The organism is Nostoc sp., from assembly GCF_036917935.1.
Classification (GTDB): Bacteria; Cyanobacteriota; Cyanobacteriia; order Cyanobacteriales; family Nostocaceae; genus Nostoc.
The window spans coordinates 1-57671 of sequence record NZ_JBALEL010000032.1 but is presented as its reverse complement, the minus strand read 5'-3'; the positions used below and the strand labels follow the sequence as shown (position 1 = coordinate 57671).

The 57671-nt window shown below is 41.9% G+C and carries 47 protein-coding genes and 3 pseudogenes (1 of these 50 running past the window's edge); 23 read left to right on the top strand and 27 right to left on the bottom strand.

Annotated features, from left to right (window positions below; translation table 11 throughout):
* On the bottom strand, positions 1–593 hold the beginning of the coding sequence (gene gatA, locus V7K62_RS13790; protein WP_334864793.1) for an Asp-tRNA(Asn)/Glu-tRNA(Gln) amidotransferase subunit GatA. The gene continues 868 nt to the left of window position 1, outside the view; 593 of the gene's 1461 nt are visible here — the first part of the coding sequence; the start codon lies at positions 591–593; the stop codon falls past the left edge of the window.
* On the opposite strand from gatA, the gene V7K62_RS13785 reads away from it, so the two are divergent.
* The 3 genes from V7K62_RS13785 (at position 592) to V7K62_RS13775 (ending at position 3096) form a co-directional block, all read left to right on the top strand.
* Entirely contained in the window at positions 592–717 is a 126-nt protein-coding gene (locus tag V7K62_RS13785) for a hypothetical protein (protein ID WP_334864791.1), read from the top strand. The two genes, gatA and V7K62_RS13785, sit on opposite strands and share 2 nt — an antisense overlap.
* Positions 718–944: 227 nt before the next feature.
* On the top strand, positions 945–2297 hold the full coding sequence (locus V7K62_RS13780) for a helix-hairpin-helix domain-containing protein (RefSeq protein WP_334864789.1): 1353 nt from the start codon (positions 945–947) through the stop codon (positions 2295–2297).
* 202 nt (positions 2298–2499) lie between these two features.
* Complete coding sequence (locus tag V7K62_RS13775; protein ID WP_334864787.1) at positions 2500–3096, top strand: hypothetical protein; 597 nt, start codon at positions 2500–2502, stop codon at positions 3094–3096.
* 113 nt (positions 3097–3209) lie between these two features.
* On the opposite strand, the gene V7K62_RS13770 is transcribed toward V7K62_RS13775, so the two are convergent.
* The 5 genes from V7K62_RS13770 to V7K62_RS13750 all read right to left on the bottom strand — a co-directional run bounded on the left by V7K62_RS13770 (position 3210) and on the right by V7K62_RS13750 (position 7625).
* Positions 3210–3812 carry a cytochrome c oxidase subunit 3 gene (locus V7K62_RS13770; protein ID WP_334864786.1) on the bottom strand — a complete coding sequence of 201 codons (603 nt, stop codon included), beginning with the start codon at positions 3810–3812 and terminating at the stop codon, positions 3210–3212.
* A gap of 75 nt (positions 3813–3887) precedes the next feature.
* On the bottom strand, positions 3888–5549 hold the full coding sequence (ctaD, locus tag V7K62_RS13765; RefSeq protein WP_334864784.1) for a cytochrome c oxidase subunit I: 1662 nt from the start codon (positions 5547–5549) through the stop codon (positions 3888–3890).
* Between the two features lie 14 nt (positions 5550–5563).
* Positions 5564–6478, bottom strand: coding sequence for a cytochrome c oxidase subunit II (locus tag V7K62_RS13760; RefSeq protein WP_334864782.1), 915 nt, complete (start codon positions 6476–6478; stop codon positions 5564–5566).
* Between the two features lie 32 nt (positions 6479–6510).
* Positions 6511–7128 carry a DUF2231 domain-containing protein gene (locus V7K62_RS13755; RefSeq protein WP_334864780.1) on the bottom strand — a complete coding sequence of 206 codons (618 nt, stop codon included), beginning with the start codon at positions 7126–7128 and terminating at the stop codon, positions 6511–6513.
* A complete protein-coding gene (locus V7K62_RS13750; protein ID WP_334864779.1) occupies positions 7125–7625 on the bottom strand; it encodes a DUF2231 domain-containing protein in 501 nt (166 codons plus the stop codon). The genes V7K62_RS13755 and V7K62_RS13750 overlap by 4 nt, the downstream gene beginning before the upstream one ends.
* Positions 7626–8773: 1148 nt before the next feature.
* Here V7K62_RS13750 and V7K62_RS31550 point away from each other — a divergent pair.
* The 7 genes and pseudogenes from V7K62_RS31550 to V7K62_RS13720 form a co-directional block, all read left to right on the top strand.
* A pseudogene (locus V7K62_RS31550) lies at positions 8774–8914 on the top strand (ISH3 family transposase); the annotation flags it as partial.
* 168 nt (positions 8915–9082) lie between these two features.
* Positions 9083–9259 carry a hypothetical protein gene (locus tag V7K62_RS13745; RefSeq protein ID WP_334864777.1) on the top strand — a complete coding sequence of 59 codons (177 nt, stop codon included), beginning with the start codon at positions 9083–9085 and terminating at the stop codon, positions 9257–9259.
* 277 nt (positions 9260–9536) lie between these two features.
* Positions 9537–10538, top strand: a complete 1002-nt coding sequence (locus tag V7K62_RS13740) for a metal ABC transporter substrate-binding protein (RefSeq protein ID WP_334864775.1) — start codon at positions 9537–9539, stop codon at positions 10536–10538.
* Between the two features lie 151 nt (positions 10539–10689).
* Positions 10690–11469, top strand: coding sequence for a metal ABC transporter ATP-binding protein (locus V7K62_RS13735; protein ID WP_334864773.1), 780 nt, complete (start codon positions 10690–10692; stop codon positions 11467–11469).
* Between the two features lie 128 nt (positions 11470–11597).
* Positions 11598–12461, top strand: coding sequence for a metal ABC transporter permease (locus V7K62_RS13730; RefSeq protein WP_334864771.1), 864 nt, complete (start codon positions 11598–11600; stop codon positions 12459–12461).
* 64 nt (positions 12462–12525) lie between these two features.
* Entirely contained in the window at positions 12526–13098 is a 573-nt protein-coding gene (locus V7K62_RS13725; protein ID WP_334864770.1) for a chemotaxis protein CheB, read from the top strand.
* A 4-nt stretch (positions 13099–13102) separates the two neighbouring features.
* Complete coding sequence (locus V7K62_RS13720) at positions 13103–15346, top strand: hybrid sensor histidine kinase/response regulator (RefSeq protein WP_334864768.1); 2244 nt, start codon at positions 13103–13105, stop codon at positions 15344–15346.
* A gap of 76 nt (positions 15347–15422) precedes the next feature.
* Here the strand turns inward: V7K62_RS13720 and V7K62_RS13715 are convergent, their stop codons facing one another.
* Positions 15423–15794 carry a DUF2237 family protein gene (locus V7K62_RS13715; protein WP_334864766.1) on the bottom strand — a complete coding sequence of 124 codons (372 nt, stop codon included), beginning with the start codon at positions 15792–15794 and terminating at the stop codon, positions 15423–15425.
* Between the two features lie 388 nt (positions 15795–16182).
* On the opposite strand from V7K62_RS13715, the pseudogene V7K62_RS13710 reads away from it, so the two are divergent.
* Positions 16183–16266: pseudogene (locus V7K62_RS13710) on the top strand (photosystem II protein D1); the annotation flags it as partial.
* A gap of 176 nt (positions 16267–16442) precedes the next feature.
* Positions 16443–17000, top strand: coding sequence for a recombination mediator RecR (recR, locus tag V7K62_RS13705; protein WP_334864764.1), 558 nt, complete (start codon positions 16443–16445; stop codon positions 16998–17000).
* A gap of 1 nt (position 17001) precedes the next feature.
* On the opposite strand, the gene V7K62_RS13700 is transcribed toward recR, so the two are convergent.
* The 4 genes from V7K62_RS13700 to V7K62_RS13685 all read right to left on the bottom strand — a co-directional run bounded on the left by V7K62_RS13700 (position 17002) and on the right by V7K62_RS13685 (position 26021).
* Positions 17002–18258: an RNA-guided endonuclease InsQ/TnpB family protein gene (locus tag V7K62_RS13700; protein WP_334864762.1), complete on the bottom strand. Its 1257-nt coding sequence runs from the start codon at positions 18256–18258 to the stop codon at positions 17002–17004.
* A gap of 350 nt (positions 18259–18608) precedes the next feature.
* Positions 18609–21833: a hybrid sensor histidine kinase/response regulator gene (locus V7K62_RS13695; RefSeq protein WP_334864760.1), complete on the bottom strand. Its 3225-nt coding sequence runs from the start codon at positions 21831–21833 to the stop codon at positions 18609–18611.
* Between the two features lie 250 nt (positions 21834–22083).
* Complete coding sequence (locus V7K62_RS13690; RefSeq protein ID WP_334864758.1) at positions 22084–24030, bottom strand: amino acid permease; 1947 nt, start codon at positions 24028–24030, stop codon at positions 22084–22086.
* Between the two features lie 914 nt (positions 24031–24944).
* A complete protein-coding gene (locus V7K62_RS13685) occupies positions 24945–26021 on the bottom strand; it encodes a PIN/TRAM domain-containing protein (RefSeq protein ID WP_334864756.1) in 1077 nt (358 codons plus the stop codon).
* A gap of 248 nt (positions 26022–26269) precedes the next feature.
* Between V7K62_RS13685 and hemW the strand changes: the two genes are divergently transcribed.
* The 6 genes from hemW to V7K62_RS13655 all read left to right on the top strand — a co-directional run bounded on the left by hemW (position 26270) and on the right by V7K62_RS13655 (position 30446).
* Positions 26270–27451 (top strand): radical SAM family heme chaperone HemW, encoded by a 1182-nt coding sequence (gene hemW / locus V7K62_RS13680; RefSeq protein ID WP_334864754.1) that lies wholly within the window; start codon positions 26270–26272, stop codon positions 27449–27451.
* 10 nt (positions 27452–27461) lie between these two features.
* Positions 27462–28349, top strand: coding sequence for a UTP--glucose-1-phosphate uridylyltransferase (locus V7K62_RS13675; protein ID WP_334864751.1), 888 nt, complete (start codon positions 27462–27464; stop codon positions 28347–28349).
* A 105-nt stretch (positions 28350–28454) separates the two neighbouring features.
* Positions 28455–29576 carry a THUMP domain-containing class I SAM-dependent RNA methyltransferase gene (locus tag V7K62_RS13670; RefSeq protein WP_334864749.1) on the top strand — a complete coding sequence of 374 codons (1122 nt, stop codon included), beginning with the start codon at positions 28455–28457 and terminating at the stop codon, positions 29574–29576.
* The gene (locus V7K62_RS13665) at positions 29563–29688 is read left to right on the top strand and encodes a hypothetical protein (protein WP_334864747.1); all 126 of its coding nucleotides are present in this window, start codon (positions 29563–29565) and stop codon (positions 29686–29688) included. Before V7K62_RS13670 ends, V7K62_RS13665 begins: the two co-directional genes overlap by 14 nt.
* A gap of 63 nt (positions 29689–29751) precedes the next feature.
* Positions 29752–30105 carry a type II toxin-antitoxin system RelE/ParE family toxin gene (locus tag V7K62_RS13660; RefSeq protein ID WP_334864745.1) on the top strand — a complete coding sequence of 118 codons (354 nt, stop codon included), beginning with the start codon at positions 29752–29754 and terminating at the stop codon, positions 30103–30105.
* A 5-nt stretch (positions 30106–30110) separates the two neighbouring features.
* A complete protein-coding gene (locus tag V7K62_RS13655; protein WP_334864743.1) occupies positions 30111–30446 on the top strand; it encodes a helix-turn-helix domain-containing transcriptional regulator in 336 nt (111 codons plus the stop codon).
* A 56-nt stretch (positions 30447–30502) separates the two neighbouring features.
* Here V7K62_RS13655 and V7K62_RS13650 read toward each other — a convergent pair whose 3' ends face one another.
* On the bottom strand, positions 30503–31294 hold the full coding sequence (locus V7K62_RS13650; protein ID WP_334864741.1) for a phospholipase D-like domain-containing protein: 792 nt from the start codon (positions 31292–31294) through the stop codon (positions 30503–30505).
* A gap of 440 nt (positions 31295–31734) precedes the next feature.
* On the opposite strand from V7K62_RS13650, the gene V7K62_RS13645 reads away from it, so the two are divergent.
* Positions 31735–31953: a hypothetical protein gene (locus tag V7K62_RS13645; protein ID WP_292748430.1), complete on the top strand. Its 219-nt coding sequence runs from the start codon at positions 31735–31737 to the stop codon at positions 31951–31953.
* A gap of 370 nt (positions 31954–32323) precedes the next feature.
* On the opposite strand, the gene V7K62_RS13640 is transcribed toward V7K62_RS13645, so the two are convergent.
* Positions 32324–32980, bottom strand: coding sequence for a Uma2 family endonuclease (locus V7K62_RS13640; RefSeq protein WP_334864739.1), 657 nt, complete (start codon positions 32978–32980; stop codon positions 32324–32326).
* A 574-nt stretch (positions 32981–33554) separates the two neighbouring features.
* Here V7K62_RS13640 and V7K62_RS13635 point away from each other — a divergent pair.
* Positions 33555–33821 (top strand): hypothetical protein, encoded by a 267-nt coding sequence (locus V7K62_RS13635; RefSeq protein ID WP_334864737.1) that lies wholly within the window; start codon positions 33555–33557, stop codon positions 33819–33821.
* Between the two features lie 186 nt (positions 33822–34007).
* Here the strand turns inward: V7K62_RS13635 and V7K62_RS13630 are convergent, their stop codons facing one another.
* From V7K62_RS13630 to V7K62_RS13615, 4 genes are all read right to left on the bottom strand, one after another.
* Positions 34008–35627: an NAD(P)/FAD-dependent oxidoreductase gene (locus tag V7K62_RS13630; RefSeq protein WP_334864735.1), complete on the bottom strand. Its 1620-nt coding sequence runs from the start codon at positions 35625–35627 to the stop codon at positions 34008–34010.
* Between the two features lie 221 nt (positions 35628–35848).
* Positions 35849–36019 carry a hypothetical protein gene (locus V7K62_RS13625; protein WP_334864733.1) on the bottom strand — a complete coding sequence of 57 codons (171 nt, stop codon included), beginning with the start codon at positions 36017–36019 and terminating at the stop codon, positions 35849–35851.
* Between the two features lie 727 nt (positions 36020–36746).
* Positions 36747–37772, bottom strand: coding sequence for a S66 peptidase family protein (locus V7K62_RS13620; protein WP_334864731.1), 1026 nt, complete (start codon positions 37770–37772; stop codon positions 36747–36749).
* Positions 37773–38229: 457 nt separating this feature from the next.
* Entirely contained in the window at positions 38230–40692 is a 2463-nt protein-coding gene (locus tag V7K62_RS13615) for a dynamin-like GTPase family protein (RefSeq protein WP_334864729.1), read from the bottom strand.
* A gap of 340 nt (positions 40693–41032) precedes the next feature.
* Here V7K62_RS13615 and V7K62_RS13610 point away from each other — a divergent pair, with 340 nt between their 5' ends.
* Entirely contained in the window at positions 41033–41434 is a 402-nt protein-coding gene (locus V7K62_RS13610) for a PPC domain-containing DNA-binding protein (protein ID WP_334864727.1), read from the top strand.
* A 52-nt stretch (positions 41435–41486) separates the two neighbouring features.
* Here V7K62_RS13610 and V7K62_RS13605 read toward each other — a convergent pair whose 3' ends face one another.
* The 5 genes from V7K62_RS13605 to tnpA all read right to left on the bottom strand — a co-directional run bounded on the left by V7K62_RS13605 (position 41487) and on the right by tnpA (position 45854).
* Complete coding sequence (locus tag V7K62_RS13605; protein WP_334864725.1) at positions 41487–42470, bottom strand: polysaccharide deacetylase family protein; 984 nt, start codon at positions 42468–42470, stop codon at positions 41487–41489.
* A gap of 230 nt (positions 42471–42700) precedes the next feature.
* Positions 42701–43921: a precorrin-6y C5,15-methyltransferase (decarboxylating) subunit CbiE gene (cbiE, locus tag V7K62_RS13600; protein WP_334864720.1), complete on the bottom strand. Its 1221-nt coding sequence runs from the start codon at positions 43919–43921 to the stop codon at positions 42701–42703.
* A gap of 275 nt (positions 43922–44196) precedes the next feature.
* Entirely contained in the window at positions 44197–44601 is a 405-nt protein-coding gene (locus V7K62_RS13595; protein WP_334864718.1) for a VOC family protein, read from the bottom strand.
* Positions 44602–44619: 18 nt separating this feature from the next.
* Positions 44620–45237: a tRNA-(ms[2]io[6]A)-hydroxylase gene (locus V7K62_RS13590; protein WP_334864716.1), complete on the bottom strand. Its 618-nt coding sequence runs from the start codon at positions 45235–45237 to the stop codon at positions 44620–44622.
* 197 nt (positions 45238–45434) lie between these two features.
* A complete protein-coding gene (tnpA, locus tag V7K62_RS13585) occupies positions 45435–45854 on the bottom strand; it encodes an IS200/IS605 family transposase (RefSeq protein ID WP_334864714.1) in 420 nt (139 codons plus the stop codon).
* Positions 45855–45918: 64 nt separating this feature from the next.
* Here tnpA and V7K62_RS13580 point away from each other — a divergent pair.
* A pseudogene (locus tag V7K62_RS13580) lies at positions 45919–47181 on the top strand (RNA-guided endonuclease InsQ/TnpB family protein).
* A gap of 5 nt (positions 47182–47186) precedes the next feature.
* On the opposite strand, the gene V7K62_RS13575 reads toward V7K62_RS13580, so the two are convergent.
* From V7K62_RS13575 to V7K62_RS13555, 5 genes are all read right to left on the bottom strand, one after another.
* Positions 47187–49265 (bottom strand): PAS domain-containing hybrid sensor histidine kinase/response regulator, encoded by a 2079-nt coding sequence (locus V7K62_RS13575; protein WP_334864712.1) that lies wholly within the window; start codon positions 49263–49265, stop codon positions 47187–47189.
* A 250-nt stretch (positions 49266–49515) separates the two neighbouring features.
* Complete coding sequence (locus V7K62_RS13570; protein ID WP_334864710.1) at positions 49516–51411, bottom strand: CheR family methyltransferase; 1896 nt, start codon at positions 51409–51411, stop codon at positions 49516–49518.
* Positions 51412–51970: 559 nt separating this feature from the next.
* On the bottom strand, positions 51971–52594 hold the full coding sequence (locus V7K62_RS13565; protein ID WP_334864708.1) for a chemotaxis protein CheB: 624 nt from the start codon (positions 52592–52594) through the stop codon (positions 51971–51973).
* A 147-nt stretch (positions 52595–52741) separates the two neighbouring features.
* Entirely contained in the window at positions 52742–53611 is an 870-nt protein-coding gene (locus V7K62_RS13560) for a polyphosphate kinase 2 family protein (RefSeq protein ID WP_334864706.1), read from the bottom strand.
* Between the two features lie 883 nt (positions 53612–54494).
* Entirely contained in the window at positions 54495–55778 is a 1284-nt protein-coding gene (locus V7K62_RS13555; RefSeq protein ID WP_334864704.1) for a proton extrusion protein PcxA, read from the bottom strand.
* Between the two features lie 415 nt (positions 55779–56193).
* Here V7K62_RS13555 and V7K62_RS13550 point away from each other — a divergent pair, with 415 nt between their 5' ends.
* Complete coding sequence (locus V7K62_RS13550; RefSeq protein ID WP_334864702.1) at positions 56194–57363, top strand: tetratricopeptide repeat protein; 1170 nt, start codon at positions 56194–56196, stop codon at positions 57361–57363.
* Positions 57364–57671 lie beyond the last annotated feature (308 nt).

The window sequence follows — 57671 nt, the reverse complement described above, 5'->3', positions numbered from 1 at the left end:
CCATAACGGGAAACCAAACCATAAGTTGGTTTCATCCCCACAACACCGCAGAAAGACGCAGGTTGGCGAATCGAACCGCCAGTATCAGAACCGAGAGCAACTACACATTCTTGGGACGACACCGCCGCCGCCGAACCCCCTGAAGAACCACCTGGAACTCGTGACAAATCCCAAGGATTAGCCGTAACTTGGTAGGCAGAGTTTTCTGTGGAACTACCCATTGCAAACTCATCCAAGTTGGTTTTGCCTACCATTACCGCCCCAGCATCTGCCAATTTTTGCGTCGCCGTTGATTCATAAGGCGGCACAAAATTTTCCAAAATCCGGGAGGCGCAGGTGGTAGGAACTCCCTTGGTACACATATTGTCCTTAATACCCACAGGAATCCCTGCTAACAGCCCAATTTCTTCTCCCGCAGCAATTTTGGCATCCACAGCACCAGCCTGCTCTAATGCCCGATCTGCCGTCACACATAAAAAACTGTGCAATTTCGGCTCTAACGCTTGAATGCGCTCTAAAGCTTCTTGGGTAATTTCAACGGCAGAACGTTCTTTTTTAACCAGCTGTTGGTGCAACTCGCGGATGGATGCCATGATTGCTCTCTTTGTGACTCAAGTCATTGATTCTAGTACATATTGGCCGAAATTGGGTATTGGTTATTGGGCATGGAGCATTGGTTATTCTCCTTTGCTTCCCACTCCCCATTCATCTGACTAAGCGGATTAATATGTATTGAAATATGTTTAATAAGTTTTGAAAACAGCAAATAGATGGCTACCAACCATCTATTGAATAGTTTGCCAAAGTTTTGATATATATTGGCTACTTTTGTGTAAGAGTATAGCAGTGTTTTCTAGTGATATAATTTTGTATTACAAGCCTTATTAATACTACAAACTTCATAAATTTATCAATTTCGCAAAAATTTTTCGAGGTAGGGTAGGATGATCAAAATAGCCACACGTAAATATTTGGGTAAACAAAATGTCTATGACATTGGGCTTGCGCGTGACCATAATTTTACGATCAAAAATGGCTTAATAGCTTCCAATTGCTTCAATAAATCCCATTCCACTGCCTATGGTTATGTAACTTATCAAACAGCATATTTAAAAGCTAATTACCCATTGGAATATATGGCGGCACTGTTAACGGCTAACAGTGGTGATACCGATAAGGTACAGAGATACATTACTAACTGTACAAATATGGCGATTTCCATAGATCCGCCAGATATTAATCGTTCTGGTGTTGATTTTACGCCAACGGCAGGAAAGATTCTGTTTGGATTTTCGGCGGTGCGTAACGTGGGACAAAATGCGATCGCTTGTATTTTAGAGGCGAGGAATGAGACAGGAGAGTTTAAATCCCTTGCTGATTTTTGCGATCGCGTGGATTTACGTGCTGTTAACCGCCGAACTTTGGAGTCGCTGATTTATTGTGGAGCCTTTGACAAAATTGAAGCCAACCGCCAACAGTTAATTAATGACTCAGAATTAGTGTATGATTGGGCACAATCTCGTGCGAAAGATAGAGCCAGTGGTCAAGGGAATCTGTTTGATTTATTAGGTGAAGGATTTTCTTCGACTCAAAACAAGAGAGCAAGTAATGCCTTTGAAACTGCTCCAAAATCTAAACCTATAATGGATTTTACCCCACAGGAAAAGTTGCAAAAGGAGAAAGAATTATTAGGCTTTTATGTATCAGATCATCCACTGAAATCCTTACGACAAATAGCACCACTTTTGACACCAATTAACCTTTCGCAACTGGGAGAGCAAAGGGAAGAAACAAGGCTTTGTGCAGTTGTCATGTTAAATAACGTCAAAAAAGTCGTGACAAAAAAAGGCGATCAGATGGCAATCTTGCAAATAGAAGACCTAACTACACAATCAGAAGCTGTAGTTTTTCCGAAAACTTATGAACGTATTAGTTCCATACTCCAAGTTGATACGAGATTGATTATTTGGGGAAAAGTAGATCGACGTGACGAGCAAACTCAATTTATCCTTGAAGATGCAGAACCAGTAGAAACAGTACAAATGGTGATGGTGGAGTTAAACCCTCAGCAAGCAGGTGATATCGATTACCTACATCGCTTAAAAACAATTTTGCAAGACCACTCAGTAGACAAAGAAAAGGCAAAAATGCCAGTAATCGGAATTATCAAAACTGAAAATTCCCATAAATTTGTTCGCTTGGGTTGGCAATTTTGCGTACAAGATTCTAGAATAACCGTTCAAGCTTTGCAAAACGCCAGTTTTCCTGCTCATATAAAATCGCTGACTGGTAGCTGATGCCAGAAGTGAAGAATCCACCAATACTGAAAAGCAGCTTAAAAATTAGTTTTATTGAACTGTCAACAGTAAATTGTCTTAAGTATTGAGGATTATAATCGTTTTTTTAGTTACTTATGCGGATGATAATTTCCTTGAGGGAGTGGTATCTTTTTATGCTAATACCCTTAAGGCTGCGACCGGGGGAAGGAGTTAGAACTTGATGATTGTAAACGAGCTACATAAATTTGTTTCATACTGTAAAAGAATTCAACCCCAAACTCACGAGGACATTCAAAAATTTTTTGAAGGAGTAATATTATTTCCTTATGATAAGGAACTTCTATTGCAAGCTTATTTATTTCTGAATATTAAAGAATTATTTCCCTCATGCGTTGAATTGCTGTTATTTGAAAAGTCTCCAATTTCAGATTATACAGATTTAGGGAAGTGTGATTTTGTCTTTCTGACCTTTAAAGGTAGTCTGTTTTTAATTGAAACTAAGTTTATTGATACAGAAGCAACTGGAGCAACAGAACGAAAAAGAAGAAATAAGCATAGAAACAAGGTATTTGAGCAAGTTATTACTTTAAAAGGTCGGTTTAGCGAATATTGGAATATGAGGCTAGATCAATTAGAGTGCGGGGTTTTCACAACAGATGCAGAAGTTGCTTGGCGAGGAAATGGTGTGAATGTCATATCTAAATCAATATCTATAGATAAGCTCGAACAATGGCGAAGAAGTTATCACAGTAGTGAAAAATTTTTATCTCATCAAGATGTGTCAAAGTTTGAGGAGAAGGTTAATTTAAAAGGTTGAGACGAGAGCTAAGTATACTTCTTACAGTGAATGGTGTATGGGGCATAGAAGTAATTAACAATGCCCCATACACCAACCCAGATAATTTCTCTGGGTTTTTCTTCCATCAATCTTTACTGCCAAACATAGATAAGGATAAACAAAATAATCCAGATAACATCGACGAAGTGCCAAAACAATGAAGTTGCATTGACGCCGAAGTGACCTGTGTCGTAGTTGCCAGGTAGGAAAGAACGTACCAAAATTATCAACTGCAACAAAATACCTGTGAAAACGTGCAAACCGTGGAAGCCTGTTAGAAGATAGAATGTGCTACCAAATACCCCTGATGTGAAACCAAAGGTGAGGCCGTTCCATTCAATCGCCTGTCCAACTAAAAAGTAAGTTCCCATTGCCATTGTTGCCAAGAGAAATAGGCGAAATTTCACTAAGTCATGGCGTTGAAGGGCGCGTTCTGCTAAGTAAATTACAAAGCTACTAGCAACCAGAATTACTGTGTTGATTGCCGGTTCTTTTACTTCTAGTCCAGAAACACCTGCTGGTAGCCAGTTAGGTGTTGTTGTTTTGTAGATGGCATATCCGGCGAAAAAACTTAAGAAGATGACGCTTTCTGAGAGGAGGAAGACAATGAAGCCAAACATTTTGTTGCCTTCTTCGTCGTGGGTATGTTCTGCGGCTGTGTGGGGCAATTCGTGGGAATTTATATAGCTGTCCATTTTGGTTTTTGAGGGGGAGTTTGAAACGCAAAGGTACGCGGAGGGAAGCGCGGAGGTGCGCGGAGGGTTTTTGGGTTATTCTGGGAGGTTGGCTGTTAAGGGTTCTGATTTGCCGTAGCCGTAGGGTTCGGAGATGATGATGGGAGTTTCTTCAAAGTTTTCTACTGGGGGGGGTGAAGAAACTAACCACTCTAGTCCAATTGCTCGCCAAGGGTTAGCGGGTGCTTTCTCGCCTTGCATCCAAGAAATCACCATGTTGAATATGAAGGGCAAGGTGGACATTCCTAAGAGGAATCCACCGAGGCTAGCGATGATGTTCCAGAATTGATACTCTGGGGCGTAGGAAGCAACTCGGCGTAACATCCCTTGCAATCCTAATGGGTGCATGGGCAAAAAGTTGAGGTTGGTGCCGATGAAGGCTAACCAGAAGTGGATTTTACCCCAGCTTTCGGAGTACATCCGCCCAGTCATTTTGGGGAACCAGTGATAGATGGCAGCAAATAAGCCCATTGTCACGGTGCCGTAGAGGACGTAGTGGAAGTGTCCCACTACAAAATAAGTATTGTTAACGTGGACATCGACTGGCACTGAGGAAAGCATGATGCCTGTGATGCCAGCGAAGACAAACATGATTAATCCGCCCAAGGCGAAAAGCATGGCGGTATTTAGCCGCAGTTTACCGCCCCAAATAGTTGCCACCCAAGCAAATACTTTAATTCCTGTGGGGACAGATACACACATCGTTGTCAGCATGAAAATCAACCGCATCCAGCCAGGAGTACCACTGACGTACATGTGGTGTACCCAAACAATACCGCTAACTATGGCAATTAAGATAGATGAAACGGCAACTACTTTGTAACCAAATAGGGGTTTACGTGAATAAACTGGGAAAATTTCGGAGAAAATGCCGAATACAGGCAAAATAATCACGTAAACGGCGGGGTGGGAGTAGAACCAGAAGTAATGCTGGAACATAACTGGATTCCCACCCTTGGCGGGGTCGAAAAAGGCGGTGCCAGCTGTGAGGTCGAGTAGCAGCATCACCGCACCAGCTGTCAGTGCAGGTAGTCCGAATAGTTGGATGATCTGGGCGCTAAATACTGCCCAGACAAACAAGGGCATCCGAAAGAAGCCCATGCCTGGGGCCCGCATCTTGACGATTGTGGTGACAAAGTTGACTGCCCCCATAATTGAGGATACGCCGGATATTGCCACCGCCAAGAGCCAGATAACTTGACCATTAATTAAGTTACCTGTGGGATTCTGGAGACTGACTGGCGGGTAAGACCACCAACCGGCTTGGGCAGGACCTCCAGGGACAAAGAAGCTACCCATCATCAAAATCCCAACTACTGGTACCATCCAAAAGGCGACGGCGTTCAGGCGAGGAAATGCCATATCTCGCGCCCCAATCATTAAAGGCACGAGATAGTTAGCAAAACCAACTAGGGAGGGAAATGTCCATAAAAACAGCATTATGGTGCCGTGCATGGTGAACATCCCGTTATAGACGGTGCGATCGACTAAATCTGATTCGGGTGTCATCAGTTCTCCCCGCATCACCATCGCAAATATACCGCCGACGAGAAAGAAGAAAAATGAGGTAACGAGATACTGGATACCAATTACCTTATGGTCAGTACTAAAGCTGAAGTATTCTTTCCAGCTACTCGGAGATTCGTGGTTATGCTTCTCATCAGGGAGAAGGATGCCTTCAATAGGAACATTAGTCATGGGTTACTTTCCTTTCAACCAGGTGAATTGACTAGAGGAGGTGCAGCAGGTGGAACTGTAACCCAACCTGTTTGGACTGATTGATTAGATGTTTGAGCATACTCAGAGGCTGCTTGATTCTTTGCTGGGGATGGCTTTTGGGTTGCAGCTTGCGCTAGCCATTGCTGATAATCTTCAGGAGATTCAACGATTACATTCGCTTGCATCGTCGCAAAGTATGTACCGCTATATTGAGAATCGGTCAATCGGTATTGTCCGGGAAGGATGGGAGTAAATTCAAAGTCGATCGCGTGGTTAGGAATAATATCCTGCTTGAGGCGGAAGGCAGGAATATAGAAGCCGTGCAAAACATCCTGTGATTTCAGTGCTAAACGTACCCGGCGATCGCTAGGTAAATGCAATTCGGTACTGGTAATATCTCTTTCTGGGTAATGAAAAACCCACGCCCACTGTTTAGCTAGTACGTCGATTTTTTCAACTGGTTCTGCTAAGGCTTTAGCTGGTGCTGCATAAGCTGATTCCATTGCCAGCGGATTATGCAAGTGAACTATTTCCGATGGGCCTTGAATTCCCATTTGTTCGTAAACTTGGTAGCTGTAGCTTGCAATCCAAAACACCAAGAGAATTGGGATTGCTGTCCAGACAACTTCTAGGGTGATATTACCTTCAATCGGGGGGCCGTCAGTGAAGTCATCTTTGACTGCCCGATGGAAGATGACAGAATACATCAGAGTACTTGTTACTCCCAAGAAGATGAAGGCACCGAGGGTTACTAAGAAGCTAATCAAATCATCAATGAGTAGGGATTCGGCTGCTGCTTGGGGAGGAAGCCAGGAGTAAGCCTGTTTACCGATCCAGAGACTGGTAACAGTCACTGCGATCGCGCCTGTAAGCAGCGTCAAAATATTTAAAATCTTCTGGATTTTCATGGTCTTTGGTTATTGGGCATTGGGCAAATGACTTACTTGAGTGTTGTGTTGAGGTCTTGGTGCGATCGCAGCAAATTATCTGCTGTATTGTGTACGCCAAATTCGGCGGCTAGTTGCGCTCCTAGTGTGCCGTGGATGTACAGAATGAACATGATTGCTATCCCTGCGAACAGATAGATCCATTGCACTTCTCTATCTGTCTGTTTATATTCTTGTTTGCCCCAAACGAAGCGCTGCCATGCTCTCCAGATGGTCATGCCAACAATCAGCGCTAATAAGAACACACCACCCACACCATGCCAAAGCATAGTTTCCATTGCCTGTAATCCCCAGGCACTCTTCAGATCAGCTGGTGGTGCTGCCAACAGCATTTCGTAAAAGCCTGCTGCCACTGTGAAAAATGTAATGATGCTGGCAGCTAGCATGTTGTACCAGCCAACATTAAATAAGTTGTCACGTTCCACAGTAATTGCTAAAAATTTGAAGACCCATTTTTCAAAGGGGAACAGAACACCAACAATATCAAAGGTCATCGCAATGATGAACAAACCTATTGTCAGATGGACTAAGTTGGGATGAATGGGAATTGTGTAAGGTAATCCGTTTGCGCCTAGAGAGCCGCTCAATTGGTCAATTAATTCTGAGTTCATCGCAACAGACCATCCTTTACTGCTTCCACAACTGGTACGGTATGCAATCCATATACCCAAACAAGCTCATCGCCGAGATATACTTGTAAGCCAACTATTAAGGTTAAAATTAGTCCGGCTCCCAAATAATAAATCGGTACTTTTTGCGGGTTACGGGCACGAATTACATAGCGCCAAGCTGTAATCGCTGTGATAATTCCTGAAAGCGACCAACCAATTAGCGTATGTAAATTCAGCACCGATTTCGCTAAACTGTAAGGCTGTGCTAATCCTGCTTCAAACTGACCAAAAATAATCGCGACGAAGATGGCGATCGTGGCAACTAACATATTCCACCAACTCACCTCAAAAAGACCGGATTTACCAGTAAAATACCCAATTACATCGCAGAAGAAGGAAAACAACACCATCGCAATTACGAAGTGGACAACGATGGGATGAATCGTATCTGGATAGGGCAAATTGTGGTCGTTCAAGGATGTCAAATACTCAATCATCGTCTTCTCCTGGACATATCTACCGCACTTTGGTCAATAAATTTTGGATTTTGGATTGGCGATCGCGCAGTCTTAGCGAGCGTCTTTTAGATTTATTCCGTCCCAGACGAGATATAAACTAGAAGACCCTAATCAAAAATCTAAAATCACTAGTCAAACTTCAATAATTGATGGACACTCACTAACATCACCACAAGTATCCATCCATAATTGACCGAAATCTGTTCAATATCTGCGCGGTGCAATACGCTTAATCATCTCTTAGCTTTTTGTAGCCCAATCTGGTTAAATTGCCTACATAGAATAATTTTGATTTTGATTCATTTCCTCATGCCAATAGTCTGCAACAACAATTCTGGATGTAGCTAAATCAAATTGCTGCCGTTTGTTGATTTGCTTAACCTATCCTTTAGCTTAAGTAAATTTTTATGAATTGTCAAAACAATAAATATTAAACTTTTAAAAGTTAGTTAGTTAACAAACTAATATTTCCATAATGTATTTATTTTTGCATTAATCAAAATACTAAAAAACCTAAATACAAGATTTGTCTGTAAGCTATTTCACAATAATAAAATATTTGTTTGTGATGCAAACAACAAAAATTTTTAAACCATTCAAAAAGCTCCTTAAAATGAGAAAAGGAAAGAATCAAGCTTAAGTCAGAACTTAGAAATACAGTTTATTGCAACAGGTTCGCTTTTTTCCTCTAATATTCTTTTCACTGGAATTTAGACTAAGCAATGTAAAATGACCCAGCACTGCTGAGTTAATAAGAGACTGGCTGAAAGTTTGAACAATCTTTGTAAACAGCTATAGATGCTTCCTTGTGGGTTGGAGTTGCTGTCTTTTTAACTGTTAGGAACCGGTTTTTACGTAGACGGGTTTTTCCTGGTAGGAGCAGTAGACCGAAAACTTTTGCGATCGCGCACAGAGCGATACCTATAAAACCGACTATTGTCAAAAAAACCGTATTCTGAGATACATTTTTTAGTAAACTCCTTGAGCAAGTCTAAATAAGTAAAATTAATTAATAAAAGTTAAGGGTAACGCGCCCACCAAAAGATAATTCTGGATCTGTAGTATGTATGCAATTTTTGTAAAGTATGGAGGTAAAGAAGCAAAATTGAGGATTATTTAGTTTTGCTATGAATGCAACGGAGCCAGTTCTAACTGATAGTAAAACCTTAAACGAAGTAGTTAACTGTTTAACAGAACATATTCCAATTCAGACTCAAGACCAGTGTGAATAACAAAATATCTTTGAAATTTTAATTCGAGCAGCTACTTAAAGAGATAGCATTGAAAACACTACCAAAGTCTTAAAAAATGTTCCTACAAGCAATTATTGAGGAGATTTAGGGACGCGCTATGAAGGCTTTCGCAAGAAGAAGATTGAGAATGAGCAGTATTGTGAGCGATCGCGTCGCCAATTAGATGCGGTGATTAAAATCGCGGTGAAAATTTCACTTTCAGGAATTCGTGTCAGAATTTTAGTGGCAATGGCAAACTGTCAAGGTGAAGTGGGGATGGCGATCGCACATAGAACAGATGAGGCGGAAGCAGGCAATAGGCATGAAGTTATCTATAGCTATCCCTTTGAATTCATACCAATCTTGGTAAATGAATTTTGAGGTTATCAGTTTGGCTATTCAATCGCTGAAGAATATAGGACTCATATTTGATTTTTGAAATATACGTAGTGGCGTGGCAAGACTAAAGTTGTGCAATAGAAAAATCCGATTATGTTTTTAAACTTGAATTTCTCAGAGATTTTTAATGCAACATTTTAGTCTTGCCACGCTAATACTTAGATTTTTTCATAAATCAAATCGGATTCCTATATTCTTTCACTTTTATCTCCCTTCTGCTAAAGTGAAACAAAAGTGAGAAGATTATGAAATTGCTATAATGAGATTTAATATCAATAACTTTCAGATGCAACTACCGCAGTACGGACAAAAATTGGCTGTAGCGTCGGGGCTGCTATTGGGGCTATGTTTGGGTGGGTGTAGCCCGTCAACCTCCAATTCTCAATCACAGTTAACTCCAAACCCAGGCACAATTAGCACCAGCAACCTAGATAAAAAAGGTAAAAAAGTGGTTCTTACCACCTTTACAGTGATCGCAGATATGGCGCAAAACGTGGCGGGAGACAAGGCGATTGTTGAATCTCTCACCAAACCAGGGGCAGAAATTCATGGTTACGAACCAACTCCTAGTGATTTGGTGAGGGCGCAAAAAGCAGACCTAATTTTGAACAATGGTCTAAGTTTAGAGCGTTGGGCACAGAAATTGTATAACAGCGTTCCTAATGTACCTCACGTTACCCTAAGTGAGGGCATTAATCCTGTGGAAATTACGGAGGATGCTTACAAAGGGAAACCTAATCCCCATGCTTGGATGTCACCACAAAACGCCTTGATTTACGTAGAGAATATTCGTAAGGCATTGGTTAATTTAGACTCAGCGAATGCAGAGACTTATAATACCAATGCCAAAGCATACAGCCAAAAGATTAAGGAAGTTGATGAGAAACTGCGAAAAAGCGTGTCGGTAGTTCCAGCAGACAAGCGCTATATGGTAAGCTGTGAAGGGGCGTTTTCATACATTACCCGCGATTATGGCTTGAAAGAAGCTTATCTCTGGGCAGTCAACTCTGAACAACAAGCTACTCCCAAACAGCTAGAAAAAGTCATTGATATAGTTAAAAAAAATAAAATACCTGTAGTTTTCTGTGAAAGTACAGTTAACGATGGAGCGCAACGTCAAGTAGCTAGAGAATCAGGAGCTAGGTTTGGTGGAGTGTTTTATGTTGATTCCCTATCTCCAGCGAATGGGCCAGCACCAACTTATCTCAAGTTGCTAGAACTTAATATTAATACTCTAACTCAGGGATTAGAGGAAAAGTGAGCAAGTATGCAAGAATAAATCTAAACTATTCAAAATTAGCTTGTAGTAAGGACTTTAGTCCTATTTGATTCTCTGAAAAACGTTAATCATTTGCAAATGGGGATAGAGCCGCTTACTACAAAATACTGATTAATATTAGAGGTGATTTTTAGTGAAATCTATTAGTATTGATGTCGAAAATCTGACAGTTGCTTACCACGGCAAAGTTGCTTTACATGGTGCTTCTTTGCAAATTCAAGCAGGTTCAATTAGTGGTTTAGTGGGGATGAATGGTAGCGGTAAATCAACCCTATTTAAGGCAATTATGGGTTTTTTGAAACCAGTTACAGGACGGGTTTTGATTAATGGTTTACCGATAAAAACTGTACAGAAAAAAAGCTTGGTCGCTTATGTACCACAATCAGAAGAAGTAGACTGGAATTTTCCAGTAAGTGTCCATGATGTGGTGATGATGGGGCGCTATGGATACATGAATATACTGCGAATTCCGGCGGCGAAAGATCACAGAGTGGTGAGGGAGAGTTTGGAAAGAGTGCAAATGTGGTCAATGCGCGATCGCCAAATTGGAGAACTCTCTGGGGGACAGAAAAAACGTGCCTTTCTCGCCCGTGCTTTAGCACAACAGGGAACGGTTTTACTATTAGATGAACCTTTCACTGGGGTAGATATCAAAACTGAAAAAACGATGATTGATTTATTGCTGAAATTGCGAGAAGAAGGTCATACAATTTTGATTTCTACCCATGATTTAGCGTCTATCACCACTTTCTGCGACCAAGTAGTACTTATTAACCGTACTATTTTAGCGTATGGTAATACATCGGAAGTCTTCACAGAAGAAAATCTCTCACGCACTTTTGGTGGTTCCCTTGGAGATTTATCCCTCAGCAAAAGTCAGATAATCCGCAGAAATCAAAATGAATCTGATTAATTACTATAGCGGTTCTCGCTTAAGTGAGGTACAAGAACCCCACCCCCAACCCCCTCCCCGCAAGCGATGAGGGGACTATGATGTATATCATGCGATCAGTAAACGCTATAATTAATATTGTTAAAAATATGAATACTCTTGCATTTTTAGACTGGTTAACTACGCCCCTACAGCATGAATTCATGGTGAAGGCAATTTGTGTAAGTGCCTTAGTTGGGGTAGTCTGTTCTGTTTTATCTTGTTTTATGACCCTCAAAGGTTGGGCATTGATGGGAGATGCTGTTTCCCATGCGGTAATGCCTGGGGTAGTAATTGCTTATGTTTTAAATATCCCTTTTGCTGTGGGCGCTTTTGTCTTTGGAGTGGGTTCAGTTATTGCGATCGGTTATATCAAAGCGAAGACGAGAATTAAAGAAGATACTGTCATTGGACTTGTATTTACAGGATTTTTTGCTCTGGGTTTGGTACTAGTTTCCAAAACTCCCAGCAGCGTAGACTTGACGCACATTTTATTTGGCAATGTCTTGGGTATTTCTAATGAAGACATTATTCAAACGGTGATTATTAGCGTCATTACTTTAGTAACAATAGCTATTTTACGAAAAGACCTACTATTATTCTGTTTTGACCCCACTCATGCACGTTCCATCGGCTTGAACACAGGAGTGCTGCACTATATTTTACTATCATTACTCTCGCTAACTGCTGTCGCCGGACTCCAGACAGTGGGAATTATTTTGGTTGTAGCTATGTTAGTTACTCCGGGAGCAACGGCTTATTTATTAACAGACCGTTTCGACCACATGATCCTAATTGCAATGGCATCTGGAGTATTTTCTAGTGTTATGGGGACTTACATCAGCTATCATATCGATGGTGCAACTGGAGGTTGCATAGTTGTGTTGCAAACCTTGTTGTTTGTCGTAGCAATGATTTTTGCACCTAAACATGGGTTATTGGTAAGAGCAAAGAAGCAAGAAAACATTGAGTGATTCAGTATGAAATACCCTTTGCTATTTACGTAACCTCCATTCCGCAGGTGTGAGGCTGAAACAAGTGTCATTTAAAATTGTGGTAATTGGTACTTCTTTAGGTGGATTATCAGCATTGAAAATCGTCCTGGGTAATTTACCAGTAGACTTCTCTGTGCCGATCGCGATCGTGCAACACCGTCACAAAGAGTCTAATAACACACTCCAGAAGTTATTACAAGAATCCACTTTGTTGAAAATTCGCGAAGTGGAAGACAAAGATGAAATACTACCAGGACATATCTACATAGCTCCAGCAGATTATCACTTACTGGTTGAACCAGGTCACTTTGCCCTTTCAACTGATGAGCCTGTTTGTTATGCCCGACCATCTATCGATGTGCTGTTTGAGTCGGCAGCCGATGTCTACACAGAGCAAGTTATTGGTGTAATATTGACAGGAGCAAACCAAGATGGTATGCAAGGTCTGAAGAAAATAAAAGCGCGGGGAGGAATTACTATTGTACAAGAACCTGCCACAGCGGAGAGCGACGTTATGCCAGAGGCCGCAATTTCTGCTGTTACAGTAGACTGGATTTTGACACTCTCAAACATTGCTTCCCAGATGGTCAAGCTTTGTCACTCATCACAGAAATAAACCGATGCAGATGGAACCCAAAGTAAACATCCTCCTAGTAGATGATAAACTAGAAAATTTGCTGGCACTAGAGGCAATCCTAGAAAAACTAGGGGAGAATCTCGTGAGAGCTACTTCTGGGGAAGAAGCTTTGAGGTGTCTGCTGCATCAAGATTTTGCAGTGATTTTGTTGGATGTGCAAATGCCAGGGATGGATGGCTTTGAAACTGCTACCTTAATTCGCAATCGGGGGCGATCGCGTCACACTCCAATTATCTTTCTCACCGCCTTTAGCACCAGCGACCAAATGCTATTTAAAGGCTATGCCTTGGGCGCAGTTGATTATTTACTCAAACCACTAGACCCCAATATTTTGACTTCTAAAGTCACAGTATTCGTAGAACTATTTAAGAAAACAGAAGCCGTCAAGCAACAAGCCGCGCAGTTAGTAGCTATGAATACGGAACTGAGGCAAAGCGAAGAGAGATTTCGCTCGCTAAGTACCTGCTCGCCCGTTGGCATTTTTGAAACTGATACTGAAGGCGGCTGCAAATATACTAATCCCCGCTATCAGGTAATTTGTGGTTTGAAAGCCGCAGAGAGTTTAGAAAAGAGATGGCTGGAATCTGTTCATCCAGAAGACAAAGAACGAGCCAGCGCCAGTTGGTCTACTTACATTTGTGAAGGTCGGGACTACTCGGAAGAATTTCGCTTTCAAGCTCCCCACGGTAGCGCCCGTTGGGTTCAAGTTCGCTCATCACCGATGCTTTCCAGTCAAGGAGAATTGCTGGGATATGTAGGCACCCTTGAAGATATTACCGAACGCAAGCAAGCAGAAGAAGTCCGCGCTCAAGTGATTCGAGAACAGACCGCAAGACAGGAAGCAGAAGCCGCAAATCGGATGAAAGATGAGTTTCTAGCTGTTCTCTCCCACGAACTCCGCACACCCCTAACCTCAATGCTGGGCTGGTCAAAAATCCTCCGCGCCAAGAAACTTGACGAAAAAGCCACTTCCCGCGCTTTGGAGGCGATCGAACGCAACGCCATATCTCAGATGCAACTAATTGAGGATATCTTGGATGTATCCCGGATTATCCGTGGTCAGTTGCGGTTAAATGTATCTGCGGTGAATCTGATATCGGTGATGGAGGCAGCTTTAGAGGCAGTGCGTCCCCTGGCAGAGCCAAAAGATATTCAATTAAATACTGTGCTGGATACTTCGGTAGGGTCAGTTTATGGCGATCCAGCCCGTTTACAGCAAATTGTCTGGAACCTACTAACTAATGCTATTAAGTTTACCCCTAAAGGTGGTAAGGTGGAAGTCAGACTGTCAAAGTATTTTGGATTTTCGATTTTAGACTTTCCTGCGGAACGCTACGCCAACGGCGGGAACGCTACTTCTCTACGTTCGCGCAGCGTGTCGCAGACAGAGGCTGCGCCAAGAACAACGATCAGTACAAGTCAGTCGAACAATTTTGGATTGGGATCTGATGGTGAAAATTTAGACTCTTCAAACACTGATGAAAGCAGTAATCTAAAATCCCAAATTCCAAATTCCAAATCCCAGTATGCTCAAATTCAAGTTATAGATACAGGCATCGGTATCAGTTCTGAGTTTTTACCCAAAGTATTTGAGCGTTTCCGACAAGCAGACAGCACCACAACGCGATCGCACAATGGACTAGGACTAGGATTAGCGATCGTCCGTCATCTAGTAGAACTGCACAAGGGTACAATCTTTGCCCAAAGTTTAGGTAGTGGACAAGGAGCAACCTTTACTGTGAGACTACCGCTGCTACAAGACCATAGGGGTAGCAGAGCGAGTAGAGAAGCCACAGGAGAAATTTCTTCCCCTGTGGCTTCGACGCCCCTTGCTGGATTAAGAGTTTTAGTTGTAGATGACGAAGCAGATACCCGTAACTTTCTTAGTTTTATGTTTGAGGAGTACGGGGCTTTTGCCACTGCGGTAGCATCAGTTGATGAAGCGCTAGCAGTACTTGAACAAGCAAAACCAGATATCCTAATTAGCGACATTGGGATGTCAGAGCAAGATGGTTACACGCTGATTCGGAAACTGCGCTCTTTAGAACCAGAAAAAGGTGGACGCATCCCAGCGATCGCTTTAACAGCGTACACGCGAGAGGAAGACCGCTTAAAAGCGCTTTCAGCAGGGTTTCAGCACCATTTATCTAAGCCAATTGACCCCACTAAATTGATTGCTGCGGTTGCCCATGTATTAGAAATACCTCTGGAAGTTCCAGTGAGTTGATTTGGAATTGGGGAAGTAGTAGTGCTGAGTGCTGTTAACGGAACTGTTTCGCCCAACTGTTTCGCCCAATGCCCAATCAAGACGAAGTTAGAGCATGTTTTTTCAGTTCGTCTAGAGAAACCACTTCCAAAGCTCTAGCATGGGTTGCTGAAAGTATTACGGGTGGAGCAACACCAGCGTCGAGAGCTTCTTGCCAGCGAGAAGCACATAAACACCAGCGATCGCCAGGCTTCAATCCAGGAAAATTAAAATCAGGAACAGGTGTGCTGAGGTCGTTCCCCCGCGATTTGGTGAACTCCAGGAATTCTGATGTCACTTGGGCACATACGACATGCGACCCGAAATCTTGACCACCTGTACGACAAAAACCGTCGCGGTAAAACCCAGTCACGGGAGAAGTACAGCAAACCTCTAGGTTTCCATCGATTACATTTTTAGCGTCTGTCATCGTTAATTCGTTGTACTTGATTTTTCCACTTGATATAAGTTTATATTTATTGTCAGTTCCCCGGTTGAATTAAAATCGCGATCGCTCATTAATTCCGAAAAGCAGGGAATTCTAAAATCACTTGTATCAAAACCGCTAAAAATAAACTTCTCAGCAGAATATTTAAGAGCGATCGCTCTCAGTTTAAATAAAAAATAAAACCCCTGGCTAACTACCAGGGGTAATGCAAGTCAGTACTTTTCGCATGGAATGTATCCTACTCAAATACCATAGCAACCCTCTAATTTACAGATATGCCATTTTGCCAAACAAAAAAAGCCCTCAGTGGTAAGCTGAGGGTTAATTTTTTTAGAATAGCGGTAATATACAAAGCTATTATTCCCAGAGAAGTAACGCTCACAACTTCCCTCTAGATTTGGCTGCTGGTGATTTTGCTCCTGTAGCTCTTACCGCTCCTGCTATCAACGGTTAAATAGTAAAGTTTAGCTAAATGAGAAAGCGCCCTCTGTTACGAGAGGGTGCTTTTTAGTTTTGAAAGTATTTGATCAAAAAAAAAATTACATAAAAATGTCATCATAGTTAAGGTAAAAACATTCTGGAGACAAGACAACGGTTTACGCACGCCCTTTAGCACGGTTAATTGAACAATTGCAACGCCTACCGGGAGTTGGCCCCAAAAGTGCCCAACGACTGGCTTTGCATATTTTGAAGCGACCAGAAGCAGAAGTCGAAGCTTTGGCACAAGCTTTAATTGAGGCAAAAAAACAGATAGGCTTGTGTTCTGTTTGCTTTCACTTATCTGCTGAACCTGTTTGTGAAATTTGCCGCAATGCCAATCGTGACAATAGCACTATTTGTGTTGTAGCAGATCCTCGCGATGTGATTGCGCTGGAAAAAACCCGCGAATACAAAGGCAAGTATCACGTTTTGGGCGGGGTGATTTCGCCAATTGATGGAATTGGGCCAGATCAGTTGACTATACTAGCTTTGCAGCGCCGGGTGAGTCAGCAAAAACCTCAAGAAGTAATTCTCGCAATTAGTCCGAGTATAGAAGGGGAGACAACAACCCTGTATATCGGTCAGCTATTGAAACCATTTACCAAGGTGACGCGGATTGCTTTTGGTTTACCTGTGGGTGGCGATTTGGAGTATGCAGATGAAGTAACTTTGGCGAGGGCGTTGGAAGGACGCCGGGAGTTAGAGTGAACTACCCACACTGACTTGGAGTACCAAGTACAGTGTCGGCTTCTGTAATCACGGGGGAGTGCCGCAACTTGGACTTTCGCCCTAGTTTTGGTCTTACCTCCCCTCCTACAGCAGAGACGGCTGAACCTTCCGCCTTTAGCATTCTGATACCCTCTGCCCTAATATTGATAGCTGCGTTTCCGTCTCGGTCATGATGAGTGCCACAGTGAGGACAAGTCCATTCGCGGACATCCAACGGCATCTCACCTATTTGATAGAAACAATTAGAACAGAGCTTGGAACTGGGGAACCATCTATCAATTTCAACTAACTTCCCACCTTTACGCTCCAATTTATAATCCAAGAAGTTAGTGAACGTTCCCCACCCCACATCAGATATTGCTTTCGCCAATTTGTGATTACGAACCATGCCTTTGACATGAAGATTTTCTACTATGACAGCTTGGCTATCGCTGACCAACTTATAACTAAGTTTATGTAGAAAATCCTGCCTTGAATTACTAACCCGTTCGTACAATGCAGCAACAACTTTTCTATATCTATTCCTTGAATTACTTCCATGAAGCTTATGAGCTAATTTTTTTTGCTTGCGCTTGAGGTTTTTCTCGTGCTTGGCAATGTGTTTAGGATTATCATATTTAGAAATCTTTTCGCCATCAGTTACAACGGCGAAATGTTTCAAACCTAAATCAATCCCGTAAATTTTACCTTCTGAAATAACCGGATTTTCGCCCTCTATCTCAGTCAAGATAGATGCAAGATATTTACCCGAAGGCGCTTTACTAACAGTAACAGTCTTTATTTTCCCCTCAATGGGTCTGTGTATTTTGGCTTTAACTGTCCCAACATTGCCTGGAAGTTTGATATCACCATCTACAATTTTGACGTTTTGAGGATACTGGACAGACTGTTTGCCATGCTTGGACTTGAACTTAGGAAAACCAGCCCGTTTATCAAAAAAGTTTTTGTACGCCGTGGTCAGATTGAGTGTTGTTGCCTGTAAAACTTGGCTATAACAATCAGCTAACCATACTGTATCAATAGATTTTTTGAGTGCTGGAAGAAGTGCGTTGAGCGCTGCACGAGTAAGTCCAAACCCTGTTTCTTTGTAAGTCTCAATTGACTTATTTAGGGCATAATTCCACCACCACCGAGCGCAACCAAAAGCTTGAGCTAATTGGATTTGCTGCTCTTGCGACGGATATAAACGGACTTGTACAACCCTTCGACATCGCTCAGGGCAAGCCTTGTGTAACACTCAACATCACCTCATTGATATGCCCATCTTAGCATGATATGTATTTTCTGATAAGCGGGTAAAAGAAAATAATTGTTGATTCGTCATACATCTAATATTTGTCTTTGCTCTGCAAAAAATTAATATTAGATGCAATCCTTATCAACCGCCTTATATCCCGCCACTGATTCCGATAGCGTTGGCGCAGCCTCTCGTAGAGAAGCGTTAGCGAGTCATCGAGCGTCTTACAGAATTCAGTGGGGGACTTACGGCGTAATAGTTAAATTTTGTTTATTCTGCTGGTTAGTGTATTCTTCATAACCTAATACTGTTTAGTTCAGCCTAAAATCCAATGAACAGAAATAGTAGTTTTAGTGATGATTTTGCCCTAGCAAATCTGCAATTGAGGTGAGTAATTCAGTTGGTTGTACTGGTTTGGCAATGTGTTTCTGAAAACCGGCTGCTAAGACTCGATCGCGATCGCTTTCTCCAGCATAGGCGGTAAGAGCGATCGCCGGAATTTCCCCGCCCTCCTCTTTGGGCATGGCTCTGAGCTTCCTAATCAGACTGTAGCCATCCATTTCTGGCATTCCTAAATCACTGATTACTAAATTAGGTATAGCCTGTGCTATAATCATAAACGCTTCATTTACCGAAGCTGCGGCAGTTATCAACGCCCCATTCTGTTGTAGCAAGAAGTGGAGAAACTCCCGTGTGTCAACATCGTCATCGACAATTAATATTCGTAGTCCACGAAGAAGTGACGAGTTAAATTTCTTTCCTGATTCCCTTGCTTCTCCTACTTTGCCACTCTCCTTGATCACGGGCAGTTTAACAGTAAAAACTGCTCCCTGTCCAATTCCTGGACTAGCTGCTGTTACAGTACCACCATGCAACTCTACTAAGTGACGAACTATTGCCAATCCCAGTCCCAGTCCGCCAAATTCCCTGGTTGTGCTGCTATCGGCTTGACGAAAAGATTCAAATACGTGGGGTAGGAATTCGGGGGAAATACCTTGACCTGTGTCTTTAACTTGAATCAGTGCTGAGTGGGAAGTCAATTCACGACTCAATGAGAGACTGACTTCCACTGAACCATGAGAGGGAGTAAACTTGACTGCGTTCGAGAGTAAATTCCCCACAACTTGCTGTAAGCGATAATAATCGCCTAACACTTTACTAACATTAGGGTCAACCTGTATTTGAATCTGGATGGATTTAGTTTCGGCGATTAACCGGACTGTTTCTAATGCGGCATCAATTACAGCTACCAGGTTAACAGTGGCAAAAGTCAGGTTCAACTTACCGCGAATAATTCGGGATACATCTAGCAAGCCATCAATTAATTGAATCTGCAATTGAGCATTTCTTTCGATGGTTTCCAAAGCCCGATTTGTAGTCACCTCATCAAATTTGCGGCTTTTGAGTAGCGATGACCACCCTAAAATGGGGTTGAGGGGCGATCGCAATTCGTGGGAGAGAATAGCAAGAAACTCATCTTTGTTTCGGTTCGCCTGTTTGAGTTCCTCTGCTTGTTGCCTGAGTGCCTTTTCTAATTGCTTCCTGGGGGTTAGGTCAAGAATAAAACAGATCCAAGACGCGGGATCTCGCTCCACCAAGGCACCACCAATTAATATGGGAATGCGGGAACCATCCTTGCGGATGTATTCTTTTTCAAAGGGAGTACAGACCCCAACCGTTAAAAGTTGCTCTAGTCCCTGCCGATCGAGAGCGTGATATTCCAGTGGGGTGATATGTTGTGTGTGTATCTTACCTGCTAATAGTTCCTCTCGCGTATAACCCACCATTTCTAAAAAAGCCTCGTTCGCCTCAGTAATGTAATCAGGAGTGGCGAACATAATGCCAATAATGTTGGAATCAACTAATCGCCTTAATTGAGTTTCGCGCTGGCGCAAATCATTTTCTACCTGTTTGCGTTGGGTAATATCCTGGGTAGTACCCATCATCCGTACCGCCTTTGCATCGGCATCATAAAAGATGCGACCTTTAGCAGCAATCCAATGAATGCTAGCATCAGACCAAATATTGCGGTATTCTATGTTACACTCAACCTTTTCCGCAAGAGAGCGGGCGATCGCTTCATGAATGCATTGGCGGTCTTCTGGATGTACACAGTTGAGGAAAATCTCAAAGCTGATTTCGGCTTCTGGGGACAGTCCAAACAGCTGCCGACATTTCTCTGTCCAAATTACCTCGTTGGTGGTGAGATTCCAAAACCACATACCCAGTTCAGCAGCATTAGTGGCTAACCGAATCCGTTCTTCACTCTCACGCAGATTTGTTTCAATTTGTTGGCGTTCCCATAGGGCAGCTTGCTGTTCGGTAATATCAGTACTAGCACCAACTACCCTAACTACCTGACCATTTGCATCCCGGACTGCAAACCCCTGATCTTCCACCCACAAATAGCGGCCATCCTGGTGACGCACTCGATACTCAATCCGATAACGGTTTCCATTGGCCATACTAGCCATGAACTGGTCATTAACTCTTTGTTGATCGTCGGGGTGGATGCGTTCTTGCCACCACTGGAAGGTAGGTTCAGTTTCTTGTTGTGTGTAGCCAAAAACCTGGGTTAGACCCTGAGTTCTTTCCACAGTATTTCTGCCAATCTCCCAGTCATAGATTAGGCAATTAACCGCCGCCGCTGCTAGCTCAAACCTTTCATTACTTTGCCGCAGGGAAATTTCTATGTGTCGTCGCTCTGTAATATCAAAAGCGATCCCCAAAAGATATTCCGGCAATCCATCAGCAGTTCTGCTGTGTATAGTGTCATAGCTACAAAACCAGCGCCACTCTCCATTGGCGTGTCGAATTCGGTATTCAAAGCTGAGGACTTCACCCTGACGAACAGAATTAAATTTTTCAAAATAGCTAGGGAGTCTCGCCAAATCTTCAGGGTGTAGAAGTTGAGAAAATAACTCCTTTCCCATCGCCTGGATTTCTGCTGGTGTGTAGCCCCAACTTTGAGCAATTTCGTAGTTAACGTAAGCATTTTGCTGCTGAATTAGGTCATAAATGTAGATTATCCCCGGAAGAGTGCCAGCAATTTGTTGAAACAAACGTTGACTATCCCACAGTGCCTGAAATTCATTTGCATCAACTCGTTGAATATCTTGTTCATAACTACAGTCATCCTCGAATTGGGCGTGCTTAGATGCCGTAATATCCGAAAAAGTTGTCACGATCGCATAGAGATTGCTTGCTTCAGTTTGAAACAGAGGTTGGGAGGAAAACAATAGCCAGACTAGCTCACCATTTGGCTTATAAAAGCCACACACCACATTTAAGCAAGGTTTACCTGTATTCTGGGTAACGCTCGTAGGATGAGTTTCACTGAGTAAAGGAGAGCCATCTTCATGAATAAATTGCCACTTGGGATCAAGCAAATTTTGCCCCACAAGCTGTTTTGCGGTCAGTCCCAAAATGCGATCGCCAGCACCATTGGAAGCCTGGATAGTGCCATCAGCCAACTGAAGCACCATTCCCTCTTCTCCACTATCTACTAGCGAATAATTTGTTTTTTTACTAACTTGCCAATGCAGCTGGTTCTGGGACTTTTCCGCGTCTGGCATTCTAAAAAGTTAAATAAATTTAAAGTTAATTTCAGATTCAGCAGCTCATACTTACATAAATTTTAGGGCAATTTCTTCCACCTGGAGTTGGAAGCAGCGATCGCTACTTCTATAACTGGTTTATTTGCCGCACTTTTAGCAGACAAGGGAACAAGGAGAAAAAAGAACTCTGTTAACGAAATAGTGCTGAGTGATTTTAATTTACTCAGCACTGGCTCAACGCCCTGTTACCGCTAACAGCACTCCTGAATCAACCTCCAACATGAATACCAGGTCGCATCTGGGGATTCTTTTCAGCCCGACGCAGTACTTCACGGGTAACTACAGCAATGTCACCTTCACCAAACAAGATAAAACGCAGCAAGTATTGTATAGGATTTCCCTCAACCCAGCCGAAGTAAGCATGAGGAATTTTACCTGTTTGGTCGCGAATATAGAGTAGTAAAGCTGCGATCGCATTCGGTACTGCTGCACTTTCAGCCCGGATGATCCGATAATCACCAACTTGCACCCCTTTTACTTTGATCACATCCGCAAATTCCGAAGCATCGGATACATGAATTTCTAGAAACAGAATTGGATCTTTGGCTGGAATATGGTTGTCTTCACGTACCTCTTTCTCTTTCATAAAATACTCTAGGACATCGCCCGTATTCAACCGATTTGCAATCAGTCGTATTGTTCCCTGGCTATCTTCGGCAAAGAATTGGCCAGCAAGTTCGTCAACTTCAATCCGCTCTGCTCGCAGTTCTGTAGAACGCCAAACACGAGAAACCAGCGAGGTAAAAATGATTGCACCGATAAAAAACCCAGCAATCCTAATCCCTTCTGGTCTTTCGATAATATTGACAATGGTGGTATATAAAAATAACAGTGTAATGATGCCAAAGACGAGTTTGGCCCGCTTCTGTCTGTGACGGTGGGCTGATAGGGTGACGGCAAAGGCGGCTGAGGTGATCAACACCAGCACACCAGTTGCGTAAGCCCCACCTTGGGCTTCTACACTTGCTTTGAAGATAATTGTGACAACAAAAGCGATCGCTGTGTAGACTAACACCAAAGGTCGCGTTGCTCGTGCCCAATTGGGTGCCATACCATAGCGTGGTAGGTAGCGAGGCACGATATTCAGCAACCCTGCCATTGCAGATGCACCTGCAAACCACAAAATAGAAATAGTACTTAAATCGTAAATTGTACCAAAGGCATTGCCTAAATACAGATGTGCTAAATAAGCAAGGGCGCGTCCATTGGCTTTGCCCCCAGATGCAAATTGTGCGGTGGGAATCAGTAGAGTGGTTATAAAGCTGGTGGTAAGTAAAAAGAAGCTCATAATCAGAGCAGCAGTGGTGAGCAGCTTGCGTGTATTCCGAATCCGCCCTTTGGGATGCTGCGAAGTGTTGTTACTGCTACCTTTAACCAGAGGCATAACGGTAACACCAGTCTCAAAACCTGATAATCCCAGCGCTAGTTTGGGGAATATGAGCAGAGCGATGCCGATTAACATTAAAGGATTGGAATGGCGTGCAAAAAGTGCAGTTTGCCAGTTAGCGATCGCTTCTGTGTGAGTTAATATCTGATACAGACCGACGCCAACGACAATAAAGTTTAACAGCAGATAAACTGCCACCAAAACTACTGCAATCCCAATCGCTTCTCGGAAACCTCTTAAGAAAACTGCACCTAGTAATGCAACTAATATCAGGGTAACTGCGATCGTCTGATTGTGAAGCCAATTTGGTGTCAGCGGATTTTCGATGATATGGGCTGTGGCATCAGCCGCTGACAAGGTAATGGTAATAATAAAGTCAGTTGCCACAAAGCCAAGTAAGCACAGCACAAGTAATTTGCCTTGCCACCAGGGGAGTAAACGCTCTAACATTGCGATCGACCCTTCACCATGAGGGCTTTCGGCAGCAATGCGCCGATAGATTGGCAATGCTCCAAACAGCGTCAGTAAAACTAGAATTAGGGTAGCTATAGGAGAAAGAGCGCCAGCCGCCAGAGCTGCAATCCCAGGTTGATAGCCAAGGGTCGAGAAATAATCTACACCTGTCAAACACATCACCTGCCACCAAGAATGCTGGCGATGTGGTTCTTCTTTGCGGTAAGGCCCTTTTTTCTCTCGTCGGTCTTCTTCAAGCAACCAGTGGATTAACTGGCTGCCGAGCCGTTTTGTTGAAACAATTGAATTAGCCATCAAATACGGTTGTGTTGCAAAAGTCGGCTTTGTGATTTTTTTAAGCCTTCGTAGTTTATGAGAATTTTTAACTACAAAGGTATAGCACTATTATTGTATGTTAAGCATCCTGTCCGATTTACAAAATATGTAGTAGCTGCCCAGAGTCTTCTAGCGTATCAAGATCAATTGCAGCTTCTAGTATGGGAAGACTCAATACTGCATCCGTATATTTGGGGATTAACGCTTTCGTATCCTTAGCATCTTCAAGCTGTATCAGTTAAAAAAACGAAATTAGTCAAGTTTTAATATCCTAACAGTAATGGAATGAAATTAATGATTATAAGTAGCGGTGTTGATTGTAATACTGCAACTCTTTATGAATTTGATATATTGGAAATTAACTACCAAGATGTAGTAATAAGATGAGTTAATCTACAAGTACCGGGAGTTTTACAAGTAAAATCTAAGAGGATGTTTGAAAAGTATTTGGCTGTGATTTTAGGCACTTTGATCCCCCCTAACCCCCCTTAAAAAGGGGGGAACCGGAATCAAAGTCCCCCTTAAAAAGGGGGATTTAGGGGGATCTAAAATGTTTTGATACCGACAAGAGGACTTTTCAAACAACCTCTAAGACAGCAGGTTATTCGTACTGGGAATACTTTTGTAACAAATAAAAAACGAGTTTTGAAGTCAGATATTATGCGCGAGTCAGCGATTTATCAAGACATTTTACAATAAGGGAAGGCTGAAGCTTTACTTGGAGTGGCAATAAATCTATTTAATACTGGTATGCCATTAGAACAAGTAGCAAGAGTTACAGGGTTATCAATTGAGCAGTTACAGTATTTACAAGCAATTGAGTCCAATAAATAATCGGTACAGTCAACCTGCACCGATTACTAAGTGTCACTTCAATTAAACATCCCATTGTTTCACGCCAATGCTGAAGCTTGGGGTTTGGCAAAAATCATTCTTCCTGCTGTAGTTTGCAAAGCGCTGGTGACTACTACTCGCAGTTCACCACCCACATAATTGCTACCTTCTTCAACGACTACCATTGTGCCGTCATCTAGGTAGCCAATGCCTTGACTCGGTTCTTTGCCTTCCTTAAGAATTTTCAAATCCAGGTTGTCACCAGGTAAATAGCTGGGACGGACGGCATTGACTAAATCATTCACATTTAAAACAGGTACTTTTTGAACACTGGCAACTTTAGACAAGTTGTAGTCGTTGGTTAGCAGAGTACCGCTGATTTCTTGGGCGAAGCGCACTAACTTGGCATCCACTGTGGGAATATCTTCGTAGTCAACTGCATTAATCAGGATGCGATCGGGATAATCTTCCCTAATGCGGTTGAGAATTTCTAGTCCTCGTCTTCCCCGCACCCGCTTTTGGTCTTTGCTAGCATCCGCTACTTGTTGCAGTTCTTGCAAGACAAACTGCGGTACAAGAATTTGCCCTTCCAGAAACCCTGTTTCTAGTAAGGCTTCAATGCGACCATCAATAATACAGCTAGTATCTAAAACTTTGGTATTGGCGGGTTTTAGCGTCCCTTCCGCTACCATCGATTCGACGGTGTTGGGATTAATGAACCGCAATAAGCCTCGCCCGTGGGTGTCTGCCAAATTCATACCAGTGACGGAGAGGATAATACTGCCGACAACTGCCACCAGTGGCTTAATAAATCCAAAATCTGCCGGGATGGGTAGCAAAAATAGTGGGGCTAGCATCAGGTTAGCTAGTAATAGCCCAATCACTAAGCCGATCGCACGAGTTAAGATCACTTCCAGAGGCATTTCTTTGATTTGTGATTCTAGGCGACGATATGTCGTCTGGAAACTCAGCCCGATCGCACCACCAATAATCGCGGCAAAGACGGCAACAACTAAGCGTAAAGCTTCAATATTTGTTACCTGATCTAGCGTGTCATTGGGTAGCAGTTCAATGCTGTAGAACCCTATTCCCGACGCTGCTAGGATAAATGAAAAAATGATAATGGCGTCAAGCATGGTTGTCTTGTTTCCTGCAACTGTGTTAACCGAGAAAGTTAAGTATTTTTTATTTCATCGGTAAGATAAACTCATCAATATTGACTTACACTAAGGGTTTAGTAGGGCAATATCTGTAATTATTATAACCAAAGGCTTTTATCTTAATATTTTTCATTGTTTCTTTGTAAAACGACAAAAAATTGGATATAAACTCCTCATTTTCATTGTCTCGAATTCGCAGTTGGTTAACTTAATTCTTTCTCAAAATGAGTCAAAAATTTAGGATTTCTGGAATTGCGAGTTCTGCTTATGTGCATATTCCCTTTTGCAGACGGCGGTGCTTTTATTGTGATTTCCCGGTGTTTGTTGTAGGCGATCGCTTGCGGGGCGAAACATCTGGTACGATCTCCCAATATGTTGAGGTGCTATGTCAAGAAATTGCCATTACACCAGCATTTGGTCAACCCCTGAAGACAATTTTCTTCGGTGGTGGGACTCCTTCGCTACTATCAACGGAGCAGCTACAACGTATACTGAGAGAGCTAGAGAAGCATTTTGGAATTGCTTCTGGGGCAGAAATTTCTATGGAAATAGACCCAGCCACCTTTGATTTAGCACATATAGCAGGCTACCGCAGTGCTGGCGTAAACCGGGTAAGTTTGGGTGTACAAGCCTTTCAATCAGAATTATTGCAAAGGGCGGGGCGATCGCACTCAGTTGAAGATATTTTCGCCGCTGTGGAACTAATTCACCAAGTCGAGATTCCCGAATTCAGCTTAGACTTAATTTCTGGGTTGCCGCATCAGTCTTTGGCTCAATGGCAGGATTCTCTAGAAAAAGCGGTGGCGATTTTACCCACTCACATCTCCATCTACGATCTTACCATCGAACCAGGTACAGCCTTTGGTCGTTACTACAAACCTGGCGATACTCCTTTGCCCACGGATGAAGCCACAGTCAAAATGTACGAGATGGCGCAGCAGGTTTTGACTAGTGCAGGTTATGAGCATTATGAAATTTCCAATTATGCCCAACCTGGTCATCAGTGTCGGCATAATCGAGTCTATTGGGAAAACCGCCCTTACTATGGCTTTGGCATGGGTGCGGCGAGTTATGTTGAGGGGAAACGCTTCACTCGTTTGCGTAAAACTAGGGAGTATTACCAGTGGGTGGAAGCTGGGTGTGTGATTGATTGTGATGTGACTCCCCCAAAGGAAGTATTGTTAGAAACGTTAATGTTGGGGTTGCGTTTGGCAGAGGGTTTGAGTTTGGCAGCGTTGGCGGAAGCGTTTGGCGAAGAGAAGGTGGAGGAGATTTGCCGATGTTTGCAAGGGTATTTTGATAAAGGTTGGGTGGAAGTTGCAGAGGGAAGGTTGCGTTTGATTGATCCCCAAGGGTTTTTGTTTTCTAATGTGGTGTTGGCGGAGTTGTTTGAGAAGTTGGGGTGATGAACTGCTTATGCAGAAAAATCAAGTTAGAAAAGCTGTGATTCCGGTAGCTGGTTTTGGGACTCGTTTGTTTCCAGCTACTAAAGTTGTGAAAAAAGAACTCTTCCCGATTATTGATCGAGATGGTAGGGCAAAACCTGTGATTTTAGCAATTATTGAAGAGGCAATTAGTGCTGGAATTGCAGAAGTAGCGATCGTGGTGCAGCCAGATGACAAAGAAATATTTGAAGATTTATTGAAAAATCCACCCAAAAAAGAACTTTTAGCGAAACTTTCACCGCAAAATCAAGAATATAGCCGATATCTCGAAGATTTAGGCAAGAGAATTACCATTTTATTGCAAGAGGAGCAATTAGGCTATGGTCATGCGGTATTTTGTGCCAAGGATTGGGTGCAAGATGAGCCGTTTTTGCTATTATTGGGCGACCACATTTATACATCTGACACTGAAAAATCTTGTGCTAGTCAACTTTTAGATGTTTACGAACAAGTTAATCAAAACGTTGTTGGCTTAACTATAATGCCAGCAGAAATTATTCATAAAGCTGGGTGTGTAACAGGAGTTTGGCAAGAGTTAAACTCGATTTTGTCAGTTACACAACTCTATGAAAAACCTGCCATTGAGTATGCACAAAAGCATTTGCGTGTAGATGGAATGGCAGAAAATAATTTTTTAGGTATATTTGGTTTGTATTTACTAACGCCGAAAATTTTTGACTTTATCGCAGAACATATCAACCAAAATTTCCGAGAACGAGGTGAATTTCAGTTAACATCTTGTCTCGAAAGATTGCGTCAAGAAGAGGGAATAACAGGATATGTTGTTAAAGGCAAGTGTTTTGATACAGGTTTGCCAGATGCCTATCGTCAAACGATGATTGATTTTAGAAATTTCTAGATGAATCTTAGTTACAAAAGTCGCTTGTTCTGAAAAAGGAATAATGTTTTTGATCTCCACCAATAAATTGAGTTCCTAGTAGCCATTAATTACGAATTACGAATTATGAATTATTTTGCAACGGTTGCTCGTGGATTAGAAACCCTTGCGGCTCAGGAGTTAGAGCAACTGGGTGCCCATTCAGTTGAGCCGGGGTTTTGCGGTGTAGCCTTTGAGGGCGATCGCACCCTACTTTATCGCGTCAACCTGTGGGCTAGGCTGCCGTTCCGAATCTTGGTGAATATCCATGAGTTTCCATGCCTTGATGCTAAGGATCTCTATCGCGGCATCCAGACCATCGATTGGGTAAACTATGTAACGCCAGACATGACCCTGGCGGTGAATGTCACAGGCAAAAACGATCACCTCAACCACAGCCATTTCACATCTCTCCAGGTCAAAAATGCGATCGTTGACCAGCAGAAAGAAAATCTGGGCGAGCGTTCAAATGTAGAACTTCATGACCCAGATGTGCGGATCAATGTTCATATTGAACGCGACTTTTGTACCGTTAAACTCGATAGTTCGGGAAATAGTCTGCACCGCCGAGGCTACCGCCCTGCGGTTGGAGCCGCCCCTCTCAAGGAATCTCTAGCTGCTGCCCTGATTCAACTTTCGGGCTGGCAGCCAGACCAGATGTTCTACGATCCTCTCTGTGGATCTGGCACTTTACCTCTGGAAGCTAGCTTAAAGGCGCTGAACATCGCACCAGGGCTGTTTCGCGATTGCTTTGGATTTGAAAATTGGCTCGATTTTGATCTGTCCCTTTTAGAAAAACTGCTCCAAGAAGCTAAGGACAGCCAGCGAGACACCCTGACTGCACCTATTTGGGGAAGCGATCGCGATGAAAATATAATCGAGCAAGCGATTAACAATGCTCAAAATTGCGGCGTTGATAACCATGTCTGGTTTTCTCAAATGGAGCTTGCCGATGTTGTCGCCCCCGCAGACAGTGGGGTTTTATTCTGCAATCCACCTTATGGCGAACGCCTGGGGCGAGATAGCGATTTAGGGGCGTTCTATAAACTTTTGGGCGATGTGTTGAAACAACGCTTCAAAGGTTGGACTGCATTTGTGCTAAGTGGTAACAAGGAACTGTCTCAATCGATTGGGCTGAAATCATCCCAACGGATTGCGGTGTATAACGGAGCGCTGCCTTGTCAGTTAATGAAATATGAGTTGTACTAATTTTGCAATTTACATGAAGGCGATCGCACAACAGGGAATTTTCAGATATGGTTACAACGGCTTTTGGCTAGTCATCGTTATCCCTTTCGGAATTGTTCATCAACTCGCGTAGACGGCGTATGTTTTCCGGCTTGACAGATAGTAACATATAAGTTACTATATAGGAGTGTGTAGTATGAAAGTTCAAGAATACATTAAAGAAGATGGTTCTAGTCCTTATAAAGAATGGTTCGATAGCTTAGATACTTTTCCTGCGGTTAAAGTGACAGTGGCTAAGTCACGACTTGAGTTGGGCAATATATCGAATGTAAAATGGTTTGACGGAATTGGCGAATATAAAATCAATTGGGGGCCTGGATATCGAATTTATCTTGCTCAAGAAGGCAAGCAACTTATAGTCTTATTTGGTGGCGGAACAAAGAAAACTCAGGAAGCTGATATTGATCGGGCTAAGGAATTGTACGAAGAGTACAAAAACAGAAAAAAAGAAGCTAGTGAAGAGAAAGGCAAAGGGTCTAAGAAGAGGTAGCTAATATGGAACTTACTAGAGACTTTAAAGAAACAGTTAACTTAAGAGTTAAACATGATCCTGAATTTGCAACAGCTTTATTTAAGGAAGCAATTACTCTTTTCGTTAATGGTGAACCAGACACTGCAAGACTTATATTGAAAGAACTTGTAAATGGGACTGTAGGTTTTGAAGAACTTGCAATTGAAACTTCTAAACCAAGTAAAAGTCTTCATAGGATGCTTTCTGCAAAAGGAAATCCTACTATGGATAATTTAACAGCAATTTTTAACGTTCTTCGTAAAAAATTAAATGTTGATATCGTTGATATCAAGGTTAGTACAATAGTTGGTTGCAATTAAAAACTTGATAATGGCAATTCCTTATTTTAAGGTTTATCTATTATCAAATTTTCTTATTATGATGCTAACCTTTTTAATTTAATAAATTGCTCGGCGAATTTTTCTGCTTCTTGACGATTAAAAGAATTATCAATTGTTTCACCATTAAATTTAGCTTTATTAGTCCAGTTATATGAACCGTGAATAACTCTATTCAAGTCAATCACACAAAACTTGTTATGCATTATATTTTCATATTTTCCGGTTTTTGGTACTTTATAAGTTTCAAAATTTGTATAATCTAGACCAGAATTATTATTTATTTCGTCATCAGAAATAATTAACTGTATATTTAAACCTTCCTGTTTTTTGACAATTAATTTATCAAGTATTTTCTTATCTGTAAACCAAGCCACTGCAATCCAAATTGCAAATTTAGCTTGTTCAATTTCTTTGATTATTTCGTTCTGAATTTTCTCAAAAAGGATATTTGAGGTTGAGTTTTGAATTTCTTCAAGCTGTGTATCATTCACCAATCTTTGAGAGATTTGAAAACATTCATCAAACAATTTTTGCTTATCTTCTGTTATCTGATAAAAATCATCAGACGTATTTCTGGATTTCCAATATTCTAAAAGAGCTAATAACAATTTTCCAACAATATGATTAGATTCTAGTCTCCAAAATGATCTGAGCCTCTTTGCTTTTGATGTACCTGCGCCAATGTATTTATCTTCATATATATTAAGACCTGTATTTTCTAGAACATAATCATCAAATGTTCTATCTGAAAAATTAAGAACGTAGCCACTTGACATCTCTAATAATTTTTCTAGTTTGATTCTTTCAATACCCGATAAATTCGACATTTGACTAAACATCTCCATAGACCTTTGACTAATTTAGTGTTCCCAATTTTGTTAATAAATAGCTGTTCATAGAAATAAAACTTAACGTGATTTTGTAAAAAACCTCCCTTTCTGCGATCGCACCCAACCACCAAAAAATAAACCCTCGCTGCAAGACGCAACACAAGGGTTTTAAGGTGAGTAATGGGGAATTTTTTACAGCGCGTCGTCGGGTAAGCCTGACTCGTTTAAGGTGTCTTTCAATTAATATCCCCAGCGAGTGAGAATTTTAAACCATATCCGCACTATGACTAAACAGCAACTTTCGTTTCCATTCAATTAATATCCCCAGCGAGTGGGAATTTAGTTCATAAAAAATTATCTTCAGTACAGTAAGAATACTATTGCATAAAAAGCTACTGCTAGAGAGAATAGATACAGAAAACATTGAGGTGCTAATAATGAGTACAAAAAATGATGATAATAATTTAGGAGAAGCAGCAGGATTTGCAGCAGGTGGTGCTGTGCTAGGAGGTGGTGCTGCCGCTACATTAGGGGGTATTGGTGTACTCGCTCCTGCTGCTGGTATTGCGATTGGTATTGGTGCAGCTCCAGTTGTAGCAGTGGGTGCTGTTATAGGGTTGGCAGCTTATGGCATCAAAAAAGCGTTTAACTGGTAACTTTTAGATCAGTATTTCTCACATAACAAAACCCTCAGAATGCTTAGTATTTGAGGGTTTTGTTGAGATTTAGCTTGTTGTATGTTTCCAGCGACGGGTGAGTTAGAGAAAGTGGTTTAGGTTGTTGTGTGATTCCACAATGTCGGGAAATGCGCGTTTGACGACATTGACTGAAAAGTTGATTTTTGCTGAAAAATAACCTAGCATCGTCAATTTAACAAACCTACCTCAAACTATTGGTATAAGTAGGTTGTGAGGCTTTCAAACCTCTGACATTTATTTAAAACTACTCGCACTGTTCTCTAACAGCGATCGCAAATCATCCTCAGCATTCTTTTTGGCGATTATCAGCGCGGCGAATAGGTTTTTATCAATAACGCACTGAAAAAATTTGTTCAACAGTTAGATTTAAATCTGGAAATGTTGGCGACTCTATGGGGTCGTCTCCTCTAAACTGTTTACCACGATATTCACCCTCATCACTTAAAGAGTAAATTGTGATTGTTGGCTGTTTGGGGTCGCCTATCAATTCTTTGCTACCCAAAGCAGCATAATCCACAATCCAATATTCTTGAATACCCATTTCTTCATAGTCAGCAAACTTTTTATGATAATCATCTCTCCAGTTAGTACTGACGACTTCAATCACTAATGGAATTGAATCTGGTTTACTAAGGATAGATTGTTTCTCCCATAATGGTTCATTAGCCAAGTTAGAAAAATTCATTAATAAAACATCAGGATAGTACCCAGACATTTTATTTTCTGGCTTCACTGTGGCGGTTTTAGGTATACCGTAATAAAGTTTAAGACGAAGACACTCATACCCTAAGATCATTGTTAAAAATGCTACTATTTGCTCATGCTTGCCTGATGGTGGCGGCATTTGAATAATATCTCCATCGTGTAATTCATAACGAATGTTTTCCGGTTGTGTTTCTAAAAACTCTAAATATTCATCAAAGGTAAATAGTTTTTGTAGTGATTGAAAACACGGGGGCATGGCTGCGGGGGTTGTCTCTTTCATGTTGGAGTTACTTGAACGTGAAAGCTATGATAGTAACGCATTGTACCGTATTTTTATTTTCTTTTTTGTTTAAGTCCCATTAAGGCGATCGCTCTCAACTACTTCTGCTCAGTAAAAAATACATTAGACCTCTTGCATAAATCTAAAATAAAAACCCCACCCCGCCAAAGCTGCGCTTTGTCTCCCCTCCCCAAAGCATCGGGGAGGGGTTGGGGGTGGGGTGTTAGGCAATACAGTTCGGATAAGACTTGATCCCCCCAACCCCCCTTAAAAAGGGGGGCTAAGAATTGCTTGCTCTATTTCCCCCTTTTTAAGGGGGACTAAGGGGGATCTTTAGGACTATGCACCTTGGCCGAGCCGTATTGGGGTGTTGGGAACTTTTGCAAGAGGTCTACTCAATATTATTTGGTGATATTTTTAATACTCTTTCATAAATTGAAATTAAGCTAAAAAACTTGAAACCTAATATGAGTATACATTTTGGCAGTTAGTATGAAAACTTTTTAAAAAACTGGCAGTATAATCGGTGACTGACAACCTGCAATTTATTTATCACTAAAAGGCAAGGCTATTTATGTCAGACCAATTCACCTTTACCGTTACCAATGAAAGCGAACAAGCAATCACAGAGTTGTGGGTATCTGTCGATGATGAAGAGTGGGCATCATTTACATTGAGTGATTCAGGGATTCCATCGGGTGAAACAGCAACAATTGCTTGGGCTGAATATACGAATAGTTCGCCCTGTGAATGGTACATCTCTGCTGTATTTGAAGATGAATCAGAAACGGAGTCAGCCCTATTTAACTTTTGTGAAGAACCAGCTTTAACAATCGGATAAATTTCCCACTGCGATCGCGCTTGAGGTATGATTGCATATCGACTCTAGCCATAAAAACAAAAGCTCTACCTCGAAAGCATCTAGGTGGAGCTTGATCTTAGAATTGATATTGGCAATACCAGATAATGGTGTAACAGGCGATCGCTTTTCCCCTTTTAGAAACAACCATCCATAAAACGTATCCCCTCAGATTTTGTGATTTGCCGTTCGCAAAATACTTAAAGCCACCGCCTCGGCCACCTTAATACCATCAATACCCGCCGAGAGAATTCCCCCTGCGTATCCCGCGCCTTCACCAGCCGGATAAAGCCCGACTGTATTCAAACTCTGATAATCCTCATTGCGTTTAATCCGAATCGGTGATGAAGTGCGGGTTTCCACCCCAGTCAACACAGCATCCTCCATCGCAAATCCTTTAATTTGTTTGTCAAAAGCGGGAAGTGCTTCCCGGATGGCAGCGATCGCATAATCTGGTAAACTCTCACTCAAATCACCCAAATGTACCCCAGGTGTATAAGACGGCTTCACAGTGCCTAACGCTGTAGAGGGGCGATGGTTGAGAAAGTCTCCCACCAACTGTCCTGGAGCTTCATAAGTCCCACCGCCCAATTCAAAAGCCTTTTCTTCCAAGCGCCGTTGCAAGTCAATTCCGGCTAAGGCATTTCCCGGATAATCTTCGGGGGTAATACCCACAACGATCGCACTGTTGGCATTGCGCTCATTCCGAGAGTATTGGCTCATCCCATTGGTGACAAGTCGCCCCGGTTCTGATGCGGCTGCAACTACCAAGCCCCCCGGACACATACAGAAACTATAGACGGAACGACCATTTTGGCAGTGGTGAACTAGTTTGTAATCGGCAGCACCTAAAAGCTTATGACCAGCTTGAGCGCCAAAACGACATTGGTCGATGAGAGACTGGGGATGTTCGACCCGAAAGCCGATGGAAAAAGGTTTAGCCTCGATGTAAACTCCGCGATCAAATAGCATAAGGAAGGTATCGCGGGCGCTGTGACCTACTGCCAGAACTACATAATCGCTGACGATATATTCCCCACTGGCGAGGGTGACTCCCCGCACCTGTCCATTTTCGATATTGATATCTTCCACCCGACTTTCAAAGCGAATTTCACCACCGAGGGATTCGATTTGGGCGCGGATACTTTGGACGATTCCGACTAGTTTGAAGGTGCCGATGTGTGGTTTGTTGATATAGAGAATTTCTGGTGAGGCTCCCGCATTGACGAGTTCAGTTAACACCTTGCGTCCATAATGCTGAGGATCTTTAACCTGACTGTAGAGTTTGCCATCAGAGAATGTACCTGCCCCACCTTCGCCAAACTGGGCATTAGATTCCGGGTTGAAGTCTGATTTTTTCTTCCAAAAGCCAAAAGTATCAACGGTGCGATCGCGAACTTTTTTGCCACGTTCTAAAATGATTGGACAAAAGCCCATTTGTGCCAGCATCAAACCCGCAAACAAGCCACAAGGCCCAGTACCAATGACGATGGGGCGAATCGGCAAATTGCTGGGTGCTTGTGCCACTGGGCGATAACTCATGTCTGGCGTGGCAATTACATGAGGATCTTTTTTCAAACGCTTGAGTAGATGAGTCTCCTGAGTCGTTTCTACATCCAGAATATAAACAAGGGTGATCTCTCCTTTTTTACGCGCATCGTAGCTACGCTTGAAGATGGAATAGCTGATCAATTCTTCGTCGGTAATTTGCAGCTTTTTGAGGATGGCAGACTTGATCTCATCTTCAGGATGATCAAGCGGGAGCTTTACTTCTGTTAGTCGTAACATAGCGAGGAGAAATTCATACTATCTTTTAAAATATTAATCAAAATCACTGTGGTGCGTTAGCATAGCTTACCGTGGGCATCGCTAATTTCCAGAGTTTAAACAAACGTGAGTTCGATAAATCTCTCCCTGCCTTAAACTAAAGTTTAAGTTTGTCGCTCTCCAATTCGGCTACGGTGTACACACAAGCCTAAAAATTTAGCTTGATAAGACTTTCCTTATTCTTATGCAATGGCATTGTCAATCGCTGCATTGGCATTGTCAGTCGCTGCATTGGCATTACCAGTCGCTGCATTGGCATTGTCAGTCGCTGCATTGGCATTGTCAGTCGCTGCATTGGCATTGCCAGTCGATGCATTGGCATTGCCAGTCGATGCATTGGCATTGCAGGTCAAGAGACTTGTGTGTACACTGGGGATTTCAAAGCCTCTCAATCTTTCGGGGCTACGGTGTACACACAAGTCGAAAAAAGCTCGATTCTCATTGTTTTCTCGTTCCCATGCAGAGCATGGGAATGGCTGATTAGAGGCTCTGCCTCCAGTTAGACATTGAGTCAGAGACTCAATGAATGCATTCCCAGTCGGAGACTCTTAACGAGTCAAGCCAAATCACGCAAGGTTTTTAGGACTTGTGTGTACACCGTAGCCGATGCTTTGGAGAGGGACAGGTTTTACGTAGTAAAAAACCAGGGTGAGGTTTCTCAGGGGCTGTGAGACTTACAGCAGAATTCAAGTATTTGAACCACATCTGTCGTAAGGGCACAGCATTGCTGTGCCCCTACCGCGTGGTCTATTCACCTGAAAATAGCTGTAACCATAAATTACGTTCAGAAAGACTTGTGTGTACACCGTAGCCGTGTTGGGAGAGGAATGGAAGCGGGGTTTTTAATATACTTTACGACTTTTCAAACATCCTCTATCATGTCCGCATAATTAGTTACGATTCCCACAGTCATTGCACCCCACCCCTTAATCCCCTCCCCGCAAGCGGGGAGGGGAGACAAAGCATAGCTTTGGCGGGGTGGGGTTCTTCGGGTTTAATAAGCAATCAAGCGGACATGATATTAGAGGTCTTTTGATGATCGCTACTTAGACAGATAACATACAACCCGTCGAACTCGCGTTAAACAAGACTGACAGCCGCCTCTAACATTCGTATTGTCCCAAGTTCAGCATCTATTTCCACTTCCAGACCGATTGGCAAAGTAAATTTATCCTTAATATGACCAATCATTGAACCATACCAAGCAGGAATACCTAAAGGAAGTATATGATCTTGCAATACTTGCATTAAGGTAAATGACGGTTCATCCCCAAGATGACAATTAGTGCATTGCCCAAAGATAAAGCCAGCAATTTGATTAAGTATCCCAGCAGTTTTTAACTGCGTCAGCATCCTATCTATACGGTAAACATCCTCGCCAATTTCTTCCACAAACAGAATGCTTTTGTTCCAAGAAGGTAGATAAGGTGAACCTACCATCGCTGATAGCACTGATAAGTTTCCACCCAGAAGTTTACCCCTAGCCTTTCCTGGTGCTATTGTCTGCACCCGCACTTCGCTAGGGTTGAGATTTTGCATAGTCACCGCTTCACCATTAAATAGGATGCGCTTGAAGTAATCCACTGTAAACTGATTCCAAGTAGATGTGGCAACTGGCCCATGAAAAGTAATCATCTGACTACGGGCATTAATTGCTAACAACAGCGTCGTAATATCGCTGTAACCGATGATAATTTTCGGATGGGAGCGGATCAGTGAGTAGTTGAGTAGGGGTAAAATGCGATTGCAGCCCCAGCCACCACGCATGGCAATAATTGCTTTTATGGTGCGATCGCTAAACATCAAGTTTACATCATCAGCGCGATCGGCATCTTTACCCGCTAAATAGCCGTAACGATCTAAAATATGCGTCCCCAGCTTGACTTTTAACCCTAACTGTGAAATTGACTTCTGCGCTGCTTCGATGTCTTTGGCGTCAACGATACCCGCAGGGGAAATCAATCCTACGGTATCGCCCACTTGCAGGCGGGACGGCTTGCGGATGGTGTTTGGGGATAGCTTACCTTGGGCGCTAAGTGATGGTATCTGGGTAACTAAGGTAGCTAGTCCAGAGATTGCGAGAAATTGCCGACGCTTGATAGTCATAACCATTGAGTTGGGGATTAGGGACTGTTTTCCTAATATCTAATACCCAGTTTTGTACAGAGTAGTTATAGCAAGCGTAAATCATTCGTCAACAACAAGATTCCTGATTTCTTATAGCGGTTTTCACTTGCGTGCAATAAGTCGGAATCTCACCCCGTATTTGCTAACGCAAACATTCCCCTCTCCTTGCCCTACGGTGTATACACAAGTCGAAAAAAGCTCGATTTCCCATTGTTTTCTCGTTCCCATGCAGAGCATGGGAATGGCTGATTAGGGGCTGCTGCCTCTAGTTATACATTGAGTCTCTGACTCAATGAATGCATTCCCAGTCGGAGACTCTTAACGAGTCAAGCCAAATCACGCGAGGTTTTTAGGACTTGTTTGTGTGTACACCGTAGCCTTTTAGGAGAGAGGTTTTCCACATAGCGTAAAAAGTCAGGTTTAACTGACATTAATACTAAACTTCTACCACCTCATCAACTAACCCATTAGTAGCAAATTTGCCATCAGTGTTTAATGAACCAGGGGTAAGATATATAAAATCTGCATTCCCAATTACAGGCAAAAGATGATCATATAATTGCATCGCCTGTAAACAACTATTAATACTAGAAGCTGCTGAATTATATCCGGCAATATTTTCTTCAACAACATTTAATAATCGGCGATTATTCGCAATTTTTTCTTCAGCTTCTTGTTCTAATGTTTTCTCTAAAAAAGCACGCGCCTGTGGGTACTGCTGCAAAATTTCATCTGCTTGCTGATCCGCCATTGGTAACAACTGAGTTTTGAGTGTTTGGTTAATGGTTTGACGGAAAGATTTACGAATAGTTTGGGAAACTTTGGGTTCAAAATCTAACTTCAATAATTGCCTAATTGCTGGTTCTGCTTCCACAATACTTTCAGCATCGTAACCTTGAGAAGTTTGTAATAAAGTCTGGCGAAATTGATATATAGAAAAAGTGCCTTCATCGTAAAATCTGGGACTTTCTCGTACAAAGCGATCGCACTCTACACTAGCAGCACTCACCAGCGCTTGAGTAACAACTTTTTCCACAGTCTTTATCGCTTGTTCAATTCCGCCATCATGATCTAATAAACGATATAACTGACGATAATATTCTGACTTGCGAATCTTTTCAATCAACCTCTGGAAATAATTCGCAATTACTTGCTGAGAAGATTCAACCAAAATATCTTCTAATTGATTTGCTAAGTAATAAAATGCCTCTACTAAAATAGCAATTAAAGGTGCTGTAGCATTGCGAGGATGGCTGATTGTCGCGCGTCGATAAGCCTCAGCTACAGAAAAGTTATCTAATAACTCATCTAAACGGCGAATCATTCGTGATTGCAATTGCTTAAAATCTGCTTCAAAAGCATCACAAGAATTATTAATTATATGGTTAACTTCTTCTGTTGTATGCTCATTAAATTCTCTACCAATTTGCTGGAGTTGCTGATTCAGCCGTTGCAACTCTTGCGCCTTCATCGTCTCAATTTCTTGGGGCTGACTATCTAAATTGCGTTGGACACTCAGATAATGTTTTTTCAGCTTAATACAAACATCTTCTAAATCATCAGCAAGATTTTTAAATAATTGGGGACGTTTTTCTTCTGTAAGATAGCGAGTAATAGCTGTGCGAAATTCCTCAGTGCTACTATCTTTAATTAGCTGTTCTATAAGTTCATTTCCCCAATCTCCCAGAATCCGCACATAATTTTGATTTGGGGTTTCATAGCCGTTAACAGATACACGAAATTTAGTGGAAGACAGCTTTCCTGAATTTACACAGTAGTTGTTAAATGCATAGACAAATTGTGGTGTTTCTTCTTTGCCATCTAAACCTTTAATACTTTCTGCGAAAACAGAATCTAAACCAAATCTATCTCCTTGGCTTGTCTGTTTAATCTGACTGCCATAAAATCCTAATAATCCACTCGTTTTATAAACCTTGCTTGTATTGTGAAACTGTCCACTAATTAAATCGTCTAATCTTTGCCGTAGTTGAGTATTGTACCAAGTTTCATCGATCCGGTTGAAGACATAGAAAACGCGATCGCGTACTCCCCCATTCTCCCGCATTAGTTCCAAAAGTTCTGTTTCTTCTTTTGTCATGTCACCCGCCGAAGCAGGTTTTAACACACACACCACCGCCGAAGTATCAGGATGTTGAATTTTGGTATAAGTTAGTTGGGCATCTTTCTCTACTGGCGCATCTATCCCAGGTGTGTCAATAATTACATTGCCATCTTGTAGCAAAGGATGATTACAGTAATATTCTATTCGCTTCAATACTGCACTATTACTACCACGACGGGCATATCCAGCCGCTTCCTTAAGGTTAGAAAAGTTAAATTCATCCATTGAATATGTAGCATTCATCACCGTGTTGATGCGATCGCTATTTGCTATATATCCCTCTAGCAATAACATTAACGCCTTCGCCTGTTTTGCACGTTCTGATTTACTCTCACCACCCTCCTGCTGCATAATCGCTTCAGAACCTTGACGTAGCAAGTTAATTACCTCAGCTTGGTTGATATTAGGTACTGTCTTAAATCCTAGCTGCTGGCACAAATAAGCTACTTGTTCTCGAATCTCTGCTTCACTTAAAAACGTTAAAACAACACGTTCTTTATCTACATCTGCATACTCAATTTTGCATTCTGTACCTGTAGCGTGTCCCTCGGCACTGTAGAGTAATTCCCTTTCTAATAGTGCATTGATTAGCATTGATTTCCCGGCACTAAACGCACCCGCAAACACAATCTCAAATTTGGGAGAAATCGCCTTACTTAAGGAAGTTTGTACAGGTGTAATATCTTGAGAACGTAGCGTTGGTTCTTGCTGTAAAAGTTGTAATATAGATTCAACCTGCTCTTTCAAATTTTTGCACTGAACCGGTAAATCTGACATATTCAGCATCCTGACATTATCTATATATAGGAATCATATTTGATTTCTGAAAAAATCTCGGTAGTCCTGTAGTGAACTGTCATGGGTGTAGGTTGGGTGGAGCGGAGCGCAACCCAACATCCTGATATATGTTGGGTTACACAAAGCCTCCACCCAACAAAAGTCTACGTCTAATGCACTATTAAAGCCTAGACAGTCCACTACGTGCATTTCAAAAATCAAATACTAGTCCTATATTAGTAATATTTATTGTCTTGATGGTTCAGTAAAATTCCTGAAAACTTTTATGCAGTTCAATTGCTGGATATTACTTAAAAAACTAATTAATGACTATTTAATAATGAAAGTTTTTGCGATCAGATTGAAACCCCACGACGATTTAAAACAAAGCTTAAAGAATTTTGTCAAACAGGAAGACATCAAAGCAGGGTTTATATTAAGTGCCATTGGTAGCCTAGAAGAAGCAAAAATTCGCTTTGCTAATCAAGACATTAGTACAGTAGTAACCGAAAAATTTGAAATCATCGCTCTCAACGGTACAATAGCAACAACAGGTGTACATTTGCACATAGCTATTTCTGATCGAGAAGGCAAAATTATTGGTGGACATCTCGACGATGGATGTATTATCTATACAACTGCTGAAATAGTTATTGGTGCAAGTGAGGAGTTTACTTTTAATAGAACTTTTGATCCACAAACAGGTTATCAAGAACTAGAAATTATCCCTGAGCATTCATAGTATAGTCGCATTAGAATCCAGTTGAGATAAGATTCAGGGCTATTTGATATTTTTACCTCTTTTGAGGTACTAATACAGGCAGTTTACGGGCATCGGCTACGAATTTGGCGTGTTGTCCCACAGTCAAAACATTAAATTGACTGGATATAATTTCTAAACTTTTGTTCACTATTGCCAGCTTTTTGTAAGTAGGGAGACTCATACCAGGGAAGAATGAGAGTTCTGGCACATCCTCTTGACTTACAAAGTCTGTAGGATGGAGTAGTAAAGAAGGCTGGACGCGTGTAAGTTTACACAGCCACAGGGCAATTCGCAGGTAGAGTAACGCCACTTCCGAAGAAAATGTACTCAAAAACATTATGTAACTAAAGTGAATTGGTATCTTAAAAATTGGCATGGTGGTAACGGGAATCTCAGTCAGTTTATCCTTACCCAGATGCCACTGGTAAGGTTTTAGAGGCTGCAAACCCTCTCTAAAACCGCCAAACAGAGCTTCCCGTTTTTTACGTTCTTCCTTGCTCAATTTACAGGTTATTAAATAATATGCTCGTGCTATGGGCCCCAAAAATGTGGGAAAAGTCGAAGCATCATATTCGTATCCCCGTCGTGCTAAGACTTTCAATACGGCTGGAGAAAAACTATATCCTGGCCCCCGGAAGCCGATAGGATGTTGATGAGTGACGCGCTTGATATGTTCTTCGGCCAGGGCCACCTCTTCTTCAATCTCATTCTCTGAATACAGATGTAGCCAAGGATCGTGATAGAATGAATGATTGCCAATTTCGTGGCCGGCGTTAGCGATCGCTTGTATTGCCTTAGTATTCTTTTCTAGCGCTGCATCTTGACCCACAATGAATACTGTGATTGTCAAATCCCATTGCTGGAGAATATCTAAGAAACGAGGTACTGCAATATCCAGGTAAGACGGAAAAGTCTCCCAACCCGGAGCGCCCTGATTTTTTAAATAAGACCAAATGTTATCCAAGTCTAAAGAAAGACTTGCTATTGGTCTGTTTTCTTTTTGCTTAATTTTCATTATCAGTTCAAGTATTTGGACAATTTTAAGCGTAAATTATAGTGTTAGATTTGGACTTTATCGGTCAAGTTTCATAGTTCGACTCAAGGCTGAGTTTAGGGCAAACCTCAAGCTAAAATGTTTTTTTAACCCACGGAGGTGGGTAAAGTCTCGTATAGCCGCGACTTCCAGTCGGCAGAACTAGTATGAATTGCGACTTTTCAAACATCCTCAAACCACCAGTTTATACCTTACACTTTTTCAGATTTTACAACCATCCATTGCGTCACCCCTGCCATTGCTCGCCACCCCAAAAATTTACCAATAGGTTCCGCCCGTTGGATGGCAATACGAGTTAAATCACCACCAACTCGTTCATGCCATTGAAATAAAGTTTGCTCACCCTCTACCGTCACCACATTTGCCACCAAACGCCCACCCGGCCGCAATGCTTCCCAGCAAACATCAAAAAGTCCCGTTGCTGTCACTCCACCACCAATAAAAATCGCATCTGGTGCTAGCAAGTCTTTCAGGGCATGGGGCGCTTTCCCTTCAATAATTTGCAGATTTGGAGTACCGAGAGTGGCAGCATTATCGGCAATATATAGTAATCTAGACGAGTTTTGTTCGATCGCGATCGCTCGACACCGAGCATTACTCCGCATCCATTCAATAGAAATCGAGCCGCAACCCGCGCCCACATCCCACAATAATCCTCCCGGTGTGGGTGCCAAAGCTGCTAGGGTGATTGCCCTAACCTCACGTTTAGTTAACTGTCCATCGTGGTGGTAGGCGTTATCTGGTAATCCTGGTAATCTTGGTAATGGGATAACCCCAGCATCAGCAATACAATAAACTGCGATCGCATTTAAAGCCGCAACTTCCGTTTCACTCCAAGATGCAGCCGTACCTTCCACAATTCTTTCTTCAGCGCCGCCCATACGCTCCAATACGGTGATTTTACTGCCACCATAGCCGCGATTTGTCAAAATTTGAGCAACAATGGCAGGTGTCTCCTTCCCCTGGCTCAAAATCAACAGCCGCGCTTTGGGATAAATGTAAGACTGGAGTAGGGAGGATGGACGACCATTCAAACTCAAGGTTTCCACCTCAGTTAAAGACCATCCTACCCTGGCACAGACGAGGCTGAAGGTTGAAGGTGCAGGGATAATCGTCATTTCCGAGACGGGAATTTGCCGCATCAAGGTGACACCAATGCCATAACACATCGGATCGCCGCTTGCGAGTACGCAGATTGACTGACCCCGACGCGTGATGATTTCTTCAACTGAAGCACCAATGGGAGATGTCCAGACTAGTTTCTCACGTTGGTCATCTGTAGGGAGCATCGATAAATGGCGATCGCCTCCCACAATTACTTTAGCTTGATCGACTAGAGAACGAGCGATCGCGCTTAACCCCTGTAACCCATCTTCCCCAATGCCGACGATAGAAAGCCATTTATCTGTCATCCTAATTGGGGTTCCTTTCCCCCTTCCCCCTCTTTTTCATCTTGCCGCCATAATAATTATTGGCAGCAAACTTTTAACTGACAATTCCGAGATTATTACCTCGTTCCCAGGCTCTGCCTGGGAATGCGATCACTGGGAGGCTCTGCCTCCTGTGTTTGACAGGAGGCAGAGCCTCCCACAAGAGCATTACAAGGCAGAGCCTTGTAACGAGAGGTAATACACATTTGGTTCTGTCTGTCAATGCGTAAGTCCTAACAATTATTGGCAGCAAACTTTTAACTGACAATTCCGAGATTGTTGTAGATTTCGATAAGATTGCCATCAGGATCGCGAAAATGAGCTGTGCGGATTCCCCAGTCTGGACGATCTTGTGGTTGAGTCACAACGATCGCATTCTCAGCCTTTACTAACTCATAGACTTCATCGACGTTATCAACTGCCAAAATTAAGACAACTTTATCTCGATTGACAATGTATGAAGGCTGTTCGATTCTTGGGACTACTTCAGCCATTAATTCTTTTTTTAACAAACCCAGCTTGAGATATCCGGTATTAAACTCAGCATATCCGCTATCTTCATCGCCCCAATCGACATCAAATTTCAGCAGATCCCGGTAGAACAGAAAAGAATCTTTGTAGTTGGAGACAAGCAGTCTCAGGTGTGTTAGCTGAAGCTTCATATCTGTTGGGTTAGTCTACTAACTGTGAATTCTAGGTTCTGGGTGCAAAGTCGCCAGCAACTCGCTTTCGACAATTGCTAATTCATCAAGCCGTTGCATGACAATTTCTTTGTCGAAGTAAGTAGCAGCTAAAACCCAATATATACCGTAGTGACGCGCTTCGGATGCCATTAACCCCTGATAAAATTTTGCTAACTCTGGCTCTGGACAGTGAGCAGCTAATAATCCTAGGCGTTCGTGAGAGCGAGCTTCAATTAAACCAGTGACTAGTAAGGAATCCAGAAATCGCTCAGGTTCTTTAGGGCGTACAACAGCTTTTAAACCCGCGCCGTAGGGAGGCGGTGGTAGGGGAGCTAGGGGAATATTCCGGCGTTCTAACCATTGGTTAACTAGATCAAAGTGTTCTAGTTCTTCGCGGGCGATCGCAGTTAACTCCCGTACCATTTTAGTATTGGAAGGGTAGCGAAACATCATGTTCAAGGCTACACCTGCTGCTTTGCGTTCACAGTGGGAGTGGTCGAGTAAGATAATGTCTAAGTTAGCGTAGGCGTAGCCCGCCGCAGGCATCGCTTGTTCAACCCAAGCATAACTAGTGGGCTGTTTCAGGGCGTTGATAGTCGGTAACTGAGTAAGCACAGAGTCACAAAACTCCAGAATTTTAACTTTTTTAGCAGAAGTCCCACACCTCACTTTTAGGAGTGTGGGGACACCAGTCGCCTGGGACGGGAAACCCGTCTACAGCGCTGGCTCATGAATGCGAGTGAGTTGACGACTGACAAGCGAATCAATGTGCGTAGCACGAGAATCTAGGACATGGAGGAAACGAGCAGTTTCTAAGTTTTTTCTGGTGGTGTTTCCTGCGCTTCAATATACTTTCTAAGAGTTGAGACTGTAACACCACCACAACTAGCAACAAAATAAGAACCGCTCCAAAATACGTCTTTCCAATAGAAACTTTCTAGGTGTTCTGCAAATTCTTGGCGTAATTTCCTGGATGATACAGATTTCAGATTATTTACTAGTTTACTGAGTTCAACGTCTGGGTGGTACTGAAAGAGTAGGTGTACGTGGTCATCTTCACCATTAAATTCTACCAGCTTACAATCCCACTTTTCTAGCAATTCTTGCATTACAACATTTAGTTTACTTAGCATCTCAGATGTAAATGCTTTACGCCGATATTTAGTAACTAACACTAAATGTACTTTCAGATCGCTAACAGACCTTCCTTTAGAAACAAAATCATTTTTCATAATTTGCTGCAACCATATCTAAATCAGTGTATACTAAAAAACTTACACCAATTAGATCGAAAAGGTGAGAACATCCTATCAATACAGATTAAAGCCAACTAAAAAGCAAGCTGAAATTATTGACAACACATTAGACATGATGCGTTGCCAGTATAATTATCAACTTGCTCAAAGGTTTGAATGGTATGAGCAAAATCGTTGCTCCATTGATAGATGCTCAATTGTTATTTGTCACATTCCAGAGTTAAAAGATAAGCCTAATCGCTTTAGTCAACAAGCAACTCTGACCCAGCTTAAAAAAGACCACCCTTGGTACAAAAGCATTCACTCTCAGGTGTTGCAAGAAGTACCTAAAAAAGTTGAGATTGCTTTTGATCGTTGGCTAAAAGGTGATATTAATGGTAAAAAATCGGGTAAACCTAGATTCAAAGCTAAAGGTCAGTACAAGACCTTTACCTATCCACAATTCCAAAAGGAGCATTTTCAAAAAGAAAAAATAACACTCTCAAAGATTGGAACAGTTAAAGTAATTGTTCATCGCCAAATACCAGATGGTTTTGATATTAAAACTGTATCTATTACCAGAAAAGCAGATGGCTACTATGTCAGCTTAAGCCTTGATGATAAAACAGTCCCAACCATAAAACCAGATTTTGATGATAAAAATATTGTTGGTATTGATGTTGGATTAATTGATTTTTATGTGGCATCTGATAATACCCGAATTGCAGCACCAAAATATTTACGTAAGGCTGAACGTAAACTAAAGTCAGCACAGCGTAGAGTTTCTAGAAGAAAGAAAGGTTCTAATCGACGTAAAAAAGCTATCAAAAAATTAGGCATCCAACATAAAAAAGTTGCCGATACTCGCAAAGATTTTCACTTCAAGACAGCCAAAACATTACTTGGCAAGTGCGATGTCGTAGCTGTGGAAAAATTAAATATCAAAGGACTTGCTAAAACATGGCTAGCTAAAAGTATAAATGACGCTGGATGGGGACAATTTATTTCGATACTAAAGGTCAAAGCTGCGAAATGCGCCACGGGGAGTATCCCTGTGGTCACTTTCGCGAAAATGCTGGGCTGAAAGTTATTGCTGTAAACCCAAATGGTACAAGTCTTGAATGTTCTAGCTGTGGCACTAAGGTCAAAAAACCCTTATCTCAAAGGATACATAACTGTCCGGCTTGCAAGACTTCTATTTGTCGGGATCTAAATGCCAGTATCAACATAAAGAATCGTGGGGCGCACGATCTAAAAGCTCAGAAAATGTCTTTATTGAAGAGTCTCTGAGAAGCCTACACCTACCTGTACTCAGGAGGTGTAGGTACGTCACCGGAATATTGTTTGGACAAAGCTCAATAATTGATTAGTGGTGAAGGGTTTCGCTAAAAAGCCTTGGATACCAATACCCGTAGATTGTAATAATGCCTCACCCTTACCTAATCCACTCATGGCAATAATTTGTACTTGTGGGTTGATGATTTGCAAGGTGCTGATGGCTGTTTCCCCACTCATTAATGGCATCATCATATCCATCAGCACCAGCCTAATTTCATCTTTGTGCTGGCTGTAAATATTAAGAGCATCAATCCCATTTTGGGCAGTCAATACTTTGTAGTTAGAAAACTCCAGTGCGGTTTTGGTGATCTGAGTGATGGCTACTTCATCATCGACAACTAAAATCAATTCTCCCTGACCACTTGGCAGTTCTTTCTCATCTATTACTTGAGAAATGCTGCCCTCCTTGCTTGGCAGGTATATGTGGAATTGAGTCCCAATTCCTACCTGACTGGCTACTTCCACAAAACCACTGTGGCTTTTGACGATGCCCATCAATATAGATAAACCCAGTCCTGTACCCTTACCCACTTCTTTGGTGGTGAAAAAGGGATCAAAAATCCGAGGCAGAATTTCTGAGTCAATGCCAACTCCAGTATCAGCAACTGTAATCTTCACGTAGAAATTAACTGTTGCGCCTATGTGCATCCTGACATAGTTTTCATCGATGAATAGCTTGGTGGCAGAAATAGAGAGTTTACCACCATTGGGCATGGCATCACGAGCATTGACTGCTAGATTCATTAACACCTGATGCAGTTCGGTGCTGTCTCCGATCACAATCCCGAGATTTGGCGCGATGTCTGTGCTGATGTCGATGGATTTGGGAAATGTTTGTTGGGCTATCTGCTTTATGTCTTGGAGCAGTTGCGATACAAGCACGATTGTGAATTCTTTTTCAGAACCACGGCTAAATAACAAAATTTGCCGCACCAAATCACCGCCCCGTTTGGCATTGGTTTCTAGAATCTTCAGCATTTGTAGCGAAATGTCATCAAGATGGGGATATTTTAGGGGTAGCAGTTGAGCAATTCCCATGATTGGGGTGAGAAGATTGTTCAGGTCATGAGCAATACCGCTGGCGAGAATGCCTAAGCTTTCTAAACGCTGACTACGCAATAGCTGAGTTTCGAGTTGTTTTTTATCGGTGATATCGGTGTCAACGATCAGGATTGATTTAGGCAAGCCTACGGCATCAAGCATCAACGTCCAGCGGCTGGCAATGATTATTTCTTCACCATCTTTTTTAAATTTATGCAACTCTCCCTGCCACATTCCCTGCTCCATCACAGTTTTTTGAGCCGCTAAGAGTAGAGGTGAGGTTTTTTTAGATAAAAGTTCCCAAGCGTTGTTTCCTTGAGCTTCCTGAACTTGCCAGCCGTACATCTTCTCTGCGCCTTGGTTCCAGAATAAGATTTGGTTGTGGAAATCCTCTACGATAATTGCGTCTGTTGTGATGTCTAGTAGGGCAGCTTGTTCGCGAATTTTCTCTTCTTTCTCGTGGCGATCGCTAATGTCTCTGAATAGCCAGCGCAAGTTTTGGGTTTTACCCTGACTATCTTCCAGAGCGATCGCAGTCAGTTCGGCGGGAAAGTCTGTACTTCCTTGTTGATGAAAAAGCTGTAACTCTTCTGTGCGGATTTCCCCCTGCTCTTGCAATTCCAGCATAATTTGACGAAATTTATGCCGTTGTGTCTGATGTACAAACACAGCCATTGGTTTACCAATCAGGTAAGACTGACGCACATTTAATAACTTAGCCGCAGCATAGTTAGCTTCCTGAATAATTCCAGTCACATCTGTAAGCAAGTAACCATCTGGGGCAAAGTTAAATAAATCGTAATAACGTTGACGTTCTTTTTCTACCAAATGGCGTGTAGCGATCAGTTCCTCATTTTGTTGCTGTAACTCTTCTAGAGAAATAGATATTTCGGTAATCGCTTGTTGCAAAAGCTCTATAGGATAATCCTGCTTTATAGATTTATCTGCCGCGAGACTTGCAAGCTGCGAGAGGTTTTCCAGTCGCTGATGCGCTTCGACAATTGCTTGTTTAAAATTTTCCTTAATCATTTGCAGTTTTCTCATATAATTGTTTTTATCAAGAAATGCAGAAGGAAAACTGACCTGTCTGCGACTCGCTGCGCGATCTGCTTCAGTAAAGCTATGAGAGCGAATCAGAGTTTAATACAATACACTTCAGTTAAGCATTTTTATCTGAAATTAAAGCGTTTAAGACCCCTATATTTACATATAGCATCAGTTACCTTGGGGATCGGGCTACAGTCGGGGTTTAATTTAATTTGTAGTTTTTTTTTAATTGTTATTCCTGCTGCTGCCGCTCCTGCATCTCTTGAGTAGAAATCATACTATTGACTCTCTCTATATCTACCATCATCAAAACTGCTCCTTGCATTTCAATGCCAAACAGTGGAGTAATTGCCAGATAACATTTTATTTGCCTACCCCGACGATTGGTAGCATCAAGGATCATTTCTTGAAACTGCTTTTTCCCGGCTAGGGAGTCACGGATAGGCGATCGCAATTGCTCGACGGGTAGCCCAATGTCTAGGCTGAAGATAGACTTTCCTAGAACTTCATCAGTCCGTAAGCCCCATAAATCTTCCACCATGTAATTCCAAATAGAGATATTAAAGTTGTTGTCAATTACCACTATTCCCGTTTGGAAACTCTTGAGAATAGAGACGATGAAAATATTTGTGCGATTGAGTTCTGTGGTGCGATCGCTTAGTTCGTTATTAATTGTCTGTAATTCTTCATTAGTCGATTGCAGTTCTTCATTCATCGTCTCCAATTCTTCATTAGTAGATTGCAGTTCTTCGTTGGTAGTTTCTAATTCTTCATTGGTAGATTGGAGTTCTTCGTTGGTAGTTTCTAATTCTTCATTAGTAGATTGCAGTTCTTCGTTGCTAGTTTCCAATTCCTGTTGCGATCGTTGCAGGGCATCTTGGAGTTTAATGTAACGGCTGACATCATGAAAGGAGATACTAACTCCTAAAAAACTGCTGTCTGTTTCTTGCAAAGGCGTAATTTGTACATCCAGATATTGGGTTTCTGTGTTAGACAAATAGCGCTCTACATTTGTCAGGCTTACAGGACGGCGTTCAGTATAAGCCCGTTCAATTAGCGATCGCAATTCAACTGGCCGATAAGAAAGTTCTAAATCCTGGAAGGGACGAGCTAAATCTTTGGGGGAAAGGGCGAACAAAGTCCGCGCCTCTTCGTTCATTAGTACCAGAGCGCCATTAATATCAATGACTATTTGGGCGATTGGTGCTGTGTCAAAACCCATATCTCGCAGCCGGAAGTTTCGAGACAAACGGCTGCTAGATTCGTCATCTACTGAATTTGCCATAATTAAGAGGCGCTCGCGTAAATTCACCGTCGATACCTTAGTAAATATCCGGTTTTTCAAGTCCAATGGCATAAACAGATTAGAATGCATCAATAGCATCTCTGCTTTTCCCAAAAACAGATAGCCATTATCATTTAGTGCAAAATGAAACCGGGCCAGAATTCGCCCTTGAGTCTCAGAATTAAAATACATTAATGTATTGCGGCTAACCAGCAAATCTAAACGCGAAATCGGCGCATCCTGAAGCAGATCGTGGCGACCAAAAATCACTGAGCGGCGCAAGTCTTGGCGGAAGACATAGCGATTCCCGAGAATCTCAAAGTATTTCTGCCGTAGTTCATCTGGCACCGTCAGAATATCTTTTGCTGAATACAGAGCTTGCCTAGCTTGGTTGAGAGCATCTTCATCTACATCTGTGGCGTAAATTTTCACTCGTTGGCGAAATTCCTCTGCTCCCAATATTTCAGCCATCAACATTGCCAAGGTATAAGCTTCTTCCCCAGAAGCACAGCCAGCACTCCAGATGCGGATTTGCTCTGAGGTTTTTTTATTCTTAATCAGATTAGGCAGTATTTTATCTGCGATATATTCCCAAGCTGATGTATCTCGAAAAAAAGCGGTAACGTTAATTAGAATAGTGTTGAAAAGATAATTGAATTCGTCTGGATAAACTTCTAGATAGTCTTGATACGCTTCAAAATTTTCTATAGTCAATAACTGCATCCGCTTGCATACCCGACGTATCAAAGTCGAGCGCTTATAGCCTGTAAAATCAAATCCTCGGCTTTGTCTGAGATAAATTAGTAGATTTTCAAATTTGGGATCTGTTTCTGCGGAAGTCATAGGATCGGTAGGGCCCCGTCTAGTAAGTATTAAAGACTCATTGGCGAGTATTAAAGACTCATTAATGGAGTTCTAAGCTTCATTCACGAATATCAAAGACTCATTAATGGAGTTCTAAGCTTCATTCACGAATATCAAAGACTCATTAATGGAGTTCTGAGCTTCATTAATGAGTATCAAAGACTGATTAACGGAGTTCTGAGCCTCATTAATGAATATCAAAGACTGATTAAACTATGGTGACACTAACTTGCATTTTAAAATATATCTCCTCTGCCTCTGAGCTTAGAGGATGTTTGAAAAGTCTACGCTTGTATCTAGATCCCCCCTAGCCCACGCCAGTCGCTCCACTTGGGGAGACCCCAGACGCTCGATGACTCGCTATCGCTTCGCTATGGCTTTTAGCGTCTCCCCTTCTCCCAAAGGGAGAGGCTAGCGCCAAGGGAGAAGACCGCGCTGGCTCCCCTTAAAAAGGGGGGAATAACGTTCTCAAAGTCCTCCAATTTATCGGAGGATCTAAAGTTTTGGATACCTCAGTCACCACTTTTCAAACAACCTCTTAGGTAGATTCTCCCATAACTAAAGTTACCAAGGTGCTGGAAATTTCATTAAGGGGGAGAATAAAATCTACATTGCCAGTTTGAATTGCGGCGGAGGGCATCCCGGAAAATTCGGCGGTTTTTACGTCTTGGACAATTACAGTACCACCCATTTTTTTAATCGCTTCTACTCCCATCGCGCCGTCGCTACCCGTTCCAGTTAGAACAACAGCGATCGCTCTATCTTTGTAAGTAGCTGCAACCGATTCAAATAATAAATCAGCCGAAGGACGTAAAAAATGTACTAATTCTGACTGTGATAAAGAAAGTGTGCCGTCACCGTTAACCAACAAGTGACGATTGGGTGGGGCAATGTAAGCCGTTCCTGGTGTAAGGGAATCTCCCTCTTGTGCCTGTTTGACTGTAATATCTGTGCGCCGACTCAGAATTTCTGCCATGAACGACGGATGTTCAGGAGCGAGGTGTTGCACAATCGCGATCGCGGCTGAAAATTTTCCGGGTAGGGTCGATAGCACTTTAACTATAGCAGTCAGACCGCCTGCCGAGGCTGCGATCGCCACTATATCAAAGGCAGCATTTAAGTCAGGTGGATGATTTTTGGCATTTTCTGCCATCTCAATCATGATTTTGCGCCTATGACTATCTGCGTAACTTCTTTAGTTACAAATAGGATTAATAAAGTTACAATTTTTTATCCTTGTTTAGATGAATTATACTGTATATCAGAGGTACTTCAGCATTTTTTTGCCATTACCGCTCAAATTCATAGGTTAATCTTCCTGCTCTAAAATACCTCTGGCCTCCAAAAGTTGTTGCTGGTGTTCCTCGCTAACTGTTGGGTATTGCAGATTTAGTTCTTCTAGTTTTGTGCAGATAATATTGGCGACAGTCAGGCGGGTAAACCATTTGCGATCGGCAGGAATAATATACCACGGGGCCCATTTAGTACTGGTGTAGTTAAAAACCTCTTCATAGGCATTCATATAATCATCCCAAAAAGCTCGTTCTCGGACATCATTATCTGAAAACTTCCAATTTTTTTCAGGAGAATCAATCCGTTCTAAAAAGCGTTTCTTCTGCTCTGCCTTGGAGACATTTAGAAAAAACTTCAGAATGATTACACCATTATTAACCAAATATTTTTCAAAGTTGTTGATTTCTTCAAAACGCTGTTTCCATATCTTTTTTCCATTCGGGAAGTAAGGAAGTTGTTGTTTATTAAGCATTTCTGGATGGACACGAACCACTAGCACTTCTTCATAATATGAACGGTTGAATATCCCAATTCGACCTCTTTCTGGTAAAGCCTTCATTGAGCGCCACAGATAATCATGGTCTAATTCTTCCGCACTGGGCCCCTTAAAACTAAACACCTGAAATCCTTGCGGGTTGACACCAGAGGTCACATGTTTAATAGTGCTGTCTTTACCAGCAGCATCCATTGCTTGAAAAATAATCAACAAAGAATATGTGTTTTGAGCATAGAGAATATTTTGGTAATTAGCTAGTCGTTCAACATCTGCCTGTAATTTGGTTGCAGCATCAGTTTTTTCCTGAAAATCAGTCTTATAAGCTGGGTCATAGTTTTTTTTCAGAGAAATCTTTGAATCGGGCGGAACAATAAAAGCATCATGATTCATGTATAAAATCTCCTCACGGCTAATTAATACACAAGCACATTTTGAAGTCTTAATTCCTGAAAGTTATAATTTATGATAATTTTGATTCAAAATTCCTAACTTTTAACCAATTCTGGGGGTTTAAATTCCCCTCTTGGTCATCGACTAGTTTTGTGGCTTTTGACAAATTCTGATTAGACATCTGGTGATTAAACCTCTTGCAAAAGTCCGTAACACCCCACCCCCAACCCCTCCCCGCTCTTCGGGAGGGGTTGGGGGTGGGGTTCAAATTTATTGATTTATGCAAGAGGTCTATTTTTCATTTCCATCGCTTTGGCATCGGACGCATTGCTTCACGACCCAAGATAAACATTCCCGTCACACCTAAACTGACAAACCAAATATATTGATACCAATATTGCCGAATCTGCTCAACTGTACTGATTCCCCTTTTTTAAGGGGGATTTAGGGGGATCTCCAAGGGTTAGATGCATACAAAAAAACTTTTCATATAGCGTTTCCTAATCATACAAGGTACATCATAGCCCCCTCCTCGCTTGCGGGGAGGGGGTTGGGGGTGGGGTTCTTGTATCTCACTCAACTGAGAACCGCTATATCATGTCCGCTTAATAACTTACGATAGTCGTTGCGAGTGTAACGAAGTGAAGCTGAAGCAATCACAAGGGTTCGGAGATTGCTTCTCTTCGTTCGCAATGACAACTAATCAGTCGGAGATTGCAACTCTTGGAGACGCTCCGCGAACACTTCGTTCGCAATGACAACTAATCAGCCGGACATGATATCAGACATCCTCTAACGTAATTCATAATTAATTAATTGATTTATGCGAAAAAACACATTCTTTACTCAAAGGAAGTGAGTTAAGGTGTTGGGTAATTACAAATTACTCGTCCATCTCTTTTAATGTAGCTAATGCCGATGGAGATAAACGACTGAGATAGCGGAATATCCAGTATTTAAAGATAGTATTTAAAATTACAGGAAATGTCGCAATAAAGAAAAAGATTACATTTCGACTGGCTGGTAGACCTAAATGTTCTGCCGATCCTGCTAGAAGGACTTCCCACCCATCTGGTGAGTGGAATCCGACAAAGATATCTGTAAACAGAATAATTAAAAAAGCCTTAGCACTATCGCTGAGTCCATAGACAATGGTATCCATAAAAGACTTGAGAATCAAAATTTCTCTTTTGCTCACAGCGATAACTATACCGAAAGAAAATAGAGATATTAAATCAGCAAAAACATTACTAATGTTACCATTGCTTTTTCTGCGAAACTCTTCCGATATTTCAATTGCTTTATTTTTTATTTTTTCTTGGATTGGCTCTGAAGAAATTGCTGGGGCTTGATTAAGCAAATATTCAAATCTCAGTTCTTCTTGGAAATTATGTAATTCATGGAGAGCTTCTTTTTCCATGTCAGAATTGATAAAAACTTTAGTGACATTATCTCCTCTAACTCTTTCTAATATTGGAGTTACTAAAAACTCTTTAGATAAATACTGACTTAAAAGCGGTACAATAATTAGAATGATCAAAAATCTCAAGGCAATTATTGTTCTACTTTTAGAAATGCGATAATTTCGGAGAAACTCTTCTTCTGTCTGCGGTGTAAAATCTGCTTGAATTCTATTAATTTTTCTGCCAATAGAACTCGGAACTCCTCCCGGATTTTGAGTGGGAGGTTGAACTTGAGGATCATTTATTTTAAATAAGTTTAGCTGGTTTTGGATTTTGTTCTGGTTGATTTTTAAAGGCTGATAAGTTGACAATACTGGAGTATTGTTAATTGGTTTATCTTTGATAGCGTACTTCTCTACGACTTCATCAATAACCTTCAATTTGTCTAATAAAACAGAATTAGAGATATTGACAATTCCCCGACTAAGTTGGAATTCAGCAAGTCTGAGCTTAATAATAGTTAGGTTCTTATTAAGGTATACTTGCCAATAAGACATGACGTTTTCAGTATATTTTACTGATTGTGAAGAGATTTTTTTGCCATCAAAATGTTCGATCTCAATGTTTTTAATTCTCTCCGCTGCTTGGTAAGCTTCTAAGAGTGCCCTTTCTGGTGTATCTGAAAACCAACGGTTAAGCGATCGCAAATATTCTTTGATATTTTGGCGAAGTAATTCTGCTGTTCTGGTAAATGAGTTTTTCATTACATATATGACTATTTAGATAATGTGTATTATAGTTATATAATCATTAAAAATGGGTAATAGCAGCTAAATAGTTAGTCCAATCAAGATTCAGGTAATACTCCCTGATGCGATGTCTCCGACGGGCTACGCCTACGCTACCAATTTCATATTACCTGTAAACTCAGATGGATTAGCATAAATTGACACTGGTTATTTCTATTGGCAGTTTATCGATTACACTGTCATCATTGACACCAGTTGTCCGTGTTTCTGCTCCATACAAAAGCCTTGATTACAACATTTCACAATCGAGGCAAATCTTCCACTATGCACAGTCTATCACTGTCAAAGGGAATAGGAAGTAGAGATGTTGCTTTTTCATCCCCCTCATCCCCCCACTGCTAATTTTTAAATTATGAGTTTGAGTCTGTGCATGATTGTGAAAAACGAAGCCGCAACACTGCCTAAATGCCTGGGCAGTGTCAGAAAAGTAGTGGATGAAATGGTAGTATTGGACACAGGCTCAATTGATCGCACTCCCAATATTGCCCAACAACTCGGTGCAAAAGTCCATCATTTTAAATGGTGTAATGACTTCAGTGCTGCCCGCAATGCAGCTTTAAAATATGTAACTGGTGATTGGATTTTAGTATTAGATGCAGATGAAACTCTGACACCTGCAATTGTACCGCAATTGCGAGAGGCGATCGCTAGAGATGAATACCTGCTGATCAACCTCGTCCGCCAAGAAGTTGGTGCAGAACAATCTCCCTATTCTCTGGTGTCTAGGCTGTTCCGCAATCATCCAGATATTCGTTTTGACCGTCCTTACCATGCCTTGGTAGATGATAGTGTATCAGAAATTTTAAGTAAAGAACCCCATTGGCAAGTAGGTTATTTACCTGGGGTGGCACTTGTACACACAGGATATCAAAAAAGTGCGATCGCTCAAAATAACAAATATGCCAAAGCAGCTACGGCGATGTCAGGGTTTCTCGCAACTCATCCTGATGATCCCTATGTTTGCAGTAAATTAGGGGCATTGTATGTGCAAACTGGGAAAATTTCTCAAGGTATGGAGTTGCTGAGACATGGAATCACCGGCGCTGAAGACAACTATGATATTTTATATGAACTCCACTATCATTTAGGCATTGCCTACAGTCGGTTAAAAAAATCTCCACAGGCTATTTATCACTATCAAGCTGCCATCAAATTGCCAATTTATCCCATGCTCAAACTAGGAGCATACAACAACTTGGGTAACTTACTCAAAGCAGCAGGAGATTTCAACGGTGCGAAAACTGCTTACGCCACAACTTTGAAGATTGACCCTACTTTTGTTTTTGGACATTATAATTTGGCGATGACATTTAAGGCTTTGGGTTTATTTACAGATGCGATCGTATATTATCAACATGCAATCGCCTTAAATCCCAACTATGCCGAAGCGTATCAAAATTTAGGTGTAGTGTTGCTGAAAGTTGGCAATCATCAAGATAGTTTAACAGCTTTTAGAAAAGCGATCGCTATTCATGAAAGATATAATCCCGAAGAGGCCAAAAGACTACGCCAGGGGTTGCAAGAGATGGAGTTGATGTAATACCTATAGCGGTTCTCAGTTGAGTGAGGTACAAGAACCCCACCCCCAACCCCCTCCCCGCAAGCGAGGAGGGGACTATGATGTATCTCATGTGATCAGGAAACGCTATATGCTTGAAACCCGTCCAATCCGAACCGAAGCTGATTATTGTGCTGCGCTTGATATAAATTGAAAGATTGTTTAATGCAGAACTAAAGACACCAAACTCTGACCGATTGGGAGTTTTAACTACGCTTGTGGAAGCATACGAGCAAAGGCATTACCCAATCGAAGCAATCTTATATTATCTCGAATCTCCTGGATTTGCC

Bases quoted from the DNA above. Each gene is read 5' to 3' on its own strand.
- V7K62_RS13720 (WP_334864768.1), top strand. From the start codon at position 13,103: ATGCAGATGGAACCCAAAGTAAACATCCTCCTAGTAGATGATAAACTA.
- V7K62_RS13770 (WP_334864786.1), bottom strand. From the start codon at position 3,812: ATGGACAGCTATATAAATTCCCACGAATTGCCCCACACAGCCGCAGAA.
- V7K62_RS13750 (WP_334864779.1), bottom strand. From the start codon at position 7,625: ATGATTGAGTATTTGACATCCTTGAACGACCACAATTTGCCCTATCCA.
- V7K62_RS13605 (WP_334864725.1), bottom strand. From the start codon at position 42,470: ATGAAAATTAAGCAAAAAGAAAACAGACCAATAGCAAGTCTTTCTTTA.
- V7K62_RS13595 (WP_334864718.1), bottom strand. From the start codon at position 44,601: ATGAAGCTTCAGCTAACACACCTGAGACTGCTTGTCTCCAACTACAAA.
- V7K62_RS13570 (WP_334864710.1), bottom strand. From the start codon at position 51,411: ATGACTTCCGCAGAAACAGATCCCAAATTTGAAAATCTACTAATTTAT.
- V7K62_RS13550 (WP_334864702.1), top strand. From the start codon at position 56,194: ATGATTGTGAAAAACGAAGCCGCAACACTGCCTAAATGCCTGGGCAGT.
- V7K62_RS13660 (WP_334864745.1), top strand. From the start codon at position 29,752: ATGAAAGTTCAAGAATACATTAAAGAAGATGGTTCTAGTCCTTATAAA.
- V7K62_RS13655 (WP_334864743.1), top strand. From the start codon at position 30,111: ATGGAACTTACTAGAGACTTTAAAGAAACAGTTAACTTAAGAGTTAAA.
- V7K62_RS13565 (WP_334864708.1), bottom strand. From the start codon at position 52,594: ATGATTGAGATGGCAGAAAATGCCAAAAATCATCCACCTGACTTAAAT.
- V7K62_RS13575 (WP_334864712.1), bottom strand. From the start codon at position 49,265: ATGATTAAGGAAAATTTTAAACAAGCAATTGTCGAAGCGCATCAGCGA.
- V7K62_RS13640 (WP_334864739.1), bottom strand. From the start codon at position 32,980: ATGAAAGAGACAACCCCCGCAGCCATGCCCCCGTGTTTTCAATCACTA.
- V7K62_RS13670 (WP_334864749.1), top strand. From the start codon at position 28,455: ATGAATTATTTTGCAACGGTTGCTCGTGGATTAGAAACCCTTGCGGCT.
- V7K62_RS13695 (WP_334864760.1), bottom strand. From the start codon at position 21,833: ATGCCAGACGCGGAAAAGTCCCAGAACCAGCTGCATTGGCAAGTTAGT.
- V7K62_RS13650 (WP_334864741.1), bottom strand. From the start codon at position 31,294: ATGTCGAATTTATCGGGTATTGAAAGAATCAAACTAGAAAAATTATTA.
- V7K62_RS13635 (WP_334864737.1), top strand. From the start codon at position 33,555: ATGTCAGACCAATTCACCTTTACCGTTACCAATGAAAGCGAACAAGCA.
- V7K62_RS13690 (WP_334864758.1), bottom strand. From the start codon at position 24,030: ATGGCTAATTCAATTGTTTCAACAAAACGGCTCGGCAGCCAGTTAATC.
- V7K62_RS13755 (WP_334864780.1), bottom strand. From the start codon at position 7,128: ATGAACTCAGAATTAATTGACCAATTGAGCGGCTCTCTAGGCGCAAAC.
- cbiE (WP_334864720.1), bottom strand. From the start codon at position 43,921: ATGACAGATAAATGGCTTTCTATCGTCGGCATTGGGGAAGATGGGTTA.
- V7K62_RS13740 (WP_334864775.1), top strand. From the start codon at position 9,537: ATGAGATTTAATATCAATAACTTTCAGATGCAACTACCGCAGTACGGA.
- V7K62_RS13675 (WP_334864751.1), top strand. From the start codon at position 27,462: ATGCAGAAAAATCAAGTTAGAAAAGCTGTGATTCCGGTAGCTGGTTTT.
- hemW (WP_334864754.1), top strand. From the start codon at position 26,270: ATGAGTCAAAAATTTAGGATTTCTGGAATTGCGAGTTCTGCTTATGTG.
- tnpA (WP_334864714.1), bottom strand. From the start codon at position 45,854: ATGAAAAATGATTTTGTTTCTAAAGGAAGGTCTGTTAGCGATCTGAAA.
- V7K62_RS13775 (WP_334864787.1), top strand. From the start codon at position 2,500: ATGATTGTAAACGAGCTACATAAATTTGTTTCATACTGTAAAAGAATT.
- V7K62_RS13780 (WP_334864789.1), top strand. From the start codon at position 945: ATGATCAAAATAGCCACACGTAAATATTTGGGTAAACAAAATGTCTAT.
- V7K62_RS13560 (WP_334864706.1), bottom strand. From the start codon at position 53,611: ATGAATCATGATGCTTTTATTGTTCCGCCCGATTCAAAGATTTCTCTG.
- V7K62_RS13610 (WP_334864727.1), top strand. From the start codon at position 41,033: ATGAAAGTTTTTGCGATCAGATTGAAACCCCACGACGATTTAAAACAA.
- V7K62_RS13555 (WP_334864704.1), bottom strand. From the start codon at position 55,778: ATGAAAAACTCATTTACCAGAACAGCAGAATTACTTCGCCAAAATATC.
- V7K62_RS13685 (WP_334864756.1), bottom strand. From the start codon at position 26,021: ATGCTTGACGCCATTATCATTTTTTCATTTATCCTAGCAGCGTCGGGA.
- V7K62_RS13645 (WP_292748430.1), top strand. From the start codon at position 31,735: ATGAGTACAAAAAATGATGATAATAATTTAGGAGAAGCAGCAGGATTT.
- V7K62_RS13630 (WP_334864735.1), bottom strand. From the start codon at position 35,627: ATGTTACGACTAACAGAAGTAAAGCTCCCGCTTGATCATCCTGAAGAT.
- V7K62_RS13620 (WP_334864731.1), bottom strand. From the start codon at position 37,772: ATGACTATCAAGCGTCGGCAATTTCTCGCAATCTCTGGACTAGCTACC.
- V7K62_RS13715 (WP_334864766.1), bottom strand. From the start codon at position 15,794: ATGACAGACGCTAAAAATGTAATCGATGGAAACCTAGAGGTTTGCTGT.
- V7K62_RS13730 (WP_334864771.1), top strand. From the start codon at position 11,598: ATGAATACTCTTGCATTTTTAGACTGGTTAACTACGCCCCTACAGCAT.
- V7K62_RS13760 (WP_334864782.1), bottom strand. From the start codon at position 6,478: ATGAAAATCCAGAAGATTTTAAATATTTTGACGCTGCTTACAGGCGCG.
- ctaD (WP_334864784.1), bottom strand. From the start codon at position 5,549: ATGACTAATGTTCCTATTGAAGGCATCCTTCTCCCTGATGAGAAGCAT.
- V7K62_RS13785 (WP_334864791.1), top strand. From the start codon at position 592: ATGATTGCTCTCTTTGTGACTCAAGTCATTGATTCTAGTACATATTGG.
- V7K62_RS13665 (WP_334864747.1), top strand. From the start codon at position 29,563: ATGAGTTGTACTAATTTTGCAATTTACATGAAGGCGATCGCACAACAG.
- V7K62_RS13615 (WP_334864729.1), bottom strand. From the start codon at position 40,692: ATGTCAGATTTACCGGTTCAGTGCAAAAATTTGAAAGAGCAGGTTGAA.